This window comes from Massilimicrobiota sp. An142, assembly GCF_002160725.1.
GTDB lineage: Bacteria > Bacillota_I > Bacilli_A > Erysipelotrichales > Coprobacillaceae > Allocoprobacillus > Allocoprobacillus merdigallinarum.
This window is the reverse complement of record NZ_NFLD01000015.1, coordinates 1-52,835: the sequence shown is the minus strand read 5'-3', so window position 1 is coordinate 52,835 and position 52,835 is coordinate 1. Positions and strand designations below refer to the sequence as shown.

72 protein-coding genes are annotated in these 52,835 nt (G+C 32.9%); 9 read left to right on the top strand and 63 right to left on the bottom strand.

Translation table 11 applies throughout. From position 1 onward, the window contains the following. Positions 1-171: 171 nt before the first annotated feature. From B5E87_RS07975 to B5E87_RS15020, 47 genes are all read right to left on the bottom strand, one after another. Complete coding sequence (locus tag B5E87_RS07975) at positions 172-354, bottom strand: hypothetical protein (RefSeq protein WP_087244398.1); 183 nt, start codon at positions 352-354, stop codon at positions 172-174. Continuing rightward, positions 344-520 (bottom strand): hypothetical protein, encoded by a 177-nt coding sequence (locus tag B5E87_RS15045; protein WP_158095581.1) that lies wholly within the window; start codon positions 518-520, stop codon positions 344-346. The genes B5E87_RS07975 and B5E87_RS15045 overlap by 11 nt, the downstream gene beginning before the upstream one ends. After that, on the bottom strand, positions 510-776 hold the full coding sequence (locus B5E87_RS07970; protein ID WP_087244397.1) for a hypothetical protein: 267 nt from the start codon (positions 774-776) through the stop codon (positions 510-512). The genes B5E87_RS15045 and B5E87_RS07970 overlap by 11 nt, the downstream gene beginning before the upstream one ends. After that, positions 764-1,081 (bottom strand): PF13754 domain-containing protein, encoded by a 318-nt coding sequence (locus B5E87_RS07965; protein WP_087244396.1) that lies wholly within the window; start codon positions 1,079-1,081, stop codon positions 764-766. Before B5E87_RS07965 ends, B5E87_RS07970 begins: the two co-directional genes overlap by 13 nt. Beyond that, a complete protein-coding gene (locus B5E87_RS07960; RefSeq protein WP_087244395.1) occupies positions 1,074-1,985 on the bottom strand; it encodes a hypothetical protein in 912 nt (303 codons plus the stop codon). The genes B5E87_RS07965 and B5E87_RS07960 overlap by 8 nt, the downstream gene beginning before the upstream one ends. A 24-nt stretch (positions 1,986-2,009) precedes the next feature. Then, positions 2,010-2,549 carry a hypothetical protein gene (locus tag B5E87_RS07955; protein ID WP_087244394.1) on the bottom strand — a complete coding sequence of 180 codons (540 nt, stop codon included), beginning with the start codon at positions 2,547-2,549 and terminating at the stop codon, positions 2,010-2,012. Continuing rightward, positions 2,550-3,530, bottom strand: a complete 981-nt coding sequence (locus tag B5E87_RS07950) for a hypothetical protein (protein WP_087244393.1) — start codon at positions 3,528-3,530, stop codon at positions 2,550-2,552. Further along, positions 3,521-4,378 (bottom strand): hypothetical protein, encoded by an 858-nt coding sequence (locus B5E87_RS07945; protein ID WP_087244392.1) that lies wholly within the window; start codon positions 4,376-4,378, stop codon positions 3,521-3,523. The genes B5E87_RS07950 and B5E87_RS07945 overlap by 10 nt, the downstream gene beginning before the upstream one ends. Before the next feature lie 8 nt (positions 4,379-4,386). Further along, a complete protein-coding gene (locus tag B5E87_RS07940) occupies positions 4,387-6,597 on the bottom strand; it encodes a phage tail tape measure protein (RefSeq protein WP_087244391.1) in 2,211 nt (736 codons plus the stop codon). Beyond that, positions 6,590-6,928, bottom strand: coding sequence for a hypothetical protein (locus tag B5E87_RS07935; RefSeq protein WP_206399270.1), 339 nt, complete (start codon positions 6,926-6,928; stop codon positions 6,590-6,592). Before B5E87_RS07935 ends, B5E87_RS07940 begins: the two co-directional genes overlap by 8 nt. A gap of 92 nt (positions 6,929-7,020) precedes the next feature. After that, positions 7,021-7,332 (bottom strand): hypothetical protein, encoded by a 312-nt coding sequence (locus B5E87_RS07930; RefSeq protein ID WP_087244389.1) that lies wholly within the window; start codon positions 7,330-7,332, stop codon positions 7,021-7,023. A gap of 2 nt (positions 7,333-7,334) precedes the next feature. Then, positions 7,335-8,141, bottom strand: a complete 807-nt coding sequence (locus tag B5E87_RS07925; protein WP_087244388.1) for a phage major tail protein, TP901-1 family — start codon at positions 8,139-8,141, stop codon at positions 7,335-7,337. A 23-nt stretch (positions 8,142-8,164) separates the two neighbouring features. Then, positions 8,165-8,575, bottom strand: coding sequence for a DUF5072 family protein (locus B5E87_RS07920; RefSeq protein WP_087244387.1), 411 nt, complete (start codon positions 8,573-8,575; stop codon positions 8,165-8,167). Positions 8,576-8,577: 2 nt separating this feature from the next. Continuing rightward, entirely contained in the window at positions 8,578-8,946 is a 369-nt protein-coding gene (locus B5E87_RS07915; protein WP_087244386.1) for an HK97 gp10 family phage protein, read from the bottom strand. Between the two features lie 8 nt (positions 8,947-8,954). Then, positions 8,955-9,263, bottom strand: a complete 309-nt coding sequence (locus tag B5E87_RS07910; protein WP_087244385.1) for a hypothetical protein — start codon at positions 9,261-9,263, stop codon at positions 8,955-8,957. Further along, on the bottom strand, positions 9,260-9,598 hold the full coding sequence (locus B5E87_RS07905) for a hypothetical protein (RefSeq protein WP_206399269.1): 339 nt from the start codon (positions 9,596-9,598) through the stop codon (positions 9,260-9,262). Before B5E87_RS07905 ends, B5E87_RS07910 begins: the two co-directional genes overlap by 4 nt. 6 nt (positions 9,599-9,604) lie before the next feature. Then, the gene (locus tag B5E87_RS07900; RefSeq protein ID WP_158095580.1) at positions 9,605-10,795 is read right to left on the bottom strand and encodes a hypothetical protein; all 1,191 of its coding nucleotides are present in this window, start codon (positions 10,793-10,795) and stop codon (positions 9,605-9,607) included. An 11-nt stretch (positions 10,796-10,806) separates the two neighbouring features. Further along, on the bottom strand, positions 10,807-11,427 hold the full coding sequence (locus tag B5E87_RS07895) for a DUF4355 domain-containing protein (RefSeq protein WP_087244384.1): 621 nt from the start codon (positions 11,425-11,427) through the stop codon (positions 10,807-10,809). 105 nt (positions 11,428-11,532) lie between these two features. After that, positions 11,533-11,835, bottom strand: a complete 303-nt coding sequence (locus B5E87_RS07890) for a ribosomal-processing cysteine protease Prp (RefSeq protein WP_158095579.1) — start codon at positions 11,833-11,835, stop codon at positions 11,533-11,535. Further along, on the bottom strand, positions 11,822-12,085 hold the full coding sequence (locus tag B5E87_RS07885) for a thioredoxin family protein (protein WP_087244382.1): 264 nt from the start codon (positions 12,083-12,085) through the stop codon (positions 11,822-11,824). Before B5E87_RS07885 ends, B5E87_RS07890 begins: the two co-directional genes overlap by 14 nt. A gap of 11 nt (positions 12,086-12,096) precedes the next feature. Then, the gene (locus B5E87_RS07880; RefSeq protein WP_087244381.1) at positions 12,097-12,330 is read right to left on the bottom strand and encodes a hypothetical protein; all 234 of its coding nucleotides are present in this window, start codon (positions 12,328-12,330) and stop codon (positions 12,097-12,099) included. Beyond that, positions 12,327-13,550 (bottom strand): minor capsid protein, encoded by a 1,224-nt coding sequence (locus B5E87_RS07875; RefSeq protein WP_087244380.1) that lies wholly within the window; start codon positions 13,548-13,550, stop codon positions 12,327-12,329. The genes B5E87_RS07880 and B5E87_RS07875 overlap by 4 nt, the downstream gene beginning before the upstream one ends. After that, positions 13,522-14,871 (bottom strand): phage portal protein, encoded by a 1,350-nt coding sequence (locus B5E87_RS07870; RefSeq protein WP_087244379.1) that lies wholly within the window; start codon positions 14,869-14,871, stop codon positions 13,522-13,524. The genes B5E87_RS07875 and B5E87_RS07870 overlap by 29 nt, the downstream gene beginning before the upstream one ends. Beyond that, a complete protein-coding gene (locus B5E87_RS07865) occupies positions 14,871-16,157 on the bottom strand; it encodes a PBSX family phage terminase large subunit (protein WP_206399267.1) in 1,287 nt (428 codons plus the stop codon). The genes B5E87_RS07870 and B5E87_RS07865 overlap by 1 nt, the downstream gene beginning before the upstream one ends. Continuing rightward, entirely contained in the window at positions 16,147-16,644 is a 498-nt protein-coding gene (locus B5E87_RS07860) for a terminase small subunit (protein ID WP_158095578.1), read from the bottom strand. The genes B5E87_RS07865 and B5E87_RS07860 overlap by 11 nt, the downstream gene beginning before the upstream one ends. Before the next feature lie 177 nt (positions 16,645-16,821). Further along, positions 16,822-17,283 carry a hypothetical protein gene (locus B5E87_RS07855; RefSeq protein ID WP_087244376.1) on the bottom strand — a complete coding sequence of 154 codons (462 nt, stop codon included), beginning with the start codon at positions 17,281-17,283 and terminating at the stop codon, positions 16,822-16,824. Continuing rightward, positions 17,280-17,441: a hypothetical protein gene (locus tag B5E87_RS15040; protein ID WP_158095577.1), complete on the bottom strand. Its 162-nt coding sequence runs from the start codon at positions 17,439-17,441 to the stop codon at positions 17,280-17,282. The genes B5E87_RS07855 and B5E87_RS15040 overlap by 4 nt, the downstream gene beginning before the upstream one ends. Positions 17,442-17,787: 346 nt before the next feature. Beyond that, positions 17,788-18,225 (bottom strand): protein-export chaperone SecB, encoded by a 438-nt coding sequence (locus B5E87_RS07850; protein WP_087244375.1) that lies wholly within the window; start codon positions 18,223-18,225, stop codon positions 17,788-17,790. After that, positions 18,206-18,583 (bottom strand): hypothetical protein, encoded by a 378-nt coding sequence (locus B5E87_RS07845; protein ID WP_087244374.1) that lies wholly within the window; start codon positions 18,581-18,583, stop codon positions 18,206-18,208. Before B5E87_RS07845 ends, B5E87_RS07850 begins: the two co-directional genes overlap by 20 nt. A gap of 15 nt (positions 18,584-18,598) precedes the next feature. Then, positions 18,599-19,165 carry a hypothetical protein gene (locus B5E87_RS07840; protein WP_143746889.1) on the bottom strand — a complete coding sequence of 189 codons (567 nt, stop codon included), beginning with the start codon at positions 19,163-19,165 and terminating at the stop codon, positions 18,599-18,601. Between the two features lie 127 nt (positions 19,166-19,292). Then, a complete protein-coding gene (locus tag B5E87_RS07835; RefSeq protein ID WP_087244372.1) occupies positions 19,293-19,826 on the bottom strand; it encodes a hypothetical protein in 534 nt (177 codons plus the stop codon). A 112-nt stretch (positions 19,827-19,938) separates the two neighbouring features. Beyond that, positions 19,939-20,172, bottom strand: a complete 234-nt coding sequence (locus B5E87_RS07830; protein WP_087244371.1) for a hypothetical protein — start codon at positions 20,170-20,172, stop codon at positions 19,939-19,941. Then, entirely contained in the window at positions 20,165-20,356 is a 192-nt protein-coding gene (locus tag B5E87_RS07825) for a hypothetical protein (protein ID WP_206399265.1), read from the bottom strand. The genes B5E87_RS07830 and B5E87_RS07825 overlap by 8 nt, the downstream gene beginning before the upstream one ends. 67 nt (positions 20,357-20,423) lie before the next feature. Continuing rightward, positions 20,424-20,780: a hypothetical protein gene (locus B5E87_RS07820; RefSeq protein ID WP_143746888.1), complete on the bottom strand. Its 357-nt coding sequence runs from the start codon at positions 20,778-20,780 to the stop codon at positions 20,424-20,426. A gap of 24 nt (positions 20,781-20,804) precedes the next feature. Next, positions 20,805-20,969: a hypothetical protein gene (locus tag B5E87_RS15035; protein WP_158095576.1), complete on the bottom strand. Its 165-nt coding sequence runs from the start codon at positions 20,967-20,969 to the stop codon at positions 20,805-20,807. After that, complete coding sequence (locus tag B5E87_RS07815; protein WP_087244368.1) at positions 20,966-21,355, bottom strand: RusA family crossover junction endodeoxyribonuclease; 390 nt, start codon at positions 21,353-21,355, stop codon at positions 20,966-20,968. The genes B5E87_RS15035 and B5E87_RS07815 overlap by 4 nt, the downstream gene beginning before the upstream one ends. Positions 21,356-21,606: 251 nt before the next feature. Beyond that, on the bottom strand, positions 21,607-23,808 hold the full coding sequence (locus B5E87_RS07810) for an AAA family ATPase (RefSeq protein WP_087244367.1): 2,202 nt from the start codon (positions 23,806-23,808) through the stop codon (positions 21,607-21,609). Between the two features lie 3 nt (positions 23,809-23,811). Continuing rightward, positions 23,812-25,407: a DEAD/DEAH box helicase gene (locus B5E87_RS07805; RefSeq protein WP_087244366.1), complete on the bottom strand. Its 1,596-nt coding sequence runs from the start codon at positions 25,405-25,407 to the stop codon at positions 23,812-23,814. Positions 25,408-25,416: 9 nt separating this feature from the next. Then, complete coding sequence (locus B5E87_RS07800) at positions 25,417-25,878, bottom strand: DUF669 domain-containing protein (protein ID WP_087244365.1); 462 nt, start codon at positions 25,876-25,878, stop codon at positions 25,417-25,419. A 14-nt stretch (positions 25,879-25,892) separates the two neighbouring features. After that, positions 25,893-26,954 carry an ATP-binding protein gene (locus B5E87_RS07795; protein ID WP_087244364.1) on the bottom strand — a complete coding sequence of 354 codons (1,062 nt, stop codon included), beginning with the start codon at positions 26,952-26,954 and terminating at the stop codon, positions 25,893-25,895. Further along, positions 26,954-28,249 carry an AAA family ATPase gene (locus tag B5E87_RS07790; RefSeq protein WP_087244363.1) on the bottom strand — a complete coding sequence of 432 codons (1,296 nt, stop codon included), beginning with the start codon at positions 28,247-28,249 and terminating at the stop codon, positions 26,954-26,956. Before B5E87_RS07790 ends, B5E87_RS07795 begins: the two co-directional genes overlap by 1 nt. Next, on the bottom strand, positions 28,242-28,469 hold the full coding sequence (locus B5E87_RS07785) for a hypothetical protein (protein WP_087244362.1): 228 nt from the start codon (positions 28,467-28,469) through the stop codon (positions 28,242-28,244). Before B5E87_RS07785 ends, B5E87_RS07790 begins: the two co-directional genes overlap by 8 nt. A 3-nt stretch (positions 28,470-28,472) precedes the next feature. Beyond that, positions 28,473-28,718 carry a hypothetical protein gene (locus B5E87_RS07780; RefSeq protein WP_087244361.1) on the bottom strand — a complete coding sequence of 82 codons (246 nt, stop codon included), beginning with the start codon at positions 28,716-28,718 and terminating at the stop codon, positions 28,473-28,475. Next, a complete protein-coding gene (locus tag B5E87_RS15030) occupies positions 28,719-28,862 on the bottom strand; it encodes a hypothetical protein (RefSeq protein WP_158095575.1) in 144 nt (47 codons plus the stop codon). It lies immediately after the preceding gene. Then, positions 28,849-29,004: a hypothetical protein gene (locus B5E87_RS15025; RefSeq protein ID WP_158095574.1), complete on the bottom strand. Its 156-nt coding sequence runs from the start codon at positions 29,002-29,004 to the stop codon at positions 28,849-28,851. Before B5E87_RS15025 ends, B5E87_RS15030 begins: the two co-directional genes overlap by 14 nt. Positions 29,005-29,059: 55 nt before the next feature. After that, the gene (locus B5E87_RS07775; protein WP_087244360.1) at positions 29,060-29,410 is read right to left on the bottom strand and encodes a MerR family transcriptional regulator; all 351 of its coding nucleotides are present in this window, start codon (positions 29,408-29,410) and stop codon (positions 29,060-29,062) included. Positions 29,411-29,418: 8 nt separating this feature from the next. Continuing rightward, complete coding sequence (locus tag B5E87_RS15020) at positions 29,419-29,586, bottom strand: hypothetical protein (protein ID WP_158095573.1); 168 nt, start codon at positions 29,584-29,586, stop codon at positions 29,419-29,421. Between the two features lie 170 nt (positions 29,587-29,756). Here B5E87_RS15020 and B5E87_RS07770 point away from each other — a divergent pair, with 170 nt between their 5' ends. Next, the gene (locus tag B5E87_RS07770) at positions 29,757-29,969 is read left to right on the top strand and encodes a hypothetical protein (protein WP_087244359.1); all 213 of its coding nucleotides are present in this window, start codon (positions 29,757-29,759) and stop codon (positions 29,967-29,969) included. A gap of 2 nt (positions 29,970-29,971) precedes the next feature. Here the strand turns inward: B5E87_RS07770 and B5E87_RS15015 are convergent, their stop codons facing one another. Further along, positions 29,972-30,139: a hypothetical protein gene (locus B5E87_RS15015; protein WP_158095572.1), complete on the bottom strand. Its 168-nt coding sequence runs from the start codon at positions 30,137-30,139 to the stop codon at positions 29,972-29,974. A 77-nt stretch (positions 30,140-30,216) separates the two neighbouring features. Between B5E87_RS15015 and B5E87_RS15395 the strand changes: the two genes are divergently transcribed. Then, positions 30,217-30,381: a YjzC family protein gene (locus tag B5E87_RS15395; protein WP_087244358.1), complete on the top strand. Its 165-nt coding sequence runs from the start codon at positions 30,217-30,219 to the stop codon at positions 30,379-30,381. A 172-nt stretch (positions 30,382-30,553) separates the two neighbouring features. On the opposite strand, the gene B5E87_RS07760 is transcribed toward B5E87_RS15395, so the two are convergent. Next, positions 30,554-30,781: a helix-turn-helix domain-containing protein gene (locus tag B5E87_RS07760; protein ID WP_087244357.1), complete on the bottom strand. Its 228-nt coding sequence runs from the start codon at positions 30,779-30,781 to the stop codon at positions 30,554-30,556. Positions 30,782-30,914: 133 nt separating this feature from the next. On the opposite strand from B5E87_RS07760, the gene B5E87_RS07755 reads away from it, so the two are divergent. The 4 genes from B5E87_RS07755 (at position 30,915) to B5E87_RS07740 (ending at position 34,415) form a co-directional block, all read left to right on the top strand. Beyond that, positions 30,915-31,565 carry a LexA family protein gene (locus B5E87_RS07755; protein WP_087244356.1) on the top strand — a complete coding sequence of 217 codons (651 nt, stop codon included), beginning with the start codon at positions 30,915-30,917 and terminating at the stop codon, positions 31,563-31,565. Between the two features lie 30 nt (positions 31,566-31,595). Next, the gene (locus tag B5E87_RS07750) at positions 31,596-32,483 is read left to right on the top strand and encodes a type II toxin-antitoxin system PemK/MazF family toxin (protein ID WP_087244355.1); all 888 of its coding nucleotides are present in this window, start codon (positions 31,596-31,598) and stop codon (positions 32,481-32,483) included. A gap of 362 nt (positions 32,484-32,845) precedes the next feature. Continuing rightward, positions 32,846-33,997: a site-specific integrase gene (locus tag B5E87_RS07745; protein WP_087244354.1), complete on the top strand. Its 1,152-nt coding sequence runs from the start codon at positions 32,846-32,848 to the stop codon at positions 33,995-33,997. A 70-nt stretch (positions 33,998-34,067) separates the two neighbouring features. Beyond that, positions 34,068-34,415, top strand: coding sequence for a DUF2200 domain-containing protein (locus B5E87_RS07740; protein ID WP_241147149.1), 348 nt, complete (start codon positions 34,068-34,070; stop codon positions 34,413-34,415). Between the two features lie 67 nt (positions 34,416-34,482). Here B5E87_RS07740 and B5E87_RS07735 read toward each other — a convergent pair whose 3' ends face one another. From B5E87_RS07735 to B5E87_RS07690, 10 genes are all read right to left on the bottom strand, one after another. After that, the gene (locus B5E87_RS07735; protein WP_087244352.1) at positions 34,483-36,489 is read right to left on the bottom strand and encodes an ABC transporter permease; all 2,007 of its coding nucleotides are present in this window, start codon (positions 36,487-36,489) and stop codon (positions 34,483-34,485) included. 1 nt (position 36,490) lies between these two features. After that, positions 36,491-37,249: an ABC transporter ATP-binding protein gene (locus tag B5E87_RS07730; protein ID WP_087244351.1), complete on the bottom strand. Its 759-nt coding sequence runs from the start codon at positions 37,247-37,249 to the stop codon at positions 36,491-36,493. A gap of 102 nt (positions 37,250-37,351) precedes the next feature. Then, positions 37,352-38,335 (bottom strand): sensor histidine kinase, encoded by a 984-nt coding sequence (locus tag B5E87_RS07725; RefSeq protein ID WP_087244350.1) that lies wholly within the window; start codon positions 38,333-38,335, stop codon positions 37,352-37,354. Continuing rightward, positions 38,328-39,011, bottom strand: a complete 684-nt coding sequence (locus tag B5E87_RS07720; protein WP_340640774.1) for a response regulator transcription factor — start codon at positions 39,009-39,011, stop codon at positions 38,328-38,330. The genes B5E87_RS07725 and B5E87_RS07720 overlap by 8 nt, the downstream gene beginning before the upstream one ends. Before the next feature lie 17 nt (positions 39,012-39,028). Further along, the gene (locus tag B5E87_RS07715; protein WP_087244348.1) at positions 39,029-40,024 is read right to left on the bottom strand and encodes a helix-turn-helix transcriptional regulator; all 996 of its coding nucleotides are present in this window, start codon (positions 40,022-40,024) and stop codon (positions 39,029-39,031) included. A 9-nt stretch (positions 40,025-40,033) separates the two neighbouring features. Continuing rightward, positions 40,034-40,636 carry a hypothetical protein gene (locus B5E87_RS07710; RefSeq protein WP_087244347.1) on the bottom strand — a complete coding sequence of 201 codons (603 nt, stop codon included), beginning with the start codon at positions 40,634-40,636 and terminating at the stop codon, positions 40,034-40,036. Positions 40,637-40,768: 132 nt separating this feature from the next. Further along, positions 40,769-41,827, bottom strand: coding sequence for a hypothetical protein (locus B5E87_RS07705; protein ID WP_087244346.1), 1,059 nt, complete (start codon positions 41,825-41,827; stop codon positions 40,769-40,771). A gap of 215 nt (positions 41,828-42,042) precedes the next feature. Then, positions 42,043-43,098: a hypothetical protein gene (locus tag B5E87_RS07700; protein WP_087244345.1), complete on the bottom strand. Its 1,056-nt coding sequence runs from the start codon at positions 43,096-43,098 to the stop codon at positions 42,043-42,045. Positions 43,099-43,148: 50 nt separating this feature from the next. Further along, the gene (locus tag B5E87_RS07695; RefSeq protein WP_087244344.1) at positions 43,149-43,421 is read right to left on the bottom strand and encodes a hypothetical protein; all 273 of its coding nucleotides are present in this window, start codon (positions 43,419-43,421) and stop codon (positions 43,149-43,151) included. 12 nt (positions 43,422-43,433) lie between these two features. Further along, entirely contained in the window at positions 43,434-44,297 is an 864-nt protein-coding gene (locus tag B5E87_RS07690) for a DegV family protein (RefSeq protein ID WP_087244343.1), read from the bottom strand. A 101-nt stretch (positions 44,298-44,398) separates the two neighbouring features. Between B5E87_RS07690 and B5E87_RS07685 the strand changes: the two genes are divergently transcribed. The 3 genes from B5E87_RS07685 (at position 44,399) to B5E87_RS07675 (ending at position 46,161) form a co-directional block, all read left to right on the top strand. Further along, complete coding sequence (locus tag B5E87_RS07685; RefSeq protein ID WP_087244342.1) at positions 44,399-44,995, top strand: YigZ family protein; 597 nt, start codon at positions 44,399-44,401, stop codon at positions 44,993-44,995. A gap of 98 nt (positions 44,996-45,093) precedes the next feature. Then, positions 45,094-45,654: a manganese efflux pump MntP gene (locus tag B5E87_RS07680; protein ID WP_087244341.1), complete on the top strand. Its 561-nt coding sequence runs from the start codon at positions 45,094-45,096 to the stop codon at positions 45,652-45,654. Between the two features lie 54 nt (positions 45,655-45,708). After that, positions 45,709-46,161, top strand: a complete 453-nt coding sequence (locus tag B5E87_RS07675; RefSeq protein ID WP_087244340.1) for a dUTP diphosphatase — start codon at positions 45,709-45,711, stop codon at positions 46,159-46,161. Positions 46,162-46,199: 38 nt separating this feature from the next. Here B5E87_RS07675 and mfd read toward each other — a convergent pair whose 3' ends face one another. From mfd to B5E87_RS07655, 4 genes are all read right to left on the bottom strand, one after another. Then, complete coding sequence (mfd, locus tag B5E87_RS07670; protein WP_087244339.1) at positions 46,200-49,643, bottom strand: transcription-repair coupling factor; 3,444 nt, start codon at positions 49,641-49,643, stop codon at positions 46,200-46,202. Positions 49,644-49,656: 13 nt separating this feature from the next. Next, on the bottom strand, positions 49,657-50,211 hold the full coding sequence (gene pth, locus B5E87_RS07665) for an aminoacyl-tRNA hydrolase (RefSeq protein WP_087244338.1): 555 nt from the start codon (positions 50,209-50,211) through the stop codon (positions 49,657-49,659). A 9-nt stretch (positions 50,212-50,220) separates the two neighbouring features. Further along, a complete protein-coding gene (gene pulA / locus B5E87_RS07660) occupies positions 50,221-52,317 on the bottom strand; it encodes a type I pullulanase (RefSeq protein WP_087244337.1) in 2,097 nt (698 codons plus the stop codon). A 172-nt stretch (positions 52,318-52,489) separates the two neighbouring features. Further along, positions 52,490-52,835, bottom strand: a 346-nt coding sequence (locus B5E87_RS07655; protein WP_275112305.1) for a PhoU domain-containing protein, incomplete at its 5' end; no start/stop codon positions are given.

The following is a 52,835-nucleotide window of genomic DNA, read 5'->3' as shown; positions in this document are numbered from 1 at the left end:
ACATCACGGTGAATGCTACAAGCACTCACCTCTTTTCTTTCCAAATGTAAAGAGGATACTATCCTCTCTCGATAGCATCCTCCTTTCTGATGATATTGCGGTATTTTGTACCCCCCCCCCGCATGAATTTTGCGGGTGTGGGTGAATTTCACTTTATCCATATTTTTCCTCCTATTCTGGTATTTCAACTTCTACGTATTCATCAGTTTGTGATACAAATATCAATGCATCATTAATCTGATCAATTGTAGCGTTGAGTTTTGTTTCTACTTCCTTCAAAGCAGTATTGATTACATTTATGTCTGGTGGATCAGTAGTCTTTGGTAATACTAAACTTATATGCTTAATTGCCAATCAGATCACCCCACTTTGCAAAATTGGTTTTCAATGTATTCCATGTTGCGATATTCTTCTTTATCCAGTCCCAGTCTATGATGTCTACTTGAATGATGAAACGTTCTCCTGTTGAAACAGTTTGCTTTGATAGCTTTACATTGTATAATCTATATTCAGCAGACAATTTGAATCTCCTTCTTTCTTTTCAATATCTCAGGACCAATACTGAATGTAACGACAATGTCATAATATCCTGTATCATAGTCATTTGTATCAATTGAGAAGGAAATATCATGCTCTGAAATAGTACATGGAATTGAAGATATGCTCTTGCATCCTTTTGTCATCTCTACTGTTGCAGTTGAGATAGTAAATTCTACATCATCGGAAGATACAATTGACATGACAATGCTTCTCTTTTCACCTTTTAGCAGCAACATCCATTATCTCCTCCTTTGAACTCTGTATCATAATGATTTTTAACATGAAATGCTTCAATGAATTCTCTCATTTCAGCATTTCCATGGAATTCAATAACATCAAATTTAACGCAGAATGAAACAGGATCAAACTTCATGACTACTGTAGCCATATAGCTAATATTTCCTGCATCATCCTCTGCGTACAGTTCAAGATAATATATTCCACTAAGATCTCTTGGGATTGTTGTTATCCATTTTCCATCTTCTTGTTTTGTAAAATTTATATCAAGACCATTTGATGTTCCAAACACTCTTTTAAGCATCTGTAACTTCGACAGAGATAACAAATGTCTTTCCACTATCCACAGGATTTGGAGTGAGAGTTACTGCACCAAAGACAGGTGGTTTTGTATCTAATTCAACAGTTCTAGTAACTGTAGTCTGTTTCTTTGCACTGTCTGTCGCAATAATCTTAATTGTATTATTACCTTCAACAAGTGTGACATCCTTTGTGAAGGAACCATCGCTTCCGACCGTAACACTGATATCCTCTCCATTGTTGACTTTCAAAACAACAAGAACAGGTGATGATGTTGCATCATTCGTAGTCCCTTTCACTGTAACAGTAGATTTATTTGTAATCAATCCTTGTGTAGGGCTTGTGATATTAAGCGTTGGTGGCACTGTATCGACCTTAAATGTTACAGATACCTGTGTAGCTGCATTTCCATCATTATCAGCGCAATCCACCTTAATCACATTGTTGCCTTCATTTAATGGAGAAGCTGGTGTATAGGAACATTTATATCCACCTGTTATTGGTGTTTTTGTTATACCAGAGGTAATCTTTGTGCCACTGTTAATTGTAATACCAATGGAATTTGGATTTATTCCACTGTCATTATCCTTTACTTCCCATGTTATTGCAGGCTTGTTGTTTGTAATCAATGCTGATGATGTAGGATATGTAATAGTCTGTGTTGGTGCAATTTTTTCCTTTACATAAAGCTTTAGTGAATTACCTAGTGTTGCATCACTTGAATTCTTTGTTGTTACATTTCCAGCATCATCTGTTGCCTTAATGGTCACATCATAGTAATGATTTGCTTGTCCGTAACTGGACTTATTCGGTGCAGTAATCGTTGCTTCATATTTGCCTGTACCAGAGTTTCTGGTAAGATTATAAGTCTGCCCATTGATTACTGCCTGAACTGTTTTAACTGCCATTCTATTCTCCTTTCATCATAAAAATTATTCATCAAAATTAATTTCCATCTCCACATATTCATCAGTGACAGCTGTTACCTGTGGAGCATTGTTGAGATTATTGATATAAGTTCTGAGGTCATCAACTCCTTCTATGTTGATGCCATTTAGCTTTACTCTATAAAGAGGTAACTGGAATGTTGTTCCAGAACTAAGTGTATCCTGTTGGGTTAACGTTGGATCCACAGGATTGCTCGCTGATGGTGTTCCTTTAATTACCTTCAGACTTAGTGTTTCTTGATTATCCTGCTTTGAAATTTCATACACGATTAGATCATATCTTTTTTGATTCTGTGTTCCATTTTCAATCGTTAAGCTTTCAACATCATTAGGATATATAACATAGTTTCTACCTTGAGCCTGTACCATGCCATCTTTAATATTAATCTTGTTGACATTCACAACCTCATGAGCTAATTGATTTCCATATTTAAAAACACCATTCATTCCTGTAAGAGAATGAAAAAAAAGAGCATCATCACGTGCTGTGATTTCCGCCCCTGAAACAGTAAGCTGTTTTCCCATTTAATCACCTACCTTATTCTCGATTTTCAGGTTATCTAGACATCCCGAAAATACTTTTGCCACAATCTTTTTTGTCATGAATATTCCAGTTATGTAATCACGAGCATTGACAACATCTCCAATATCAACACCTGTAACATTATTAATAGTTAAACTCTTTTCATTGCTTATCAATTTGTCACTACCTCCCTCTATTAGCTCGGATATATCCTGGGCATTAGAATTGTCATATATAGTCTTCGTTTCATACAGGCCATATATTCCATCGGCTGTAGCTTGTTCTTTATCTTGGGTAATCGTGCCATTAGATAGCAGATATAGGTGTACTATGGTTCTTTCTGTCAATTCTCCCTGACCTAAACAAATGACATGATTAATCCCATTTTTCAAATCTTTTGCCATTATGTCATATCCATAATCATTGGATAACTCTACATCAATATCACTGATCATATTAACAGCACTTACAACAGCTCTCCCATTAATAAACTCTATCTTCGTTTTCAGGTTAGATTTTTCTAATGTCTTTTCAATGGCTTCAAGTTTATTGATATATCGAATGTCATAGTTGACATCAACTCCACATAATTCTTCAGAACCGACTATCAATCCATCAAAGTAATTATCAAGCACATCTCTAAGAAAAGAATTTGCATCACCACGTGCTTCATAATACGCTTGTCCATCAGGGGGCTCTATATAATCCTGCTTAATTATACCTCTCCACGTCAATCCCCATATGATTACATTCTCCTGGGCCGTGTCTGAAGTTTTACCTTTTACAAGTCCTCCTAATTCCCCACCATCTTCATCATATACAATGGAATAATCGTTGAATCTGTCAGTCCATTCTTCACTTGGAACTGTAATTTCAAAATCATTATCACCGCCATTGTAAAGACCGATATCAAAATCTATATTCCAATGTTTTTGAACATAGTCAATATCTTCTCTATTTGAATCTGTATATATTAATGCCATTTTGGTTCACTTCTTTCATCATAGACAATAAGATCAAATCCAAATCCAGATGACCAGTTAACCGAAGATACACCACTTGGAATTTTTTCGTAAATACGTACTCCCTGACCTTTTATTCTCTTATTGAAGATATCATTCGTTGTCCCACTCAAATCAACAAGATACATTTTTTCTTCCATCGAATCAATGACAGCGTACTCTCCAGCATTGATTGTGATATTGATTCCATACAAGTTATCTCCTATCATAACTTGTGGATTTGAAACAGGACCATAGAAAACTAATCTGAAATTACTACTTTTTATGGATGGATTATAGAAACTATCAATACCCTTTGTTGTTCCATAAACGTATGGGTAATGATATCCATATAACTTTGTATCTGTTTCAGCCATTTCGCTGATATCATCATTTTGCAAAAATGATTTTCTTTCTTCCTTTATCCAAAAAGGATATTCAACGAGCAGTGTAAATTCACAGTTCATATATGCTATGCCCATCTGCCAGTCACTTTTTGAACTTGCGATAAGCTTGCAATTTAGATAATAGTCATCATCAAAGTATAACTTACCGTCTTTATTGTTTACTATATCTGTTTCAAAGAAATCACAAAGATCATTTACATATCCGCTCATTAATTGCTTTCTTTTTGATGCTGAATAAGAAAAATCAGGAAGCACCTTTATGTTGACTTTTCTCTCAACTATATTCTTGTAAATACGCTTTATTTTACCATTTTCTGAATCATAGTCCCAATTGTAGTCAATGATATCACCTTCCTGAAAAAGATAAGGATAGTCAGTAAGACTTATCTCTTTTCCATTTGAATTTACATATTTAATATTCATATACTACCCTATCCTTTCACAAATCCTAAATCAGCCATAAATCTAGCTGTTTCACGATTGTTTGATACCATCTTCATTTTAGAAATTCCATTTTCCAACTTATCAGCTATCTGCTTAGCGTATATAGCAGATGATCTTGAAATATAATCACCTAGAGCATCTGTGTCCATGTATCCCTGTTGTGTATTCATTCTTGCTGACTCCTTTGCATATTTAACAGAAATATCATGTGGGATGACCTGAGCTCCATTAGGCAGATATGTCAATTCTCCACGACCACCTTCATTCATGTATGCAAATCCACCTTGCCAGTTGTCAGTACCATGAGCAAGCTTAGGAATCTTTCCGATATTAACACCTGGAATAAGGTTAATGACACCTATTGCACCATTAATACCACCGATGACACTATTAATAGTTCCTTTTACGCCTCTAACCAATGAATCAACTGCTGATCCAATGCCATCAAACACTCCACTGACAAATCCTGTCAACCCTTTCCATGCTGTTTTTATTGCATTGAATACACCTGTCACTTTACTTGATACTTTGCTCATGATTTTTGAAACAGTATTAAATACAGAATTAAACACACTTGATACAGTCGAAGATATAGGCTTTATAACTGAAATCACAGATGCTATCACACCGGAAACAAATGAAATAATAGGTGTGATTTTATTCATAACCTGTGTGATTATGTTTGCAATAAATGCAATGATTGGACTTATAGCACTCATAATCTGTGACATGACCGCAATCACTGTACTAAGAATCAATTTTATTGGTGGCATCAATGCATTAATGGCATTCATTACCGAACCAAGGATTGCAATCAGCGCTGGCATAATCGCTGCGATTACCTGCGTAACAACCTGTATGATTGTATTTATAACCGGAACGACCATGCTGACTAATTGAGTAATCAACGGGCTCAACTGCGCTACTACTTGGCCTATAAATGATGCTATCTGCACTATCAATGGTGCGAGTGTCTGCAATATTGTCATTAAAGTTGCTCCAACAAGCGTTGCCAGATTAGTAATAACAGGAATAAGTGACATGATAACAGGCTGTAAAGAACTTATGATTGTGTTGACTGTGCTCATCACGGAATTTCTAAACTGCTCATTTGTAGTGAAAAGATAACCAAATGCAGCAGTCAGTGCAGCAATGGCAGCAACCGATATAAGAACTGGTGCACTTATGCCACCAAACACAGAGGAAATCATTGCTTTCATTCCTCCTAGCTCAGTTATTTTTGCACCCAGTTTTCCTATTCCTGAAATCAGCGGTGATATGCTGCTTGTCGTTTTTCCAATAACAACCAATAGTGGTCCTAATCCAGCTACTAGAGCTGCACACTTGACAATTGTAGACTGTATTTGTGGATCTGCACTTGCAAACGCATCAACCATTTCAGTCGCTTTCTGAACAAGTGGAGTAATGACCGGTGTTAAGTTCTGACCTATAGCAATGCTGAGGTTATCAACGGAACCTTGAAACGTTCTTAAGCTATTGGCTGTACCATCAGCAGTTCTTGCATAATCTCCCTGAGCATTTTTAGACATCTCCATAACATAATTGTAACGAAGTTGAACCTTTTCAGCCTGTGACATTTCAGAATAGACCTTTCCTGTCTTTTTGGCAAATTCTTCCAAATTCACCTCTGTCATAACAATACCTAGCTGTTTCAGCGATTCAGTTTCACCCGTAAATACGCCATTCAATGCTGTCATCGCTTGATCTATTCCAACATTTTTAAAAGATGCCAAATCACCAGCAAGCCCTGCCATTGATATTGACATGGCTGTCGCTTGTTTTTGGTTAATTCCCATAGATGTGGCCATATCACCAAACAGAGACGTAGCCTGCAATGCCTGGTTCTTACTTAAACCAAATTGAGTAATAGCTGTATTTGCCCATTCCTTGACCGATTGAGCATTCTTTCCGAATGCAACATCAACTTTATTCAAGTTCTCATCAAAATCAGATGCAGCATTAACTGCTGCTGTACCGGCCGCAGCCAATGGCACAGTAATTCCCACGCTCATAGCTTTTCCAGCACCCGAAATCTTATCACCTACTGATTTCACTTTTGTAGCGAGTCCTTCCATCTTGGCCTGAAACTTATTAACTGTTTTTGTAGCATTGGTAAAGACTTTCTCAAATTCAACAGAATCCCCTGTAACCTTTGCACTTAAAGTATAATCAGCCATCTATTGCCTCCTTTCTGTGAGGCTTTTTCAAACCATTCTTTTCATAAACAATATCAACCCATGATTTACCTTCTTTTCTGTCTACCTCTTTAGCAACAATAATATTCTTATGAATAGTTTCCCTGTCTGCCTTTGCAACTCTTTTCTTTTTCCAGAGTTTTAAGGCTCTTTTGTTTTTCTTTCTATTTGCATTGTAAAATGCGGTGAAACATGCGTTATATGTGTTATACGAATCAGAAACAACTTTATTTTCCCATGCCTTATAAATAAAAGCCTTTTCTCGCTTAGTCAGAGATTCATAATCTTTCTTTGTATATCCAAAATTGACCACAAAAAAAGCAAAGTCTATATCTTCAAGATATGGCTCTGCTATTTTTTCATATTGATCATCAATTTCATCATTAGCTAGATATTCTAGATCTACTAAGCGACTTGGAAGAAAAAAGGACAATCACGCTGCAATGCATCAACAACTATGCTGACAATCTGCGAGTATCCTTCATTCTGAATTAAATCATCAGCAATTTCCAATCCTTTTGAAACAGGAATATATGAATCGTTATCTACATTCTTCAAACCATATGCAAAATATGTTTCTAAAGTTTCAAGACTCATCATTCCACTTGTTTGAGAAAGCAATGCCATAAGCGACATATTGGTTGCCTTTTCAATAATCTTGATTCTTCCAATGTCATACTTTAAATCAAGATTCTGTCCTTTATATTTCAATTCCATAATTAACTACCTGCCTTTGCTGTAACCGTTGCAACGCCTGCTTTTAATGCTTTTCCTGCCGCATCTGTTTCAATGATCATAATCTGCTGTCCAGATGTGGCTGCAATGCCAGCCTTTCCATCCCATGAAGTCTGAGTAACAACTTCACCATAAGCTGGATATGTCAAGGGTGCACTGCCGGTTTTATAGAAATATTTATTGGAGCTGGATTTTGCTGGATTGACATAGGCCATGGTTTGACCTGATGATGTGCCTTCAACCGAAACAACTGTCAGTGTTTCTAATGATGCAGAATCCTGGGGCATTGTATCAGGAGATACTGGATTGGCCAAAAGATCAACCAATGCACCCATTCCTTCTAAAGTCAATGAATATGTCATTGAATCATCGTAAGGTGCTTCCAATGGATAATCTGTAATGACTGCTAGTCCTCCAAATAATCCTCGTTTTCTTTTTCCATCAACAACTTTCAAGCAGACTGGATCACCATTTTCAAATGCTCTTGAGAGAGCGTTGTGACTTTCATCATCCAGCGCATAGATACCATCATTGTCAATGGACCATTCCTTCATTCCTGCGATTTTAGATTTCCACCCACCTTGTGTATCTTTAGATGTAATTTCAATACTATCTGCCGAACGATTGATTGTTAATCCCTGCTGACCGCTGATAGCCAACAGTTCACTTCCATCCATATTATAAATACATAAAAGAATATCTTTTCCCGCCACTGCCTTTGCAGTGGTACTTGAAAAATCACAGTATGCATTATTGTCGAATGCAAATTTCTGCAAATTTAATTTTTTCATAAAGTCCTCCTTTTCCATTAATTTTATATCTTACACTTGAATCCATAACAGATCATAAACTCATAAGACAATACAGCATGTTTTTCCTTTGTTTCATCCTGCTTGATTGTCTGTATGCCATTATTTGTCTGCATAATCAACTCATAATCATCTGGCAAAACAATATCTTCTGTCAAAGCCTCTTCAAGCTGATTAATCATCTCATAAATCTGCAATGATGAATTCGACGGTTGAGCTATTGCATGAATCCATACAGTAAAAACGTCACGATACATTGTTTTTGAATGTGCAGGGCGTTTCCCCACAACCTCGACAAAATAAAAAGGACTTGGTGTATTCAAATCAACATGATCAAAACACTCAAATCCTGTATTTTCTATAATTTTCTTCTGTATAGCAGCTACTAGTTCAACCAAACCTATCTGCTTGTACATAATTATCCACCTTCTTTTTTTATAGCTTTTAAAAGATCCTGCTTAAAAATGACTCCCTGTATATTCACATTATCTCTCAGAAAATGTTGTCCTGGAACATAGTTCCCATCAACAGTTCTATGACCATACTCTACATGTGGAGCATATTCAGAAAGATAGCCCATTTCATCACCGTAAGTCCCTGATGACTTTCTAAGCTCACCAGTATCAACCGGCGTGCTTCCACTGCCTCCACTGCTTCTGGCGGTATTCAACATTTGAGTAACTTGTTTCTTGACAACAGCATTGAATCTTACCCTACTGAGTGCAAGCAATTTCTGCTCCAATGCATCAATCTCTGTTTTATTGACTTCAATATTAAACATTGACATAAACACGTTCACTCCTTATACGCCTTAACCAATATAGCTGTATATCGTGGTGATAATGATGTAACTTCGGTAATTTCCTGCATGATTCCATCAATTTCAGCAAAATTACATTTTGGAAATTCACAGAATGGAACAGGTATGACAAATCGCTGTTCGTTTTTTGTAACATTTCTATTTTCTAAAGCAATTTGCAAATCTGTCCAGGGGGTAAATCTGCATATCGTTTCAAGAACTTTCTTTTTTTCATACACAGGATTTCTAAGTGCATCTATATCAATTTTTTGATTTTGATATAATTGACATTTTTTCCAAATCATAGAAAATGCACAACCTTCCCATTGCCACTGGAATTAATCTTCCCTTTTAGAAAGCTATTTATCTCATTGGCATATTCGGAAAGAATATCTTCATAAAAAGATGTGGATAAATTTGAAACATTTTCAGATGATATGCCTTCATAATAGATTCTTCTTACAGCCTTAATGACTGCATCAACACATATCGAGTTAAAAACTTCAGGTAGATTTTCTTCACCCAATCGAATACATAATCTGTCATTGATTGTCTGTATGAGTTCAATAATCAAGTCATCTGGCGGTCTTGTAGAACCAAGACGTGTTTTGACTCTATCAAGAATAGTTGCATCATTCATATTGTATTAGGCCTTTGCAGTTACTGATGCAGACCCACTGGCTTGTGCCTGATAAGATGCATCACATTCAACAACTGTAATTGTTTGCCCTGTGGCTGCGGTAATATCTGACTCTCCATCCCATGCAGTCCATCCACGTACATTTTGACCATAAGTCACTTCTGTTTCTTCAGTAGCCACTTTATATTTGTATAAATGACTTGCATCCTCTTTTGCTGGAGTCACAGTAATTTTTGTATCTCCTGTTTCAGTCCCTGCTGCTGATTGTACTGTCAATGTTCCTAATGTGGGAGTCGAATCAACAGTAATGACTGCCACTGCATCAATATATTCAGCGAATAATCTTACACCCATGATAGCATACAATTCAGATAACATTCTTGTATAGTTACCTTCCGCATGGACACCAATAAATCCAGTCTCTGTATCTGTCGTGAACTCTAATCCGGCTTTAGCAAATTCGGAATCAGCTGGATCAACGTAATAAGCAACCATATTGTTCAAAGCTGTGGCCTCTACTGTCCCTTCTGGGATTTCAGAAGAAATAAACATATAATCTGCTCCCATGAAATTTTTAACATAATCCATACCAAATGCAGTCTGAATTGAAATGTTTGATGAACCAACATATTTGTATACATCCAATGTATTAACGAAAACTGCAATACCAGTGGCGTTCTTTCTCATCTTTTTAAACTTGTCTTTGACTCTACCAATTGACATGGCAATAGCCATCTGCCAAGTTGCTTCGCTTGATTTCAATGTACCTGTAGCCATGAAATCATAAAATCTGTCAAGTACATCATCTCTCAATAATGTAAGCATTTCTTCATCCGTCATAGCAACAGCATTATCATATCCATGTTCAGCAATTGCTTCAATAGATGTAGATTTTCTCCATTTTTCAATAGTAATTGTATCGAATGTTTCCTCTTTGACAGTAAACTGTGATAGAGGGATTTCATCACCTTCAGCAACGTTTCCATCCTGCAATACTCCTGCTGCTGTTTTTTTCTTAAGTGCACTTCCATTTGCCTTTTTAATCATGCGTGTAATACCCATGATATCTAATAAAGCCTGCAAACTATCAGAAAAGCTTGATACAAAATCAATTTCTCTGGCTTTTGTTTGAATCTGAGCTTTTCCAGTCATGTTGTCAGGAGCAGCGAATTTCTGTAAATTAAATAATCTTTTCATCAAATAACCTCCTATTTTTCAAATAAATCCATATGCTCTGCAATAAGCTTCTGTCGTTCGGCTCTGTCCTTTACCTTCATGATTTTTTCTTTTGTAATCGAATCAGATCCAGTGCTATTCTTAGGAGCTTTACCTTTTAAAGCGTCCTTTACAGCATCATTAACAGCGCTTTTAAACAGCTCAATAAATGATTTAACAGCTTCCTTTGTATTTTCTGCGCTATTGCTCACAAGATTAGCTAAAAGTTCATCAGTGATATTAATTCCATCTTCACTCAACATCTTTCTAGCAACTTTTGTCATCTCAGTTAAGCTCTTTTCCTTCATCATTTCATCAAGCTGCTTCTGAAGCTTATCACGTTCATATTCAGCCTTTTCTGTTGCATTCATTTCTGCAAGTTTTTTGGCTTCATCTACTTCTTTTTCCTTCTTTTTTTGCCATTCGGCGAATTTCTTATCAATTATGCTGTTTAGATCAGCATCAGTATATTTCTTTTCGCCTTCGCCTTTCTTTTCATCTTTCTTAGTTTCATTTTGATGTTCTTCAGCTTGTTGTTCGCTTTTTTTGCCATCTTCACTTGTTGAAGAATCATCATCAGCAAAAAGCTGTAAGTTAAATTTTTTAAATAACATAATCATTCCTCCATAGTTTAAAGTTTCAATGCTTAACTAATCCGTAGTTTATAGTCACCACGCCTGACTCATCCGTAGCTTTTCAAGTCTTCCACGCCTGGACAATTATTCAATTATTGATACATGATTTGGATAACTTGATGCTATCTCTCTAATCCCAATAAAAAAAGACGATACTAGCAATCGTCCATTGTCAGATATATTCTTGATTATAATTTTGGAAAAATCGTCTGCAAAATCCACATTTACTTTATCATTCGTCAATTCATCAAGAGAAAAATAAAGAGTATAGAAAAGAGAAGAAACAGCTGAACATACAATATCCTGCCCGTATGGTCCATAGCAGGCATGTCCACTGACAATAATTTCTATATTGTCATCAAAAATTTTTTTACTAGCTTTTATCACCAAGAATCTCCTTCAACTGCTGGAATGAATAATGATCAACTCTCATGTATATATGTTGCTCTGGATAAATATAAAAAAATGCAGGAAGTTTCGTCACTCCACATTTTTCAGCAAACTGTGGATTAACATCTGCATCTATTATTTCAATTTTTTCTTTTCCAAATAAATCAATGAGAGGCAAAATCTTTGTCTTCATGGCATTTCTGCATGGCGGACACCATTTCGTATGAAAGAATAAAATCTTTTTCATCTCGATTTCCTTTAAAATTCTTCATTTCCAGCAAGATTTCTTTCTGGATGATGTCTTTTATTATCCAAGAAAACAGATAATAAAAGTAGATTTTCAACAGTTACTTCTTCTCCAGCGTCTATATAGTCAACTATTCTTTGTCTATCATCCTGATTATCTGCATTGCTGAATATGCCAACGATAAAATCCTTATCATCATATATTGCCTTTAATTTTTCCAATAACATATTGTCTAAATCTGTCATAATTTTCTACCTACCGTTTCATCTATGAGCTTTTTACCAATGATTCTATAATTACCAAATTCTATCACTTCAATAGTATATATATAATCGCCTATAGGCTTTGACACTATTTTTTGCTTTAATTGCTCCTTTGTCAGATTTGTATTCAACTCACTCATGACATGAGCATACTCTTTCTTTGGCAATATAATTGTATCATAATCTTTAGGCCTTTTTGAAAACATTTGAAGATCAAGAGGAAATTTCATAGAAAAATTCTCGATAATAGAATTTGATTTTTCTTGATTGCTTTGTCCATGCTTTTCTACATAGTCATCCACCCACTTATCCCAGTCATCAACAACGATTTCAAACGTACATCTACACCATGGATGGAATGGCGGAAAATTAATACCTGCCTGTCTATCGCCTATATTAAATACCTTAGAGGACATTTCTTTACATACAGGACACACCTGGCCATCTCCAACTGTGGATATTCTATATTGCTCAAAATCTTCAGTGAATGGTTGCATAGTTGCCTCCGCCATAACATATGTTCCTTCTGTATAAATAAGACGATAGGCATCATTCTTAGAAACTTTTATAAAGCGATTTCTCAATGATGAAGTTAGCTTAGCATATGAATCACCACGTGCAAATCCTTGAGCGATATCAGTATTCAAGTAATTTGCAAGCTTGTTAGTATTATTCCATATCCTAGTTGAAAAGCTTTCTCCATTGCTCCATGGAGTATCAACAAAATTCTTAACAATCTGATCATTTACACTATAGAAATTCTTTCCAAATCCCATAGCTTCCATTGAAGTATTGGCACTCTTAGCTGCTAAGTTATTTAGATATTCAGTGACTTCTTCCTGATCTTTCATAGCCATTTCATGCTGCTGCATGATGATTGAATACTGTAATCCTTCCAGACGATTCAACTTATATATGCTTTCTCTGACAGGCACTAGATGTGCATACTTTGGATATTTATAGACAAAATCATCTATTTTTTCCATAAGAAGCTTTATGTCTTCATCTGGAAGTTTTTCAAGAAGAATCCTATATTCTATAACATTGTCTTTACCGTACTTTGTATAGTATGCAGCAATTTCCTTATCAAGTCTTGAAAATTCCTTTTCGTAATATTTGGAAAGTCTTTTATTTAAGGAGTTTTCATTCTTCGATGCCCATTTTTTCAATTCATCAGTTCTTTTCTTCCAATACTGGTTCATCTGTATTAATATTTTCCTCTACTGTCCTATTTGTAGGATAATTTGTTGAATATTCCAATGGATCTGTTTCTTTTTCAATCTTATTCAATTCTTCCTGGACATCTTCAACAGCACTAATGATTTTCAACTGCGTTTCTTTAGAAACAATGCCACTTAACTGTGCAGCAATCTGTGATTCCTCCAACAGATTTGTAGGATAGTTGAATGTAAATTTATATTCAATATCCAACCAGTCATCCTTTTTCATTTTGTTAACTGGATTGCTAAAGATGAGCATGTATCGTCTATTCATGCCACTTGTGAACTTTCTTTCTTTAGTTTTAGCTAAATTGCTCATGGCCTGAAGCTTATATTTTAAAGAAATACCTGAACTTGTTCCAAAATCCTCATCAGATATATTCGCTACCATGCTAATCTGGAAAATAAGCTTTTCTAGACGATTGATCAAGTTTTCCTGTGTAGTATCACCATTAGGCTTTTGAAGGAACTCAACTACCAGCTTATCGCTATCATCACCATCAAAATTGATGATTCTATTTTCTCTAAGTTTCTTAATTTCATCATCATTTAATGCAGCTCCTAGTATTTTTAAATATGCATCAGCAAAATAATCAACATCATTTGCCTTTTCAGAAATAGCCTTGTTATAGGCATCTATCATTGTCATGACCGGAGAAAACAAACCAATCCTTTCCTCGTTTTCTCTATACTCAGTGGCAGGTACACCAGAAAATCCGTGTGGCTTATTGTCATAATCCAAGAAATGCAATCCACCATCATCCGCAAAATAACGAACATAGGTATCATCTGATACGCTTCCATGCATAACCTTGTCAGAATCAATATACATTCTTACAAAATATTTTGGCCTTTCCAGCACTGAGTCATCATAGATGATAAACGACTCCATAGGTGATACGTAGGTTATGCCAATCTCACCGTTCTCATCAACAAAGTACATTTCATATGCGAATCCAAAAATATCACACATCTTTGAAAGTTCAGCATTGTTATCGTCCTGATCATTGTACTTGTCAAGCATGTTTATATAGTCATCAACAACTTTGTTCTTTGATGTCACCTTAATAGGATTTCCAATAAAAAAACCGTTGAACGTATCAACGATATATTTGGCAAAATTAACAGCAATTCTGTTGTCTGGCTTCCATTCTGGTTTTGAATTTTCATCAAATATCTTATATTTTGTTTCGTAGGCATTCAATAACGGCTCTAATTTTTTTCTTGAAAAAGAACGATGCTTATTAATAAACTTATTTAATTCATCAATTGTCAGTTCTTCATCATCAGCAATTCTAAACATCAAATTCCTCCTTCTATAGAGTTATATCCTACATTTTTATGCAGGATTGTATATATGAAATATCGTACAGCATCCATGCAGTGGTCATTCTCCTTTATGGGCTTATCATTGCCACTGGATGCTGATTTTGAATCCCATGCGTATGTGTTAAATTCCTTGATTGTCATTTTACATGATTCATAGAAATAAATAACACCTATGTTCAAATAATTTCCAACGACACGTATGCCGTCTTCAACATCATTCTTTGCTTTCTTTACCCTGAATCCTCTTTTCTTCAATTCAGCAATGAATGATGCAGCAGATGGATCCACAACAACTTTATTAATCTTCATTCCATCAAGAAATGCTATTAGATCATCTGCATACTCACTGTCTGTTTTTTGTTTTTGCTTATCTCGACCAGAATAATAATATTCGTTGGTGCAGTACCATTTTCCGTCCACACTCTTTTCCCAAAGCAAAAAGACCATGGCATTTTGAGTTCCATAGTCGCAGCTTACATAACGATATCTACTGTCATCAATAAAGTTATTTAGCGTCTTCTTAACAACGTGCTTTGAATATTCAAACATATCATAAATGATACCTTCGGCAACTTTCCACATTCCTAGAATATATCTATCATAGAATACGCCACTCCACTGTTTCATGTATCTTTGCTTTATTTCTTCGGATAAAGATAGATTGTCTTCCATTGTAAAATGGAGGTAAATCAAATTTTTCTCTCTAGTCTTATCTATCCAATTAACCTTAAACCAATGAAAAGGCCCATCTGGATTGCAGTTGAACCAAAACTTTGAACCATCAACAGAACATCTGGCTGTTGCCTGATTGACAAAACTTTCTGGCATCAAGGCAACTTCATCAAAGAAACATCCAGCAAGGGTAATACCCTGAATGAGGTCCTGAGAACGCTCATCCTTTCCACCAAAAATATAGAAATAATTTTCAGTCGATTTTCTTTTAACAACAACAAGATTATCTGCCCTATGGTCTTGAACTATATAACCTCTGGACTTTAGCATGGGTTTTAAAACATTGAGTACATTTCTTCTAAATGATCCAATTGTCTTTCCACACATTCCAAAGTTCTGTCCATTGAATCTTGTCATGGCCCATAACACATAAGACAATGACATGCTTACAGTCTTACCTGAACGAATGGCACCTTCCGCTATGATTCCATCTCTTGCTTTCACTGGACTTTCATCAGTCCACCAGTTCAATACTTTCCTCTGCTTTTTTGAAAAAGGCTTAAACTTAAAAATATTCTTATTCTTCATCTTTCCAGTCATCCTTTGCAGAGGCATTTAAAGCTTCAATAAATCCATCATCATGACTATCATCCAAATCATCAGCTATATGCTTAGATAACCAATCTAGAGCTTTTAAACAATCCGACATTTTGATTGCCTTTCCATCTAGTTCATTCTTATCAAGAAAAGCAATATCTATGTACTTTTGAAATATTTCAACTGGATCAAGCATGGCATCAGCAAGCATTTCCTGTTTTAACTTCTTGATTGTTTCTTGAACCAGTGGTTCATTAAGTAAGCGACTACCCCTAACCATTGCCGAGCCATAAGTCACATGAGGTCTTATGATCTGATAAGCTTTAGTTGCATTGTGGTATCTAAGATAATAAACACAAAAAAGCTGGCGTTCTTCATCCAGTTTACTATCACTCATCAGTGTTTCAATAATATCATTTGCCTTCTTAAGGGGTGCACCCTTTTTCTTCTTTGGGGGTGCACCCTCTTTTTTATCCATCTTATTCCAGTGGCGAGTTTTCCATGACTTTACTGTATTAATTGAAACATTGTACTTTACAGCTATTTCTTTTCGCTTAAGGCCTTTCTTATAATCCTCATAGGCAAGTTCCCAGTTCTCTTTCAAGTCATATCACCACCTCCTATTTGTCGTTTTGGGTAAAAGAAAAAGGACTTATTAGTAGTCCTTCTCATCATATTTGATTTTTTTAATTGCTTCCATATCAAATTTATTATTCAATTGAAGTTCAATAGCCTTTATAGTATCAGTTGTTCTCTCAACAAACATTTGAAACATTTTTTCTCTATCTTTTTCATCAGAATAATCTTTGCACTCATAATAATATCTATAATATTCAATATTCAAATTAGTTATAACATAATTCAGCAAATCTAATTTTTGATTTATTTTATTAAATTTTATGTAAAATTCACAGAAAGCAATTATAGCTGTCAATAAAATAACTAAACCACCATCAAAAACATTCCAAAAAGTTGCTACAGGAATAGCCACCAAGCAAATAGCACTTATATAAGAAGAATAAGTAATTTTCCTCTTTAATTGGTCTTCTTGTTCTATATACTCATCTCTTGTTCCTGTTAGCGTTTCTAGGTATTTCTTCTCTTTTTCTGTTATCATTTATCATCTCCAGGTTTCGGATCAAATGATGGCTTATACCTATCATTCTGAGGATTATCCCTTTTTTCAAAATCTCCATGTTCAAGAATCGGTTTTGGTTCTCGAGGCTTTGGACTAGGTTTGCGTTCACCTGGTTTAAATGGTTTTTTTTCGTTCATTAATATTCACTTCCCCTTTATTTTTATTTTCTACATTATATACCAAAATACTATTAAAATCACTAGATATATTGCAATATTTTCCCTTTTAAAGCGACACCACAAGCAGAAAAAATGTATGTTTAAAGGGGATTTCAAAATGAACTCTATGTCTAGCTGGCTTATTATTATAAATTATATTGAGGATGTGTGATGCCGCCATAAAAGAAAAAGAACACTTACGTGCTCTTTCACAAGGGATATTCAAATTATCGGGGAAACGTTCATCCATCTTTGCCAATTCCTGACATTATAATAATATCATAATTCATATTTACATAATATAGCATTAACAAAGAATAAAAAATTAATCTATTTTGTCTTCTTTACTGTGCATCTGATTGTTTTTATCTATTTCTCTAATAACCTCAGTTATATTTATTGCAGGTAACATAATAATCTCTCTTGATGTATCATATGATGTAATATTTTGTATTAAAGCTCTTATATATGGAAACAAGATAGCAGAACCATTAATTTTAACAATTTCTTCAATTTGCTCAATTTCTAAATTCTCTCTATCATCTCCCACAAAATCAAATAATCCTGAAATTTGAACACATAATTTTAATATTTTTTCATCATTTCTATCACTATCAATAAATTCAAGTTCTAAAAATAATTCATAAGAGTAATCAGATATTTTTTCTATTTTATATCCTATACTTGCATTATCTTTTCCTTCATCTATAAATTGAAAATCAATTTTTTTTATTTGAAAACCTTTAAACACTAAATCTGACATTTTCTATACCTCCAAATTTGTTATTAGAGATTAATCTTCCAAAAATATTTTTTTCTTTCACTTTAATTTTTTCTTGATCCTTTAACAACGTTTTTGTATGCAAAAAGCTCACAATTTTAGCATCTTTATTTAAAGTCATAGCAGTTGTACTAAGCTTAAATGATCTACTAATACTGCAATCCATGTCCAAATAATAAAACTTAGAAATATAATCATCTAATGTTATTTCTCTTTTATCTAGAAAGCCCTGAAATATTTCACTAAGATTATCTCCTTCATGAAATCCTAAATTTCGTAAACTTTCCTGCAACTCAGGATCTAAATTATCAAAGATAATGCCCTTTCTAATTGAATACATAATCATTCTTCCTTTCTAATCTACTAATTCTAATTCATCATATTTTATTACATTTTTATTTTTTACACAAATTTGAGGTGTAACTTTAGTATATAACAAATCTTGATTGGAATCTATTTCAAAATCGTTATAACATACATCGTACATATTTCTTTCACACAGCACATCACAAACATAACCAATAAATGTATTTTTTTCATTAGTAGAATATTCATTAAAATCGAAATCTAAATAGGGTATAATCATCAAATTAATTAAATCTTCCATACTCTTTCTTTTTGAATTTTGTCTCAAATCTAGAACTCTATCTTTATCACATTCTATTGGAACACCTAGAACGGAAAATTTTCTCTTTTTATATCTTTTTTTCCCCCAATATCTAGCAATTTCAATATCATTATCCCAAAAATAAACTCCTCTACCCAACCAATGATAATGTTTTGCTCTTGTTTTTAAACATTGAAAAACAGTACCATCATTTTCACTTTCTATAAATCTTTTTGATCTTAATATATCTTGTGCTTTTTCTAAAGAAGTTCCATGGTATCCATAGTATACTATATTCCTTCCCATTTTAAACATTCCTTCTTATTTTATTATTTTCACAATAATTTTAACACATATTATCATAAATATTCAATTATTAAAACATTTTTATATAAAATTGTAAAAATTCATTTACTATCTATATATAATAAAATAATTACTTTTATAATACCTTTCTTAAAATATTACTTGCTTTTCTATAAACATCTCCATTATTTTCAATATTATACTTGTTCATTACCCTTTTAAACCCTATAGGAGAAATATACAAATCAATTATGAATTGTTTATCATATTCATCCAATCTAGATAGAATATCGTCTACAAAAGCAATTCTAGACATTAATATCCACTTACGATTAAAATAAATATAATTATTTTCTTGGTAAAAATTTCTTAACTCTTGATTAGCTTTCTCTTTTTCCTCATTTAATCTTATGATTTTTTTGTCCAATGGCTCTACGTGTCCACCTAATCCATCGCTATATCCTGGTGACTTGATTTTTTTTATATCCTCATCACTAAAATATACTTTTTCTTGCCTTGTTATAACTTCTTTAGCATATTCTTGATCAAGCAATTCTAATTCCACTTTTAAATTCCTATAATTTTTAATATCTGACCTTACTAGTTCAAGCATTCTTACTCTTCCTGAATCACATAATTTTTTTAACAATTCTTTCTCTAATTGATCCATAATACCCTCCTATTTTTCAGCACGTCTAATAGCTAATCCTATAACAATCCCACCAACAACCAGCAGTGCTGTTTCCAGCATTCCTAATCCTGCAAAGAAATTAATAAGCCAGTTAGGCATCGTCTTCACCTACAATCGACATCAGCACTTTCAATTTGAAAATGACAGGCAGAAAAGCTGCTGCGTAATTTTGGTTCTGCTGGATAAGCACCTGAAGAACGTGTATTGTTGCTCCCATCTGTGTATAATTCAGCTGATTGTCAGCGAGTTCCTTCAAATAATTAAAGTTTTCTGTAACGTTTTTGCATTGCTGTATTTCATATACAGCCTTTTGTGGTTTATTCATTGCTCTCAACCCTTTCATAACTCTTTTCAAATATATCTGGTTTGCATGGATATTGTTCACCATTAACGCCTGTAATAATCCAATCCCCTTTTTCTGCTTTCATTCGACCTTCAAGCGTATCAATATACATGATTTTATCAGTTTGATAAGCTTCAACAATTATTGGTTTCTTTCTATACTTCATGATTTTTCACTTCCTTCCTACCACTCATTTACCTTGTCACTACCCCTCATCTACCTCTCAATACCCCTCACTTTTGATGCTCCATAGATTTTGTAACCGGGAAGAAACGTCCTTCTTCAAATTCTACTATGAATTTATCTATGCTTTCTGTAATATAATAGAAATCTATATTTTTTCCTTCAATTTCAATTATTTTATTACACTTCTTTTCCTTTTCATCCCACACCCACATGTTAATCTTCAATTCATCAAATCTATATGGTGGCGTATCAAAGTGTTCTTTGATTAATTGCTCAAAACAGTCTTGAACTTCTCTAATCATTTCTATTGAAAATGGGTAATTAGCACGTAAATTGAAAGACAAATATTCATGCTGATCTTTTAAAATACTTACAGCTTCTTTACACTCTTCTTTAGTCAACATCTTCATCACTCCAATCATAAATTCTTAACCTTTCTTAACTTTTCTTGGATACAAAACCAACTCACCCACATGATAAATCGAATTAAATTCATACCCTATCAGTTTATAATCATTTTTATACTTCATTTCATAGATATCCATCATATCCCTAAACGAATAACATTCAATTTTTACTATTTCATATTTCATAACTTTTCAAGCCTTATGTATATTCCAGGTATCTCTGACCAGAATTTTTCAATAATCTCACTCGCCACTCTTGAATCATTAACAAAGAAATTCAAATCTTCCATGATGTCCTTTAAAGCCTTATTGAGATTGTCTGTATCAGGTTTAGTGTATTTATACTCACCATCATAATGCTTCCCTGTTATTGGATAGCACCATTTGACAATCAGTCTTAAAGCGCCATCAAATGGCTCTTCTGGTCTAAATGGTATCAGGGCATCACGTATCTTCAACTTGGCCACTTTCAGTTCCTGTGGATCATAGAACTTTCCATTACCAATCTTATGCTGCTGAGCAGTAATAGTTGGAGGTATCATTGGCAGAAATAATTCAATCATCTTCTTCATAATCAGCTCCCCCCCTTCATTTTCCTACTAGTCATTGCAAGCGGGTTAGTAGGCGTCGTGCGCCAGCTATACGCACGACTACTTACCACGCAATGACATGCACGAGTAATTTCTACCTAGGGGTCACCGTCACTAAATATATATACGTAGTATATATATTCACTGACCCCTCTACTGACCCGTCAGTTTACTTGTTATTTGACTGACTGACCCCTAGAGGGGTCACCGTCACTTTTCCTGTTTTTTGACCCCTATTCTTTTCTTAAAACAATGCCACCTTTTCGGGTGAAATCAGGATGTTCGTCAACTCTCTTGCGTACTGCATTTGTACTTAATGTAAAATATTCTTCTAGTGCCTTTATAGTAACTTCACCATCAATCTTCAGTGCTTCATAAGCAGTTTCTAGTGCTTTCATACGTTCATTTTTCTTTTCTTCCGGACTCTTTCGTGCCTCCTTAGCTTTCTTCCATAGAGGCTTCACATCATCAGGATCTATATCATTCAATACACCTGTTTTATCAACCGTATGTACAGGATAATCAAAATACAAATTAACTGGTGAAAACTTTGCAAATTCTCTTAATGTTCCTTCTATTCTCCAGGCTGTTACTGATGTAACGTGTTCTCTCGCTCTGTTGATTAATCCATCAAGTTCCTGATAATATTTTCGGCCTAATTTTGACTTACAGAACTCAATCATGACACTTTGGGATAAAACATCATCCTGTGATAATTCGTCCAACAGAGCTGAATTATGAGCTTTAATATAATCAACACAGCACTTACACGCTGCATCATTTCTCATATACTTGTAGACATCATCATTAAGATCTAACTCAATCAAATCCAGCAATGCATCTGGATCACGTGCAAACACTCCAGACCCACTGGCTCTATCCATAGATCTTTTAGAGCCCTGCTGGCCTTTTGAATGATGGTGACAATAAATAACTGCCGTACCAAGCTCATTGCATATCTTGTCAAACTGATTGCAGAAGTTAGCCATCTGATCTGCACTGTTTTCGTCACCTGTTATAACTTTGTATATTGGATCTATGATAATTGCTATATAATTCTTCTTTGAAGCTCTTCTTATGAGCTTTGGAGCCAATTTATCCATTGGTATGGATTTACCTCTAAGGTTCCATATATCAATGTTAGAAAGACTATTTGGGGTTAATCCAAGTGCGTTATATACATCCTTGAAACGATGCAGACATGATGCTCTATCAAGCTCAAGATTGACATACATGACCTTTCCCTTTGCACATTTAAATCCAAGCCAATCATTGCCTTCTGCTATTGCAATGCAAAGCTCTATAAGGGCAAATGACTTTCCTGCTTTTGATGGTCCTGCAAGAAGCATCTTATGCCCTTGTCGTAACACTCCATCAATAAGTGGTGTAGCCAGTTCAGGCATATCATTCCAAAAATCATTCAATGATTCAGGTTCAGGCAAATCATCATTAACTGATTCAATCCACTCTTTCCATTCATCCCATGATGATTTTCCAATGTTCGTATCTACAAGAAACTGTTTGTGCCCATTTCTGATAACCCCAGGCATTCTGGATAATCGAGATGGATTTTTATTTTGTGTGTCAACATCAAGACCATTCTTCTTACAGATCATGTACAAGAAGTCTACACGTTTTTTGTATTCGTAATAATCAGCTGCTTCTATCTTTACAATGGCATGCAGACTTTTCTTGCCACTATGAACAAGACACGCTACTGGTAGTTCAAGCTCTCTTATGATGGCATTTTGTTTTTCAATCTCAATTGTATCTGATTCAACCAATGCATATCTGAATTCAGTGACATTAGCATTGTTTACACCTTTTCCATCAAGCGGATTAAAACGTATCCATGCACCTGCTTCTTCCTTATAGTCGCCAAATACCGATCCAATATCATCGTTGCAGTTTGCCAACCTAGAAATGATGTCACCTGCCGTTTCTTTGAAATTTCCTTTAGTAGGAAGATATTTATCATCCTTTTTCCATGTTCTCGTTACATATCCAACAATATCAGTTGAATCAAATAAAGTTTCAAGATACTTTATAATCTGCCTTGCAGGACTCCATCGTCTGGGTTCATTGATTGTTTGACCTTCTATCCAATCCTTATCGACAATAACCTGTTCGTCATTGATGGTTGAATCCCAGTTCAATTCATAATCTTCCTTCTTTGGTCGTGACATCCACCCGTGTTCCTTGGCCATCTTTACAATTGTTCCACCTGTAACTATTGACAATGCTCCTTCATTGAATGTGTCCCATTTTTTGTAACATTCTCCAGGATGGTATCTCGAATCATTTGATGACCACCTGTCCCAATCTGATGCAGCATATCCTTCATGCTTAAGAGCCATTCCTACATTAATCCATTCCTGATATGACAGTGTTGAAGGATCGATATACTCTAATAATTCATTTAAATCTCTTTCCATAGGTTAATCCTTTTTATTAGGAATATATTCTTGAGGTACTACACCGTTTGGCACTCTCCATCCAGATGCGGCAATACGATTAATCATATGACTAGCCTGCTCAAACGTCCACATTCCTACGTTGTTAAAGCCTCGTCCTTCTAATAATCTGATTTGCTTTGGTGTAGATAACCCCTCCTGCTTACGCTTATTTAATCTATCGAGCAACATGCTTGCTTTCCCAGCATTGTCTATTTCATCAGGAAAAATTCCAAACTTTTCAAGAGCTTCAATTTGTTTCTTTGTTGCAGGAGCACATTCCCATCCAAATGCTGGAACATAATTCGACAAATCTTCTGCCTGAATACTCATTTCAAATTGTAGAGGATCCACAAGCTTTCTCTTTCTTTTCTTCATCTCTGCGAGAACTGTGGCTAATGCCTCTTCACGTTTTGCAACAACGTCTTCAGATGCAATATGTTCAGCTTCTTCAATATCAATTGCTACTCCTGGTTCATTTTCTAGATTTTGAGTCATCTGCTTCGCAACTTCTTCATTTTCACATATGAGAGATGCTGGATGACAAAGTTCATGTCGTTCTGTGTGCCATAAGAAATCCAACAATAATAGTTCAGTCTTTCCAGGTGAGAGTCTCGTACCTCTTCCAACCATCTGACTATAAAGGCTTCTTACCTTCGTTGGTCTAAGCACTATGATGCAATCAACTGATGGACAATCCCATCCTTCTGTAAGCAGCATAGAATTACATAAAACGTTATATTTGTCATCTTCGAAATCCTTCAATATTTCAGCTCTTTCCTTACTTTCACCATTAACTTCAACAGACTTAAACCCATTTTTATTTAATATGTCCGTAAATTTCTGGCTTGTCTTAACAAGTGGCAAAAATACAACCGTTTTTCTGTTTGTACAATATTTTTTCATCTCTTCGGCAATAGATAGTAAATAAGGATCAAGTGCAGTACCTAAATCTCCAGCCTTAAAATCGCCAGACTGTATTCCAACACTTGATAAATCTAGTTTAAGTGGAATAGTTAAAGCTTTTATTGGACACAAGAAACCTTCTTTTATTGCCTTGGGTAATGTATATTCATAGGCCAATGATTCAAAATAACTTCCTAAGTTTCTCATATCTCCTCTATCTGGAGTAGCTGTTACGCCAAGTACCTTTGCATGATCAAAATGCATAAGCACTTTTTGATATCCATTGCTTAAACAATGATGAGCCTCATCGATTATAATCTTGTCAAAATAATCTGATGGAAATTGTTTTAGTCGCTTATCTCTCATCAATGACTGTATAGAACCTACAACAATTCTAAACCAGCTTCCTAGACATGTTTCTTCAGCCTTTTCAGTTGCACACATAAGACCAGTAAATTTTTTGATTTTATCGGCAGCCTGTTCTAGCAATTCTCCACGATGTGCAAGAATGAGGACACGGTCCCCATTTCTAACACATTCTTCTGTTACCTTAGCAAAAACAACTGTCTTTCCACATCCTGTAGGTAAGACAAGCAGTGTTCTATCAACTTCATTCCATTGCTTGAATATGGCATCCTGTGCCTCTTTTTGATATGGTCTAGGTTTAAATTCCATAAATTTCACCTAGAACTGACCAGCAGTATATCCGCCACCTGCATGAGATTTCTGATTATAACTAGGATCCTTTGGATAGAACTTCTTAATTTCATTATATTCATTCCCGTTATATGTTCTTATTCCTAGCTTGCATCTTCCTGTTGATCCAGGAACCATCTGCCAATTCATCTTCAATTGCTCACCTTTTTTCTTCTGACCAATGCCAGCAAAGAATTCACTTAAAGACCATTCACATCTGCTATGCAGCATTAATCTATGATTGACAAAAGCAGACTGACCAGTTGCAGTATCATCAATTCTGATTTTAACAATGGCCACATTACATGGTGGCATTTTCTCGCTTCCATTAAATCTTTCTCTTTCAAATGACTCTACCTTGAAATCATAATCTCCTTCAGGCAATATAATAAATTCACTATCTTTCTGGATGACATCATCCCATCCAAATTCTCTATCCATAACTTCCATTCGTATTTTCCTCCTTAAAATTGCATTTTATTTTTCTGAATCATATTCAATACTTGGTCCCATGCTCCAATCAACACACCCTCAATAAAACCAGGATCATAATTCTTGATAGGTGTATTCGCAGGATAATATCCTTTCATTGCTACAACATCCATGATGTCCTGTTCGGTAACCATATTAACATTCATAAGGTCCTTTAAAGCCTTAGGAATTCCATCATCAAATTCTTGAACTTCTAAATCATCAAATTTAATTGGATCCAATGGTTCAGGCTCCAATACTTTTTCACTTGGCTGTTCAATAGTAAATGTTGGACCCTCACTTAATTCTTTAACAGCATTTTGATTATCAAAGATATGTGCAACTGCACTATAATCAAGTGGTAACTCTTCTGGCAATCCATCTCTATTCTTTGCATCCCAGCATGGATGATGTGTTGTATACATGACACGCTGTCCTCCCTGTGCCTTATGTTTCTTTCCCTTATCATCAACAGCAACACTGAAAGTCTTATAATTTGCAAAAAGAACCATATCAGCCCATTCCTTTGTAATAGGAGCTGTCTGGGCAGTTGTCTTCTTTCCTAATTTAAGCTCATAGCGATCATACGCTCCCATTTCATTGGGCTGTTCAAACTTTCTGATGATTGCATGTGCTGTCAGTAAAACATTGATATTTGCTACATCAACAACATCCTGTAGAAGATTGAGGAATCTTCCCCATTCTTCAGCAACATATGTATATCCATTTCCATATCCAAAGTCTTCAATGCCTTTTTTGCCATGAGATGCACATACTGCTTCGACGCATAATCTCTCTGCCCAGTCTGCAGTATCGATGACAAGAGTCTTGCATGGTTTAGTTTGAATCACAAACTTGACCATATCTATAAGCATCTGCCAGCTCGTTGGCTTTGGTAATCTTTTGACATCAAGCTTTTTAGTTGAACCTTCAGTATCAATAAATAATGGATTAGGAAAATGTGATGCAAAAGTTGATTTCCCAATACCCTCTGGACCATAAAAGACAACTTTTTGTGCACTGTTTACGATACCTTCTGTAATTTCATACCCCATTAAAATTCACCTGCTTTCCATTTAGGTTGTTCTTTAACTTCTTCCTGCACCTGTTTAACCATTCCATCTTCTATGATGATTGAACATTCATCTCCTGTTGAAACACGTGTAGCAATCGCCTGTAGACCTTCATTTTCTAGCCATTGTCCAAAATCATTGAGTGTATCAAGATCCATTTGTTCAAGCTTATCCAACAATACAAATCCACACTTAGGATTAAGTTTGCGAACAATAGCTGTTGATACTTTTAGCTGGTCGCTACCACTCATACCATCCCATTTGTTTCCATTGTATGTAAGTTCTCCATCTTCTACAGAGAGACCAGGCAATGGTAAATCAGCATGATTTAATAAATCCATCTTCTGTTTTCTAACATTTTCAATCTTCACTGTTAATGAATCATATTGTTCATCATACTGTTTTGCATCTTCTTCAGCTTTCTGTTTATCAAGATTTGCACGTACTTTTCTGTTTGTTTCTTCAATATCTGCAAGATTCTTTTCCAATTCATCAGTAGACTGATCAATCAAATCAAGAGCATCCATCTTGGCAATAGACAAGTCTTCTCTTGCCTTATCAAGTTCCATCTTTTTAGCTTCAATCTGTTTCATCAATGAAGCATATTCCTGTTCAAGCGTTGATACCTGATACTCAATCTGGTGAACTCGTTCTCTTTTACGCTGATTTTCACCATTTTTAGCTAAAATTTCCTGTTGCTGATTAATCAAGTCCTGCGGAGAGATAAGGTCATCAGGAACATCAGCATAATATATCTGTTCTTTAGCATACTTTTTCTTCTGGTCAGCAATACGACCAACTGTCAATCGTTCCTGATACAATTCCTTTTCCTGCATTTCATATTGAGCTAGTTGTTCACCTACTCCTATAATCTGTAAAAGAATATTGGCTTTTTCCTTATTGGATGAATTCATAAATTTTGGTAAATTCAAAGCTAACTTTTCAATAAAATCATCCAATAATGTTTGGCCTGCTTTCTTTCCAGATGGATCAGTTACTTTCAAAGAGCTGTTCTTCCCTTTTCTTTCAACAACAATTCCATTGCTTAATTGAATCTTCAAATATGGTGGAATCGTTGACCCTTCTCTTGTTGGCTTGGATGGTCTAAAGTTTTCTCCACCTAATGCCCATGCAATGCTGTCAAGAACTGATGTTTTTCCCTGTCTGTTGTTCCCACCAATGATATTCAACCCTTTTTCTGTAGGTGTAATAGTCACTGCTTTAATTCGTTTAACATTTTCCAATTCAAGAGAATTGATTGTTATTTTTTTATCCATTTTTTGATCCTCCTTGACATTCACTAATTAATTTTCCATTGTTGAAATGTGCAACAGTTTTTATCTTTCCATTTTCAATGACATAAACTTTAACAATTTCATCATTCTTATTTGTTTCGATTCTATATCTTTCATTTATGTTTACTGATTTATTTACTTTTATATACTTGATAGCTTCGTCTAAATTTGAAGAAAAAGCATCTAAATTAAATTCGTTCATATATTATATTTTCTCCTTATCTAAGCTGTTGAATGTATGTCCAATGACAATATAGTTGTCATTTTCTACTGGGTATAAGTGTTCTATTGGAGTACAAGCACATGTACCTCCCATGTGATACCAGATGAATGCACCCCTTTTGTCCTTTGTATATTTGCTGAAAACTCCAATTTCAACTTTATAGATTTTTCCTCTTGCATCTGTTGGACAGTAGGCTACCAGCTGTCCCTTTTTGAATTCCTTTTCCATTTACCCCACTCCTTTCACACTGGCCATAATGACTGCGACTACAGTTGCCAGTACTATGGCTGTTGTTAAAATATAAGGATATAATTTATCTCTCAATGGCAATTCCTGATAAGGGACAACTAGATCTGGTCTACTCATTTTCATTTTCTATACCTCCAAGTATCATCGCTGATATAAAACCAATCGTTCCAAATAGCAACGATAAATTTCCATTATAGATTCCTGCAATAGGCGCTAATAAAGTTGATACAAATGTAATCACAAATACAATCATGTATACTTTCATCTTGATTTCCCCTTTCTAACCACCTATAATAAAGGTGATTAATTTTCACTTTTAATTAATCTTTGGTCGATGTTGCCGCATCGACTTTTTCTTTTGCAATTACGCATTTTTCATAGGTTGATAAATCCATACCCTTATATGATTTTTGAAATTCTTCTAACTGCCACAATGGAATTTTAAAGCCACTGCCCATTTGCATCGGTTCAAGAATATGACTGCATACAAGATTCTCAAATGCCCTTTTTCCTATTCCTAGAATTTCCATGGTATCCTTTGAACCAACACATTTTAGATACTCACTGTCATTTTTCTGATTCTTATTAACAGGTATACTTTGTTCCAAACTCTGGATAATGATTTTTTCTAAAACTTGAGAATTTATCTTAATCTCTATTGGTGCCTCCATTTTTCTGCTCACCCCCTTTCAAGAATCCTGTTGATATAACCTAGCAAGTAACCAAGCATCATACTATCTGTGATTTCCATATCATCAGGAAGTTCATATTCCTCTAACATTTTTTGCTGAATACCTTCGATGTTTCTAACTTTTTTCAAGTGATCTAAGATATCTTTATTTTTCATGATTTTCCCTACTTTCTGTTTTTAACTCCTCTTTTCAGGTGTTAAAACACTATTTTTGAAAACTTCAATTTCCAAAATCTGCTAAAATAAACTTGTCGATAATCTTTAATATTTGTTTGCTAAATTTACTCCCTAGCATGATATAATTTTCATGAAAGGAGGTTTAAAACATGAATGAATATGAACTTTTTTATCCTAATATCATTAGGGTTATTGAAGTAGCAGATGAAGAACGTTGCAACAGGTACTTAATGAAAAAATGGAAACTATTAAATGTTTTTACAACCTGCATTAATGAAAACAATTGCGATTGCATAACCATATATGTTCTTGGCTGGGACAAACGCAATGGTAATGAACCATCTATCCCTGTAAAAATGTAAGATTATTTCAACCTAATCAAAACAACCTTTAATAATTCATTCTTTTTGTCAAAAATAGCATTCACTGCAATCCATTCTTCTTTCTGGTTGCTTAAATATGATGCTATTTTTTTACTATCTGTTTCTTCATGAACTTCCTTTGCATAAGGATACAATTGTTTTTTATCCATTCAATCACCCTTTCTTTTTTTGTTTCTCTTTGTCCTTCTTATTCTGTGATATAATCACTTTGAAAGGAGGTGTAATATTGCCAAAACTTATTAAGCCAGGTACCGACAATCAAACTCCGGGAAAATATAGAGAAGTTGGTCCTCGTGGTGGAGAAGTGTCTAAACCTAGAACTGTGAAAATTGATAAAGGCGACAGATTACCACCAACTCAAGAAAAAGGTAGAAAATGGAAAAAAATATAACCTTTTATCCCAAGCATTTATTGTTTGGGAATTTTTATCCTTCTCCTAGAAAAACACCAAACATATCCAAATAGATTTATTTGAATCCATGATTCAACATACAATTCATCATTTTCTTCATATTTTGTTATGTAATGTTTAATAATTGTATTCACCCTTTCTTTGTTTTATTCTACTTGTATAAGTCATATCGTTCGCTTAAAGCGTGATTGTCAGCCAAAAAAATATGATCAATAGTAGTTTTATATATTTCAGCTAAACTATCTAAATTACCTTTATCTGGAATAGTGGTCCCACTCTCCCAATTCTGAATAGTTCTTTCTGTTTTCCCTAGTTTTTCAGCTACTTCAGCAATTGTCAAACCACTATTTACTCTCCATGCTTTTAAAGTTAATTGCATTTTAACCACCTCCTCGCCAATAATTATACTCGCTTTAAGCGTGTTGTCAACTTAAAACGGAAATTTTTTCATGTTTTTATTGTTTTAATACGCTAAAAGTGATATTCTTAATATAGAAAGTAAGGTGATATCTATGGATTCTAAACAGAAACAAAAAGATATTTTTTCTAAAAATTTAAAATATCAATTAAACATACACAAAAAAACTCAAGCTGATATTGTTAATGACTTGAATATTACATCTAGTACAGTATCAGATTGGGTTAACGGTAAAAAATATCCGAGAATGGATAAAGTACAGATTCTAGCTGATTATTTAGGTATTTTAAAATCAGATTTAGTAGAAGATAAATCAAATGATGATAGCGATTATATTAATAACATCTATAAAATAGACAAAATAAAACTTCCTTTTCTAGGAAGTGTTGCATGTGGTGAACCCATATACGTTGATGAAGATAGAGAAAGCTATATTATGGTTGGAACCGATATTCACGCTGATTTCTGTCTGCAATGCAAAGGTGACAGTATGATCAACGCACGGATCCATGATGGTGATATAGTATTCGTAAGAAAACAGGACATTGTAAACAATGGAGAGATTGCTGTTGTTATTATAGATGATGAAGCAACATTAAAACGTTTTTACTACTATAAAGAACAAAACATGGTTATTCTTAGACCAGAAAATAATAAGTATCAGGATATTGTTTTAACAGGTGAAGAACTTGAAAAAGTAAGAGTAATTGGAAAGGCTGTTGCTTTTCAAAGTGATGTGATATAAACAATATATTAGAAAATAGGGAGGAATAAAATGACAATAAAATCAAAAATTCAAAAAAATAGAGTCTTAATCTCTGAAATTGCCTGTAAAAAATTTTTAAATATAGTTCAGAATACAAAAATCGAAAAATTTAAATATTTGCCTTATCATTTACAATTTCAATCAAACTCATTTGAACATGAAAACAACAATACGAATCAAGCAAAATTTCAAATATATAAAAGGGGAGCCATTGTTTTAGTTAATTTTGGTATAAACATTGGAAATGAACTATCTGGAAATCATTTTGCAATTGTATTGAGTAAATCAGATCATCCCAAAAATTCTGTTTTAACTGTAGTTCCATTATCATCAAAAAATAAAAAAATATATCTTCCATTAAAGGATGATATATATAAATTAGTAAATACATCAACAGTAAAATACACCATAGATCATATATTACCAGACGTAAAAAAATGGTATAACATAAAAATTGATGGAGATAAAATATTAAAAAAATTAGAATCAAATGTTGTGCTATTAAAAGAACTAGAAAAAGAAAACTCTTATAACAAAGAAAATCTGGCAAAGGATAAAAGATTTATTGAAATTTGTAACGAAAGTAAAATATTATTAAATGACTTAACAGAAAAAGAAATAAAGTTTGAAAATGAACGTGAAATTTTGTTAAAAAATCTTAATATTATAAATGAAGCTGCTAAAAAATATGATAAAAATCAAGGAAAAAATAGTTATGCAATGATACAAAACATACAAACAATTAGCAAGTTAAAAATAATGAAACCAATAAATCAATTTGATCCAATAGGTAAAATATACATATCACAAGAATCTATGAAAAAAATTGATATTGAAATTATAAAAAGATTTACAACAATTCCTTTTAACGAAAATTTTGATATTGACTTTTTGTAATCAAACGTTTATACTACAGGTGTAGAGAGGTTTTAGCCTCTATGAAATTATTATAGTGGTCTATAGGGCCAATGTTTATGTGACCTGTTGTATTTACAACAGGTTTTTATTTTATATTGTTATTTATGTTCTTCTCTTTGATTTCGTATTTGTAAAGAAGAAAGTATTGCAAAAAACTCTCCCGCTACCAACAGGGGAATAGAAAATAATTTAAAAAGTCTACTGCTACCAACAGTAAACTTTTCGAGGTACTACCAATACCTCATCTCATTGTAAAACAACTAACCAAAGTCCTTTTACGTACTTTATTTTAACACATAAAGCACGTCTAAGGCAATCTTAAAAAGAAAGGACGTGTTTTTATGAGTATTAGAAAAAGAGAAAGCAAGAAAGCAGCAAAAGGATATACATATCAGGTATACTTTGACTATACAGATAAATATGGTCAAAAAAAGACATATATAAAAGGCGGATTCTTAAAAAAGACAGACGCTTTAAATCATGAAACATTGAAAAAATCTGAGCTTCTTACCAGTGGAGAAGTATATAAGATTAATCCAATTACTGTTGACGAAGTATTTAAACTCTATATCAGAAGTGCACCTATAAAAAAATCTACTGCACAAATGTATGAAAATAAATATAAAAATTATATTGGTCCACTATTTGGAAAATATAAAATCGCTTTGATTGATAATTATCTGGTTCAAATAAAATTTGATACAATAACCACTTTGTCATATGGATCAAAAGATATATGTCTTAGATTACTTAATAATATTTTTAAATTTGCCTATATAAATGGTTTCCTTAAGGATCCATACAAGGCAAAAATAAATTTAGGAAAGAAAGACGCAAAACCGAGAGAACCAGTATCTGAAGATATCTTTAACGATTATCTTAATAGAATCAGAAACAGCAAGAACATGATTTTTAAAAAACAATATGAAATGGCATTATGGATTGGATACTATACAGGTGCAAGAATAGGTGAAGTGTTTGCTTTAGATGTCCATGATCTTGATTTTGAAAGCAATCAAATTTATATCAATAAAACATTAGAATATGACTATGACTCAAACACTCTTTATATAAGCTCCACAAAAACAGATGAATCTACGAACACTGTCCCCATGCCATATCAGCTTAAGACTAAACTTCTTAAATATCTTGAAAACCATCATTTTGATATTCTTATATGCACCGATACAGGACAATACATCAAGCCAGGGAATCTCTCTGGTAATATGGCATATTATTCCAAGGTAACAGGAAATCACATATATTTCCATCAGTTAAGACATGCAATGGCTACAAGATTATTTGAAAATGATGTCAATCCGAAAATAGCCCAACGTATTCTTAGACACAAAAAAATAGAAACAACTCTAGGAATATACACACATTTAAAAGAAGAAATTGCATTAGAAACAATCAATGATATATTTAATGAAGATGTTCACAAACCTGTTAAAAACCTGTCAAAAATTAAAAACAAAGAACTGTTAAATTAAAAAACACTGATAAAATCAACATATTTTTAAACATATATCGTTTTAAAGTAATTGAGATGGGATTGTTATAATGAATCATAAAATCTTCCAGATGCCCTTTTCTCAAATCTATTCTTTACTGCTTCAAAAAGTATTGAAAAAAGGACGTAACCAAGAAGAAGTTGATACAGTCATTCAATGGTTAACAAGCTATTCTCAAGATCAGATTCATGCAATGTTAAAAACACCTATAGACTATAAACATTTCTTTCTTCAGGCTCCAAGTTTGAATGAAAAAAGATTTTTAATCAAAGGTAGTATCTGTGGTGTCAAATTAGAAACCATTGAAGATCCCATGATGCAAAATATACGCTATCTTGATAAACTGATAGATGAGCTGGCGAAAGGAAAAAGCTTAGATAAAATATTAAGAAAATAACGAAGTGAATTTTGTTTCACTTCTTTTTTTATTCAAAAAAAGAAGATGAACATTCATTCATCTTCTATTAATTCTTAACAATACGATAATATGTTCTTGATGTAAAGACATAGACAATCGCATAAACAATCGCCACAATAATGACTGAGATGATTGTACATGTAATAAACACCTCTGTTCCACTCAAAACAATATAACTAAACATCAAAGTTATCAAATGGAAAGCAAATGCCATGTGAATAACTGAAGCTATCAGTGGTAAAAAGAAGAAGATTAAAACTTGAGAACGAATAGTCTGTTTCACTTCTTTTGTACTCATTCCAACTTTTTGCATAATTTCAAAGCGTTTTTGATCTTCATAACCTTCTGATAACTGTTTATAGTACATAATTAATATTGTAGCCATTAAAAATAAGATGCCTAAGAAAATACCTAAGAAAAATAAACTTCCATACAATTCCATCAACATGATTCTGACTTCATATAATGAAGAACGATAGAAAGAAATGCCTCCCTGTTCTGTCTCTGTTTCTAAGGAAAAGTTATCTAAACACTTTCTTAATATGTCTTCAGCTTCTTTTTCTTGAGACTGATCCTGATATACAATAGAAAGATTTTCTGTTGGCTGGATAGTATCTCCAAAGAAATACGACATCATCTCTTGAATAGCTTCTTCATCTTTCATAATGACAATCAGATTTCTTTGTGCAGTAGGATTTTCATTAGGTAATAAATAGGGTTGATGCACAACTTCCTGAATTGGATATTTTTGTTGATCTATGTCTAAAGTATCTCCAAATTCAAAGAAATTACTGCTCACTAAAATATTCTGACCACTTAATTGAACATTTTGATGATAGGCACGATTATATTCATCCTGTGTCATCCCTACCAAATATCCCACAACAAAATCCCCAGATTCGTCTTCTGCCAAAATATGGTCATTTCCAAAACGTACACTGACTGAATATCTTTTGGTATGAATAAAACTATCAATACCAATATCATGATTCTCTAATTCAGTCTGCATTTGTGAATAAAACTTTGCAAACTCCTGATCACTTGGCAATGTTCCATCATCATAGCCATAAACTTTAAGCTGAAAACTATCCTGCTGATAAGCTTTAATTGTATCTTCAATTCCAAAATAGAGTGAAACTGTACTTGATAACATAACTAATATACATGTACATAGAATACAGATACTTGCCAGTCCTACAGCATTTTGTTTCATACGATAAATTAACTGAGACACAGAAGTAAAGTGTTTTGTCTGATAATAGAAATGCTTATTTTTCTTTAAAAGTTTTAAAATTGTAATAGAACCTGCAGTAAATAAACAATAGGTTCCAATAATAACCAAGATAACAGCTACAAAAAACAAGAGCATTGCTGTTGTGGGATCATCAATCGTAATAGCAATATAATATCCTAATCCAAGTGTTACCAAACCAATGATTGTCATCAGCCATTTGGTCTTCGGTTCTTTTTCACCACTTTGAGAACCTCTTAATAATTCAATAGGGTTTGATAATTGAATTTGAATCACATGAATGAGATAAGAAGCCAAATAAATAGGTAAAAAGACAATAACGGCAACTAGAAAAGATGACCATGAAATATGAAATGTCAAGGTTGTAGATAGTCCCATTAAATGAATCAATACTAATGAAACCAGCTGACTAAAAATAATACCAAAAAGAAATCCCATAACAAATGAAATCAATGTTGTGATGATGGTTTCACACAACATCATAATCATAATGTGTTTCTTTTCTAACCCTAAAATATTGTATAGGGCTATTTCTTTTTTTCGACGTTTCATTAAAAAACTATTCATATAAAATAAGAAAATGACAGAAAAGATAACCATCACAATAATTCCCAAATTCAAGATGACCCGCATTGTACTTGAACCCGTTGCCATTAGTTCTAAACCTTTATGTGATGCTAGATAATTAATTAAATAAAACATCATGACAGTAAAGGAACTTGTTAATAAATATGGAAAATATAACTTAGAATTCTTTTTGAGATTGGTTAATGCCAGACGGGGATAAAAGAAAGATTTCATTTTATTTCCCTCCTGTCGCAAGTAATGTTAGTGTATCTGAAATACTTTGATACATTTGCTGATTCGTTTGATTTCCTTTGTAAATTTGATGGAAAACTTCACCATCTCTAATAAATAAGACTCTTGAAGCATAGCTGGCTGCTTTGGTACTATGAGTCACCATTAAAATTGTTTGCCCTTCCTGATTGACTGTATCAAAAATTTCCAACAATTGATCCGTTGACTTTGAATCAAGGGCACCCGTAGGTTCATCTGCCAGAACAAGTTGAGGATGTGTGATAAGCGCTCTTGCAACAGCAACTCTTTGTTTCTGTCCACCAGATATTTCATATGGATATTTCTCTAATAAATCCTCAATACCCAGTTTTGGTGCTAAAGCTTTTAATTTCTGTTGCATAACAGGATAAGGTTCTTTAGATAAGACAAGTGGTAAGAAAATATTATCTTTGATAGAAAATGTATCTAATAAATTAAAATCCTGAAATACAAAACCAAGATTCTTTCTTCTAAACTGTGAGATTTCTTTTTCCTTTAAATGAGTAATATCTTGACCATTTAATAAGACCTGTCCACTGGTTGGCTGATCTAATGAAGCTAGAATATTTAATAAAGTTGTTTTCCCACTTCCAGATTCACCCATAATCGCAACATACTCACCTTCTTCAACACTAAAAGTGACATTGGATAATGCCTGTACCTGTTGATTGGAAAAACGTGTTGTATAAATTTTCTTTAAATTTTTAACTTCCAGTAATGACATTTTAACTCCTCCTTTGTACACTTATAGTTTATAAAAAAAGAGAAATATGTACCATTGATTTATCTTACAATTTCTCTGTTATAACTTACATTTCTGTAAGATTTATTCAACTTGTAAATCCTTAACATGAAAATCAATCATCACTGTTGTTCCCACTCCTTGAGTTGACTGGATATGAATAGGATGTCCTAAATACTTTAATATGCGAGCACATAAATATAATCCTAGACCACTTGCTTTTTTATCCATTCTTCCATTATATCCTGTAAAGCCTTTTTCAAACAGTCTTGGTAAATCCTCCTGTTTAATCCCAATACCCGTATCTTCAATATATAAAACTTCATCTTCAACAAAAATATGTATGCCACCTGTTTTGGTATATTTCAATGCATTGGATAAAATCTGTTCCAAAACAAAGGACAACCATTTGGCATCAGTCAAAACCTGTAAATCTATTGGATCAATTTTTAAAGTTAATTTCTTTTGAATAAAAAAAGTGGCTTGTTTTTTTATGACATCTTGAATGAGCTCATTTAAATCATAACGTTTGATACGTAAATCAGAAGAAATCTGTTCTAATTTCATATAATGTAAAGCCATATCTACATATTGTTCAATTCTTAAAACTTGTAAGAGCATATCGTTTGTTGAAGCATTTTGAGATGTAATTAAAAGTCTTAATGCAAAAATAGGTGTTTTGATCTGATGAACCCATAAAGTGAAATAATCTAACATATCCTGATTATGTATTTCATGTTGTTCTTTCATTTCTTTTAATAAATGATGGATCTGATGAATCAATAATTGATATTGAGTTTCAATATATCCAGAACTTTGTGGTAAATCTAATAAAATCATATCTTCTAATTGAAAGATTGATTCTAAATTTTTCGTTTTTTGATAATAGAAAAAATAATCAATCGCAAAATAAACAATCAATAAAACCAGACATAAAATAGTCGCATAGATGACAGCTTCAATGAAAACATTATATAAATAAAGAATCAGACAAAAAATACCAATGCTTGATAAATAGAGAATATAAAAAGCTTTTTTATCATAAAAATAATGCAGTAATCTATTCATAAGCCAGCTTATAACCTAATCCTTTTTTTGTTTGAATAAGATGTTCAATATGAAAATCATCTAATTTCTTTCTTAATCTATTCATATTCACACTTAAAGTATTATCATCTATAAATTCATTGCTTTGCCATAATGCCATCATTAAATCATCACGTGATACAAATACTTCTGATTTTTCAAAGAGAACCTGTAAAATCTTTAATTCATTTTTCGTCAGTTCAATAGTCTGATGATGATAAGAAATAGTTGCATCTAAGATATTTAAAACCAAATCTTTATATGTTAAAACCTGCATAGATTTAGAAAAAGAATATGTACGACGAAGTAACGCCTGAATTTTCGCTGTTAAGACATGAAAATCAAAAGGTTTTGTGATAAAATCATCTGCTCCCATAGAAATAGCCATGACAATATTCATATTCTCATTGGCAGATGAAATAAAGATAATAGGTACTGAAGATACTTTACGAATCTGTTCACACCAATGATATCCATTATAAAAAGGTAAGGAAATATCTAATAAAATAAGTTCTGGCTGTTTTTGAAGATAAAGATCTAAAACATGTTCAAAATCATCCACAACTTCAACTTCATAATTCCATGTTTCTAAATGTTTTTGAATTGCTAAAGCGATGACTTCATCATCTTCGACAATCATGATTTTTTGCATTTTCATCACCCACTCCAATTCCATTATAACATATCTTGATAAAGGTTGTGCATAGCTTTTATACGCGACTTGATGTCATCATGTAGATACTGTGGAGAAATCACTTTAATTTGAGTTTGCATCATCATAATCCAGCCAATCAATCCTTCTGAAATAGAAACATCTTCAATTGTTAATAATAAACGTTCCTGATATAAACGCTGTACTCGCATATTCAATCCAAAACGTGATACCATCTCTCTTAACTGTTTATAATCGCATTCAATAACCAATGTATCACGATGATGAGATATAAACATATTCATCATCTTTTCAATTTCATTTTGGATATCAAATTGTTCCTGAATATTGATATATCCTTTATTTAAAGTCTGAATAGCACGCATACGATCAATACGATAATTGGTTAATTGCTGGGGATGTTTTTCATTATAGGCAATCATATAATAATGATTATTTTGGGAAGTTAAAGAATAAGGAGAAACAATATATTGATCATCTTTATTCCCTCTTTGTGAAGCCACCTCTATGAATTGATGATTTTGAATATCATAATCAATATATTGAAAAGAAATAGCTTTTTGATGTTCAATCGCTTTCATAATAACTGTTAAATTGATAAATAGAGAAAAAGAATGCTGACGTTCACTTGGTTGAAATAAGACGAGACGTTTTTGTTGATGAAAAGAAGATAGGGTGAGAAGTTTCTTTTCTAAATGTTGCTGATCTTCTCTATTTAAATCCTGATGAAAGGCAATCTGATCTAATAGAAATTGTAATTCACCATCCTCAAATATATCTTCATCTATCCTATAACCTAATTTATGATAAGAGATAATCAAATCTCTACCTATCCAACCATTAAAAAAATCATTGATTTGTTTGATACAAGAATAAACAGTTTTAATATCAATCTTCATATCCTGTTTCATTAAAGCTTCCTGTATTTCTAAAGCTGTAATGGCTTTATTTGGCGTTTGTAAAATCATCTTCAGTACATAAAACATTCTTTTTCCCATAATAGACTCCTAATGACTCATAACAAGCTGATAACTTTTCTTCCTGTTGTAATGACGCATTAATGAAAGATAGTCTCTCATGCTGTAGCTACAAAGTAAATCTAAGACAACTTCATCCTGGCAGTCATCTAGTTGCAGTAAATATTGATAGGCTAAATGATATTCATCTTCCAATAGACATATTTTAGCACAATCCAGTGTATCTACATGATATTGATGTTCAAGAATAGAAATGACTTGAGAAAAAGACATATTCTCAAAAGGAATCAGATATCGGATCACACAATATTCTTGTAATGTTATTGTTTTTTTAGCTATTTTTTTAAAAATATCTTCTTTCAACAACAAATAATCCTGATGTGAAAACAAACTATTCATCATCATTAAATCATTTTCCATATCCTGATAATTCTGCGCCTGATATAAATGTCTTAAGGCAGCTATAAAAAGTTGTTGATAAAGTCTTTTATCATGTAATAAATGACTCAATTCTTTTTCATGTAAGCAACTGGCAAATAACTCCAATATAGATGAATCTTTCATAATTTCTAATACATAATTTTTCTTTTGAACAAAAGTGATCATTTCTTGTTTTTGATAAGTTTTTTTCATATATGTCATCTCCTTGTATTATCATTATACCCATTTTATGATTTTGAAGATGACTTTATACCTATTTTAACACCTAAAAAACGGAGTTAAAACACTTTTTTTATTTTTTTATATATAGAAAAAGATTTTGCTTTATACAAAATCTTGTCCAAATGATTGATAAATACCCTGGCCATAATAAGAAGATGGTTCATAAAGTATAGGATAGATTTTCCAGTTATCCTCAAGAATACATTGAAACCATTGTCCCTGATATGTAAAACAATATACACAATAGAGCATACCTTCTTGATATTCCATGGCTTCTTGGTAGCGTGATAAATGAAACTTATTTTTAACAAGATCTAAAATCACGGATGGACTCAATATATGATCTGTCATACCTAAGATTTTGAATAACACTTGACAATGTTGTTTGGATATCTGATGTTTTCTTAATAAAGAATACCCCTCTTCATATGACATCTTGGATAAAGATAAAATGTTTTTTTGAATGGTCTGCCACTGTTTATAATCTTTCAATAATTCATATAATAACTGACAGTCAGGATAAGATAAATAAATCACTGTTTTTATCCATAATGTGCCTTCATTTTTAAACACAGGCATATCACTTTGATAAATCCAATAGCCACCCAGCTCCTGTTTTTTATGTTTATTCCCAGCCAAAATATAATCCTCAATATTCAATGAGAAATCTTTATATTCTCGTCCTGCCCCATTTAAAGCATAACTGACTTTATGATTTTGTTCATCAATCATCTCTTTCCATAGAGGAGGTAGAGTGTTTTCATCAAGAATATAAGGATGTTCCACCGTTCCATTTCCATCACGTATTGTATATTTCAGTTCATTAAGAATTTGATTATTTGGATTGACAGCTCTTCTTTTTATAAACAAAACAATGGCTAAAACAAGTAAAAACATCATCATGATAGAATCAAAGATAATACAAACAGGCTGTGGATTCGTTATTATCCCTATGATTAATGAAAGACATACACTTAAAGCCATCAAAACATTCAACACACAATAGAAAATATGTTCTTTAAAATAAAGAAATACTCCAAAATAAATGATCCACAATAATAAATGAATACCATTCATATATGAAAATTGATATTCAACGTTAGCCATAAATGCACATATAAGAGCTCCTACGTACTCTAAAAAATACCATTTTCTATTCATATATACTCATCCTCTCTTACATTATAACAAATATTTTGAAGACATAAAAGCAAAAGTTGATATTAAAATAATTTTTTATGATTTATTTATAATAAAAATATTTTTAATAATCACTTTCTTAATTTCCTTATAAAAAAGACAATGAATATTACCCACAATACTCATTGTTGCTTTCTATTGAAATATCTTTATTAAATATTGATTTTATTATACGATTATTTTTCAAATGGTTGATAAGTACCCTTTCCATAATAAAGAGATGGTTCATAAAGAGTTGGTTTCACTTTCCATACGCCTTCTCTCATTTGTAAAAACCAGTTATCATAATAATAGATACAATAAGCACAATAAATCATTCCATCCTGATGTTCCATTGCTTCCTGGTAATCTTCTTTTTGAAAACTGAATTTAATAAATGACTTTATGATATCTTGATCAAATATATTATCTTTTTGAGCAATAACTTTCAACAAACTCTTGGCAGCATCTTGTGGAATCTGATTGTCTATTAAAAATTGATAACTCTCTTTATAGGATAAGTTTAACACATGTGATATATTTTCTTGAATCATTTGCCACAGATGATCATCACAAAGCATCTGATATATATTTTTGACATCACCATGCGAAAGATAAACGACACCTTTCATCCAAAGGGTTCCATTTTCCTTTAAAGCAGGCATATCACTTTCATATTTCCAAAAACCACCATAATCTTGTTGGAGATGTTTTTTTCCTACCAATACCTTATCTTTAAAACCAAATGTTGAATCTTCGTATTCTTGACTTCCACCATTGAGTGCATACATCACTTTATGATATTGATGTTCTATTTCATCATTGATGGTAAGCGTCTGATCAATATCTAATCTATATGGATGAGATATTGTTCCATCTCCAGGCAAGTTTTTGTGCTGAATATCTTGAGATAATTCCATATTTTGATTTTGACGATTCCATCTCTTTTTGAAAAGCATGATGATAAAATAAAGAATAAAAGATAGGGATAAAATACTATCAAAAATAATAGGAACTGTAGAAGGATTATTGATGATTCCCTGAATTAAAGAATAATCAATACCTATTCCCATTAATAAGCCTGATATGGGATAAAGGATACTTTCTTTAAAAAAGAATAAACAAATGAAAAAGAAGATAAAAAGAAACGGCTGTATAGTATTCATATAAGTGAAATGATATTCACTATTTAAATTCATTATACAAAAAATTCCACCAATGCATATAGCCAAGTTTCTCATCTTGATATTCATACATATCACCTCTACTTTCATTATATCAAAAAAAGCTGAGTTTCCTCAGCTTATTCGTCTAGTAATTGTTTTAATTCTGCAATTTTTTGATTATATTCTTCAATATGACGATACATATCCATGACTTCTTCATCAACAACACCTGATGTCTGAATTTGTTGATAATAATATTTTCCTAAGTCACGAAAAACATCATCACGATCAGATTCTAAATTTTTCATTTTAAGCTTCAATTTGGCAGTACCAGCTAATTCCTGTGTTTTATCAATAGCCTCTTCTGTCAATTTCGCTGCTTTTTTTGTGAGATCATCAAATAAAGGCATTTGTTCATTCTCCTATCCTGTATATTTTTTGATATATTGTACACCAATACCTCCAACTCCCATATGGGCACCAACAACAGCTGGAAGTTCTCTTAACTCTAATTCAACATTTCCAATTTTTTCTAAAACCATCTGTTTCACTTCTAAAGCTGAACTTTCACATAAGACATGTTCAATTGTGACTTTATATTCCTTAGCATTGACACCTAATTCGACCATGCGATTCACAAGTGTAGCTTTGGCTTTAGATAAGGTTCTGACTTTTCCAAGTACATCTATTTTACCACCCAAGTCATAATTTAATTCCATCACTGGAACAATTTTCAACATGCTGGCAAGTAATGCCACTGCTGGCGTAATACGACCACCTTTCTTTAAATGTTCTAAGTTAGGGGCCATAATAATCGTTCCAGAATGTTCAATCATGTTTTCAAGAATATCTTGAATTTCACCAACACTCTTACCTTCTTGAATCAATTTGGCAGCAGTGAATACTAAATATTTTTGATTGCCTGCAGTTCCTTTTGTATCAATTAAAGTGATTGGAATACCCACCATTTCTCCAGCAACTTTCATCCCATTTAAAGTTGATGATAATCCTGTCGCAATGGGTAATCCGATAACTTCATCATAACCAGCATCTTTGATTCTTTGTAAAATATTGACCAGTTCCCCTGTTGCAGGCTGAGAAGTCATGACCATGATATCCTCTTTTTCCATAGTTTCAAAAACTTCCAAACTGGTAATGTCTTTTTGATCTAAATACGTATGATTTTTCATCGTAATACATAAAGGCACAATAAATATACCTTGATCTTCATATTGATTTAATTCTATTTGACAGCCACTATCAGCTAATACTGCAATCTTAGCCATCTCAATCCCTCGCTTCCAAAAGTTAATTTTTCTCTCATTATTATAACACTTTTGACAATAAAATGAAATCATATATAATAAAGAAAGAAAGGTGTGACATCATGATTTCTATTGAAGATTATACAAGCCATACATTAGTTATTAAAAAATCTGAATTTGTTTGCCATTTGATTCCCTGTAGTCAAATTGAACAGGCTAACGATATGATTACAAAATATAGCGATCCACAAGCTACACATAACTGTGTTGCCTATATTATTGGTCCTCATGAAAGAGCATATGATGATGGTGAACCATCTGGAACGGCGGGTATGCCTATGTTAAATGTTTTGAAAATGCAAGGTTTAACAAATATGATAGCGATTGTGACCAGATATTTTGGTGGCATTAAACTTGGCGCTGGGGGTTTAACACGAGCATATAGCCAAAGTGTAGCTGAAGCCCTTAAAGTCGCTCATATCGTTGAAAAAGAACTGGTTGATTTATATAATATAACAGTTGATTATACATATACACGTAAACTTGAGCATTTATTAAAAGTTCATCACATCAAGTGTATAGATATTCAATATCAGGAACAAGTTTCTTATCAATGTTATTTACGTAATCTTGATTTTCTGGATATGATTCAAGATTTCACAAACAATCAGTTTCAAGCTAAAAAAATAGGCAGTGACTATATCCCAAAAGATGTTTGACACTTATATGCAAAGTTGTTATAATTTGAATATGATGAAAACAATAAGACTTGTCTGTACGCTCAACAGTCATGTCTTTTTTATTACAAGGAGGACGTATGGGGTTTTTAGAAATATTGATCATTGGTGTCGGGTTATCCATGGATGCTTTTGCGGTGAGCATCTGTAAAGGGTTATCAACACGCACGCTTAAACTCAAACACGCTTTGATTTGTGGTGGTTATTTTGGCTTTTTTCAAGGCTTTATGCCATTTTTAGGATATGTATTAGGTATTCAGTTTAAAGATAAAATTGAAAGTATTGATCATTGGATTGCTTTTATTTTATTAGCTTTAATTGGAATCAATATGATTAAAGAAGCGTTTGAGGATGAAGAAACATGTAATACAGAATTTTCACCTAAAGTCATGATTCCTTTAGCAATTGCTACTTCCATTGATGCTTTAGCTATTGGTGTTACTTTTGCCTTTTTAAATGTCAATATTTTATCAGCCGTTTCTATCATTGCCTGTACAACTTTTGTGATTTCAATGATAGGTGTGAAAATTGGACATGTCTGTGGTATGAAATATAAATCTAAAGCTGAAATTGCTGGTGGTATTATTTTAATAGGTGTGGGTATTAAGATTTTATTAGAACACCTTCATATTTTTGGTTAATCATTCAAATTTTATTCATATTGAGGTAAGATAATAGATAAGAGGTGAAAAATTATGAATGATGTCGCAAAATTATATCAAGTCTATATCAATAGAGAAATTCAAGTCGCTAAAAATGAAATATTAAACACAACAAGAATCAATCAAAAGATCTTATCTTTTTTACATGATTTATCTGAAGTTGCACTTGAATCAAGATGTTATTTATTTTGGGAAAAAGAAGAACCTGTCAATCATCAACAGTTATTAGAAAACTATCTTGAAGGTTTAACGATGTTAATGTCTATTGGTTATGAATTACGTATTGATAGTATTAAAAATCATACAGAAATTCCTGAAAATCAAGATCTTTATTCTTTATTTTTCAAGATTTATCAATCTATTTTAAATGTTCAAAAACAATACTCTAGTGAAGACTATCAAAATACTATTGATGATTATTTTACATTAGGTTTTAAATTAGGTATTGATATTGATGAAATCATTGATAATTATCAAAATGATTAATCCTCATTCTATGAGGATTTTTTTATATGAAAAAGCAATCACTGATGTCGTGATTGCTCATCCATTTTCTTTAATTCATTCAATAATTCTATTGTATGTGGTAACCATTGACCGATTGTTTGAATCATAATCACAATTTCATTTTTAATGTATTTTAACTGTGGTTTATCAAATAAACGATTAACCAATTCAAAAAGCTGATCACCTGCAATATGGGCTGAAAATTCCTGTGTCAACATGATTTGAACATATCCACCTGCATCTTTGACTTCATCAATGAAAGGCTGTGTACATAAAATTTCATATTTTCTTTTCAATACAATATTATTCACTTCTCTAGGCAATGTTCCATATAAATCTTTTAATTCTTTTTCTAAAGATTGTAACTGTGTTAAATGTTGCGCTTTATATATACGTTGATAAAGATTTAATTTTTCCATATCATTTTCTACATAATTTTCAGGAATATAACCATCAACATTGACATTTTGAACAGGCACTTCTTTTTCTTCTTTTTTCTCTCCCGTTTTTTCTTCAATAGCCTCCTGAAGAATCCTCATATACATATCAAAACCAACTGTATCAATAAATCCAGCCTGTTCTCCTCCTAGTATATCACCAGATCCACGAATAGATAAATCACGCATAGCAATCTTATATCCACTACCTAATTGTGCAAATTCTTTAATCGCCTTTAAACGCTTCGTTGCTTCTTCATTCATTTGCTTGTTCTTTGCATACAATAAATATGCATAAGCCAAACGTTCACTACGACCAACACGTCCTTTAATCTGATAAAGCTGCGATAAACCAAAACGATCAGCATTTTCAATAATAATGGTATTGGCATTAGGAATATCAATACCGGTTTCAATGATCGTTGTACAAACCAGAATATCATATTCTTTATCTACAAAAGCCTGCATCACCTTTTCAAGTTCATCTTTGCTCATACGCCCATGTCCAATACCAATTTTTGCCTGTGGAACCAATCTGGCAATTTCATTAGCCACACTTTCAATATTGGCTGTCTGATTATGTAAATAGAAAACTTGTCCTTTTCGCCCAAGTTCACGTTCAATCACCTGTTTGACAAGCTGATTGCTTTTTTCCATGACATAAGTCTGTACTGGCAAACGATTTAACGGTGGTGTTTCAATTTGTGATAATCCACGAATTCCCATTAAAGACATTTGTAAAGTTCTTGGAATTGGTGTAGCAGTTAAAGTTAAAACATCTATTGTCTTTCTGATTTCTTTAATTTTTTCTTTCTGTTTAACACCAAAACGCTGTTCTTCATCAATACATAATAATCCTAAATCTTTAAAAACAACATCATTTGATAAAATACGATGTGTCCCAACTAATAAATCAATCTTTCCTTCCTTTAAATCACTTAAAATCTGTTTTCTTTGTTTCGTCGTTGTAAAACGATTTAATAAAGCAATAGTGACTGGAAAATTTTCAAAACGAGTAACCATCGTATGATAATGCTGTGAAGATAAAATCGTTGTAGGACATAGAAAAGCCACTTGCTTACCACCTAAAATAGCCTTAAAGCAGGCACGTAAAGCCACTTCTGTTTTCCCAAATCCAACATCTCCACACAACAATCTATCCATAGGTCGTGGCATTTCCATATCAGCTTTAATTTCTTTGACAGCCTCTTTTTGATCTGGTGTCAGTTCATAACCAAAACATTCTTCAAACTGTATTTGCATAGCATCATCTTTAGGAAATGCAAATCCTGGCTGTTTCATTCTTTGTGAATATATTTCAATTAAACGATCTGCCAAATCATCAACTTTGTTTCTGACTCTTTGTTTTGTTTTTTGCCATTCTGTACTATTTAAAGAATGAATTTTTGGAACTTTCCCATCTCTGGAAGCATATTTTCGTACCAGTTTAAAATTTTCTACGGGAATATATAAAGTATCATTTCCTTTATAGGCAATATACAAGTAATCTTTTTTCACACCTCTGACTTCCAGTGTTTTAATACCCATATATTGTCCAATTCCATTGACATCGTGAACAACATAATCTCCAATATTTAATTCCGTATAATCATTGATGACTTTTGCATCTTTATATTTAATGTAGCCTTTTTTCTTTTGACTGTTAACCTTAAATAACTCTTTTTCTGTCAACAGGATCACATGTTCTTCACAAAAATCTATACCTGTTGATAAATCACCCATATAAATATTAATTCCCTGATAAATATGATCATCATGACCTACCAAGGCATAAGAGAGATGATATTGATCCAATAAATCTGTCATCATTTGAATCTGATGACTATTTTCAAGACACATAAGGATTTTATTTTGAATGAGATAATCTTTGATTTGTTGAATCAATTGATTTTCATTCAATAGTGGTAATTGAATTTCTCTTGTTAAAAAGGAAATTTGTTTGTCATTCGTTCTAAAATCAACAAAGTCAATATCTGTCTTTTTTAATAATGAATCTAAACTTTGAAATAATGACAATCCTTTTACCATTTTCCCCATATCTTGTAATTCATGAGAATAGTAGAATGTTTCTTCTACGTACTGATTATAGACCGATTTTATTTTTTCCTGACTTGATGTTACAATCAGCACATCATCAAAATAACAACGTAATGACGTTGATGATGAAAACAATCCCATGTACTGATAAAGACGAGATGAATAATCATGATTCTTAATAGATTCTATATCAATAGAAATTTCTTCATCCAAATCATCCTGATAATCAGGACACTGTGTTTGACTCTGTAATGTTTCAATCTGTGAAATCACATGTTCTATTTCCTGATCATCATAAAGCAGATCGGTCGCCGGTAAGATTGTGACTTCCTGAACATTTTCTAAAGAACGTTGTGTATTTTTATCAAAGAAACGTAAGCTTTCAATTTCATCATCAAAAAATTCAATACGAATAGGATTCTCATATTGGATAGAGTAAACATCTATAACCCCACCACGTTTTGAATAGTAAAATGGTTCATCAACACGTTGTATCATCTGATATCCACTACGGATAAGTTTTTCTCTTAATGTCAAAGGATCAATGGTCATACCTACAGATAAATGTAACTGAGAACTTTCAAAAAGAGAAGGATGTGGTATATAACGTAAATAGCTTTGAGTATGACAAATCACAACGATTGGCTGATGTTGCAGTAATAATGACAAAGTATGAATACGTTCTCCAACTAATTCCTGAGAAGAAGCCAAAGCTTCTACTCGTAATGATTCATCGCTTGGAAAGAAAGCGACTTTTTGATGCAACAAAGGATACAGCTCCTGATATAAAAGCTGTGCCTGATATAAGCTATCTTTAATCACCAGCATTGTTTTGGGACAAGCGAAAAAAGCACTAGCAATGAGAATCGCCTCATCGCTAGCGTGAGATACAACAATCTCGCCTTTTCCTTTTTTCATTGCAAGATATGCTGAATTATTTTTTAAAATCTGAATAATCTTCTTCATATCTTTTCATCTCCTAATTAAAAGCATTCATTGCGGCTACAAAATCTTTATCAAGCATCATCTGAACAGCTTGCGTGGCTTTTTGAATACCATCTTCAATAAGTGGCTGCTGCTCTTTGGTGAAACGCCCTAACACATAATCCACCACAGGTATTTGGGGATGTTTATCAATACCCACGCGAATACGTTTAAAATTTTGTGTACCTACATGAGCAATAATACTTTTCACTCCATTATGCCCTCCAGCACTTCCACTTTGTCTTAAACGTAACTTGCCTGTTGGCATATCCATATCATCATAAATCACCAGTAAATCATCGACATCAATTTTAAAGAAGTTCATGACTTGACTTACGGCTTCACCTGAATTATTCATATATGTCATTGGTTTGAGTAAAATAATATCTTCCCCTTGATATTTTAATTTGACATATTCACCTTTAAATTTTTTTGTATTTATAGACACATGAAAATCATCTGCTAAACAATCCATCACCATAAAACCAACATTATGTCTTGTTTTCTCATATTCTTTACCTGGATTTCCTAATCCAACGATTAACTTCATATATAACTCCTATCTTACTAATATCGCTAGACAAACTCCATTCACATCTAATTGATGATCTAAAATTTTACCTTTTTCACTATGATATAAAAGTTGGAAACCATCTTCCACTTCAACCTGAAGTGTTTCTAGAGAAGCATTAAAGTATATGATAAAATCCTTATATTCTCCTTCATTTTGATGTAATGAATATTTAATCATGCGATGATTAATATTTTCTGTTTTCACATTTTTACGTATCATATCATAACTTCCATATCTAAAACAAGGATTATTTTTTCTAAGGTGAATTAAAAACTGTACAAATTGAGTTGTATCAATTTCCATATCTTTACGATTCCAATCTAATGCATTAACCTGATCACCAGCATTATATGTATTAGAAAGTCCACCTTTTGTTCTAAAGAATTCCTGCCCACTATGCAAGAAAGGAACACCTTGCGATAAAATCACTGCGGCCATCATCAGACGTGAACGTCTTTTTCTAATCTTTTCAGATTCATCATAATTCGAAATCTGTAATTTATCATAACATGTCGCATTATCATGACATTCTACATAATTAATAGATTGTGTAATTTTCGCAAACATATCTAAATTACAAATAGCTTTCATCGCATCATTTGTTTTATACGTATCACCAGAAAAATAACCTTTTGTTTCCATCTGATTCGTACCTCTTAATGTATCTCTAAAGAAATCATTAAAGAATCCAATATATGGTGTTTTCAAATTATTTTGAATCGTTGTACGCATCTCTTCATCTAAAGCTGTAGGCATATTCCATCCTTCACCATAGACAACAAATGAAGGATCTAAAGCTTTTCCTTGTGCATCTACAAGTTTCATTGTTTCCTGGTCAATGATACCCATTAAATCAAAACGGAATCCATCAATACCATATAAAACCTGCCAGCGTCTACACATATCTAAAATATATTTACGACACATCAGTGCTGTTGTATTTAAATCATTACCACACCATGAGCCATTGGAAAGACTACCATCTCCATTTCTTCTAAAGAAATAATAAGGCACTGTTCTTTCAAGAGCATTGATATTGACATCATGCATATGATTAAAAACAACATCCATCACAACACGTATGCCTCTAGAATGTAATGCTTCAACCATTCGTTGTGCTTCAGTAATACGCATATAACCATCGTCTGGATCTGTCACATAGCTTCCTTCTGTCACATTATAAGCTAATGGATCATATCCCCAGTTATATAGTTCCAATGGATTCTTTTCATCAACTGTCGCAAAATCAGCAATAGGCATCAACTGTAAATGGGTAATACCTAAACATGATAAATAATCTAATCCCGTTGGATTTCCACTATCTGTTGATGTATTTAATTCTGTAAAAGCTAAAAACTTTCCTTTATTTTTCATCCCACTGGTAGAAGACATAGAAAAATCTCTAACACTTGTTTCGTAAATCACCATATCAGTCATTTTCTCTAAAACTGGTAAATCAAACTGACGACATGGTACTTTTTCTAAATCCACAATAATGCTGGCACGTCCATTTGATGATGAAGAATAAGCATAAGGATCTAAAGTCACTTCATAACTGTTTGTATGTCTGATTAAATAAACATATTGTTCCAATTCTAAATCTTCACAGACTTCAACAAAATAAATACCTTTTTTTTGCCTTTTCATTGGGAACAATTCTGTTTCCCCATTCCATTTCATGACTTTCAAAATGACACCAGTCGCAAGTGGTGCCCAAACTTTGAATGTTGTTTTCTCTTTTGTATATTGATTTCCTAAATCATTATGATCATAAAAATATAATTCATCAAATTCTTCACACATAGATAGTTTGGAAAAATCTAAATAACAGCTTAAACCATAGGCATCAACAACCTTATAAACTTTTCCCATTGTAAAATTGGTATGAAATACATATTCCTGAAATCCGTCCTGACTACTATTATTCAACGAATCTCCATTCAATGGTATCAATTCATCATTTTCAATATTTTTAATATAAAATTGGCTACTAATGCCATTATAATATCCTTTAGATAAGTAAACTCTAATCTCATCAAAAGCAACTGCATAAGCTTTCATCCTTACTGCACTTTCTTCCATATAACCATCCTTTCTCTTTAATACGACTATTAACCATTCCAAGTATAACATAAACAAATCTAAAAAACTATCAAAGAATGTAACCCCTTTACTTTTCTTGTTTAGGTTTGATACTTTATATCAATTGTCATATAAAAAAACAAATATACCTTTCAATAGGTATATCTGCTTTTTATTGATGTTCTATCATCTTCATAGCTTTCATTGCTTCTCTTGCTTTATAGAAACCTTCGGCTATGTTCAATCCATGATCTCCAATTCTTTCAAAATCTGTAAGAATCTTTGTATAGACAACACTGTTCTCTGTTGTACATTTTTTATCTTTTAATCTCTTAAGCTGATTCACTGTAAACTGATGATGTGTCTTGTCTATGTTCTCTTCTATGACATCAACTTTGTCTACAATGCTACTGAACTCATCATAGTTCATGATTCTCAGCTCATCTAGTATATTGACACAAAGACTGCTCATGATTCCTATCTCATCCATGGCTTCATGTGAGAATCGTCTGTCTTCA

Excerpts from the sequence above, each read along its gene's own strand:
- B5E87_RS07970 (WP_087244397.1), bottom strand. The coding sequence starts at position 776 with ATGTTGCTGCTAAAAGGTGAAAAGAGAAGCATTGTCATGTCAATTGTA.
- B5E87_RS07965 (WP_087244396.1), bottom strand. The coding sequence starts at position 1,081 with ATGCTTAAAAGAGTGTTTGGAACATCAAATGGTCTTGATATAAATTTT.
- B5E87_RS07960 (WP_087244395.1), bottom strand. The coding sequence starts at position 1,985 with ATGGCAGTTAAAACAGTTCAGGCAGTAATCAATGGGCAGACTTATAAT.
- B5E87_RS07955 (WP_087244394.1), bottom strand. The coding sequence starts at position 2,549 with ATGGGAAAACAGCTTACTGTTTCAGGGGCGGAAATCACAGCACGTGAT.
- B5E87_RS07950 (WP_087244393.1), bottom strand. The coding sequence starts at position 3,530 with ATGGCATTAATATATACAGATTCAAATAGAGAAGATATTGACTATGTT.
- B5E87_RS07945 (WP_087244392.1), bottom strand. The coding sequence starts at position 4,378 with ATGAATATTAAATATGTAAATTCAAATGGAAAAGAGATAAGTCTTACT.
- B5E87_RS07940 (WP_087244391.1), bottom strand. The coding sequence starts at position 6,597 with ATGGCTGATTATACTTTAAGTGCAAAGGTTACAGGGGATTCTGTTGAA.
- B5E87_RS07930 (WP_087244389.1), bottom strand. The coding sequence starts at position 7,332 with ATGGAATTGAAATATAAAGGACAGAATCTTGATTTAAAGTATGACATT.
- B5E87_RS07925 (WP_087244388.1), bottom strand. The coding sequence starts at position 8,141 with ATGAAAAAATTAAATTTGCAGAAATTTGCATTCGACAATAATGCATAC.
- B5E87_RS07920 (WP_087244387.1), bottom strand. The coding sequence starts at position 8,575 with ATGTACAAGCAGATAGGTTTGGTTGAACTAGTAGCTGCTATACAGAAG.
- B5E87_RS07915 (WP_087244386.1), bottom strand. The coding sequence starts at position 8,946 with ATGTCAATGTTTAATATTGAAGTCAATAAAACAGAGATTGATGCATTG.
- B5E87_RS07910 (WP_087244385.1), bottom strand. The coding sequence starts at position 9,263 with ATGATTTGGAAAAAATGTCAATTATATCAAAATCAAAAAATTGATATA.
- B5E87_RS07905 (WP_206399269.1), bottom strand. The coding sequence starts at position 9,598 with ATGAATGATGCAACTATTCTTGATAGAGTCAAAACACGTCTTGGTTCT.
- B5E87_RS07900 (WP_158095580.1), bottom strand. The coding sequence starts at position 10,795 with ATGAAAAGATTATTTAATTTACAGAAATTCGCTGCTCCTGACAACATG.
- B5E87_RS07895 (WP_087244384.1), bottom strand. The coding sequence starts at position 11,427 with ATGTTATTTAAAAAATTTAACTTACAGCTTTTTGCTGATGATGATTCT.
- B5E87_RS07885 (WP_087244382.1), bottom strand. The coding sequence starts at position 12,085 with ATGAAAAAGATTTTATTCTTTCATACGAAATGGTGTCCGCCATGCAGA.
- B5E87_RS07880 (WP_087244381.1), bottom strand. The coding sequence starts at position 12,330 with ATGACAGATTTAGACAATATGTTATTGGAAAAATTAAAGGCAATATAT.
- B5E87_RS07875 (WP_087244380.1), bottom strand. The coding sequence starts at position 13,550 with ATGAACCAGTATTGGAAGAAAAGAACTGATGAATTGAAAAAATGGGCA.
- B5E87_RS07870 (WP_087244379.1), bottom strand. The coding sequence starts at position 14,871 with ATGTTTAGAATTGCTGATGATGAAGAACTGACAATTGATGAATTAAAT.
- B5E87_RS07865 (WP_206399267.1), bottom strand. The coding sequence starts at position 16,157 with ATGAAGAATAAGAATATTTTTAAGTTTAAGCCTTTTTCAAAAAAGCAG.
- B5E87_RS07860 (WP_158095578.1), bottom strand. The coding sequence starts at position 16,644 with ATGGATAAAAAAGAGGGTGCACCCCCAAAGAAGAAAAAGGGTGCACCC.
- B5E87_RS07855 (WP_087244376.1), bottom strand. The coding sequence starts at position 17,283 with ATGATAACAGAAAAAGAGAAGAAATACCTAGAAACGCTAACAGGAACA.
- B5E87_RS15040 (WP_158095577.1), bottom strand. The coding sequence starts at position 17,441 with ATGAACGAAAAAAAACCATTTAAACCAGGTGAACGCAAACCTAGTCCA.
- B5E87_RS07850 (WP_087244375.1), bottom strand. The coding sequence starts at position 18,225 with ATGTCAGATTTAGTGTTTAAAGGTTTTCAAATAAAAAAAATTGATTTT.
- B5E87_RS07845 (WP_087244374.1), bottom strand. The coding sequence starts at position 18,583 with ATGTATTCAATTAGAAAGGGCATTATCTTTGATAATTTAGATCCTGAG.
- B5E87_RS07840 (WP_143746889.1), bottom strand. The coding sequence starts at position 19,165 with ATGTTTAAAATGGGAAGGAATATAGTATACTATGGATACCATGGAACT.
- B5E87_RS07835 (WP_087244372.1), bottom strand. The coding sequence starts at position 19,826 with ATGGATCAATTAGAGAAAGAATTGTTAAAAAAATTATGTGATTCAGGA.
- B5E87_RS07830 (WP_087244371.1), bottom strand. The coding sequence starts at position 20,172 with ATGAATAAACCACAAAAGGCTGTATATGAAATACAGCAATGCAAAAAC.
- B5E87_RS07825 (WP_206399265.1), bottom strand. The coding sequence starts at position 20,356 with ATGAAGTATAGAAAGAAACCAATAATTGTTGAAGCTTATCAAACTGAT.
- B5E87_RS07820 (WP_143746888.1), bottom strand. The coding sequence starts at position 20,780 with ATGTTGACTAAAGAAGAGTGTAAAGAAGCTGTAAGTATTTTAAAAGAT.
- B5E87_RS15035 (WP_158095576.1), bottom strand. The coding sequence starts at position 20,969 with ATGAAATATGAAATAGTAAAAATTGAATGTTATTCGTTTAGGGATATG.
- B5E87_RS07815 (WP_087244368.1), bottom strand. The coding sequence starts at position 21,355 with ATGAAGAAGATGATTGAATTATTTCTGCCAATGATACCTCCAACTATT.
- B5E87_RS07810 (WP_087244367.1), bottom strand. The coding sequence starts at position 23,808 with ATGGAAAGAGATTTAAATGAATTATTAGAGTATATCGATCCTTCAACA.
- B5E87_RS07805 (WP_087244366.1), bottom strand. The coding sequence starts at position 25,407 with ATGGAATTTAAACCTAGACCATATCAAAAAGAGGCACAGGATGCCATA.
- B5E87_RS07800 (WP_087244365.1), bottom strand. The coding sequence starts at position 25,878 with ATGGAAGTTATGGATAGAGAATTTGGATGGGATGATGTCATCCAGAAA.
- B5E87_RS07795 (WP_087244364.1), bottom strand. The coding sequence starts at position 26,954 with ATGGGGTATGAAATTACAGAAGGTATCGTAAACAGTGCACAAAAAGTT.
- B5E87_RS07790 (WP_087244363.1), bottom strand. The coding sequence starts at position 28,249 with ATGGATAAAAAAATAACAATCAATTCTCTTGAATTGGAAAATGTTAAA.
- B5E87_RS07785 (WP_087244362.1), bottom strand. The coding sequence starts at position 28,469 with ATGAACGAATTTAATTTAGATGCTTTTTCTTCAAATTTAGACGAAGCT.
- B5E87_RS07780 (WP_087244361.1), bottom strand. The coding sequence starts at position 28,718 with ATGGAAAAGGAATTCAAAAAGGGACAGCTGGTAGCCTACTGTCCAACA.
- B5E87_RS15030 (WP_158095575.1), bottom strand. The coding sequence starts at position 28,862 with ATGAAAATGAGTAGACCAGATCTAGTTGTCCCTTATCAGGAATTGCCA.
- B5E87_RS15025 (WP_158095574.1), bottom strand. The coding sequence starts at position 29,004 with ATGAAAGTATACATGATTGTATTTGTGATTACATTTGTATCAACTTTA.
- B5E87_RS07775 (WP_087244360.1), bottom strand. The coding sequence starts at position 29,410 with ATGGAGGCACCAATAGAGATTAAGATAAATTCTCAAGTTTTAGAAAAA.
- B5E87_RS15020 (WP_158095573.1), bottom strand. The coding sequence starts at position 29,586 with ATGAAAAATAAAGATATCTTAGATCACTTGAAAAAAGTTAGAAACATC.
- B5E87_RS07770 (WP_087244359.1), top strand. The coding sequence starts at position 29,757 with ATGAATGAATATGAACTTTTTTATCCTAATATCATTAGGGTTATTGAA.
- B5E87_RS15015 (WP_158095572.1), bottom strand. The coding sequence starts at position 30,139 with ATGGATAAAAAACAATTGTATCCTTATGCAAAGGAAGTTCATGAAGAA.
- B5E87_RS07760 (WP_087244357.1), bottom strand. The coding sequence starts at position 30,781 with ATGCAATTAACTTTAAAAGCATGGAGAGTAAATAGTGGTTTGACAATT.
- B5E87_RS07755 (WP_087244356.1), top strand. The coding sequence starts at position 30,915 with ATGGATTCTAAACAGAAACAAAAAGATATTTTTTCTAAAAATTTAAAA.
- B5E87_RS07750 (WP_087244355.1), top strand. The coding sequence starts at position 31,596 with ATGACAATAAAATCAAAAATTCAAAAAAATAGAGTCTTAATCTCTGAA.
- B5E87_RS07745 (WP_087244354.1), top strand. The coding sequence starts at position 32,846 with ATGAGTATTAGAAAAAGAGAAAGCAAGAAAGCAGCAAAAGGATATACA.
- B5E87_RS07740 (WP_241147149.1), top strand. The coding sequence starts at position 34,068 with ATGAATCATAAAATCTTCCAGATGCCCTTTTCTCAAATCTATTCTTTA.
- B5E87_RS07735 (WP_087244352.1), bottom strand. The coding sequence starts at position 36,489 with ATGAAATCTTTCTTTTATCCCCGTCTGGCATTAACCAATCTCAAAAAG.
- B5E87_RS07730 (WP_087244351.1), bottom strand. The coding sequence starts at position 37,249 with ATGTCATTACTGGAAGTTAAAAATTTAAAGAAAATTTATACAACACGT.
- B5E87_RS07725 (WP_087244350.1), bottom strand. The coding sequence starts at position 38,335 with ATGAATAGATTACTGCATTATTTTTATGATAAAAAAGCTTTTTATATT.
- B5E87_RS07720 (WP_340640774.1), bottom strand. The coding sequence starts at position 39,011 with ATGAAAATGCAAAAAATCATGATTGTCGAAGATGATGAAGTCATCGCT.
- B5E87_RS07715 (WP_087244348.1), bottom strand. The coding sequence starts at position 40,024 with ATGGGAAAAAGAATGTTTTATGTACTGAAGATGATTTTACAAACGCCA.
- B5E87_RS07710 (WP_087244347.1), bottom strand. The coding sequence starts at position 40,636 with ATGAAAAAAACTTATCAAAAACAAGAAATGATCACTTTTGTTCAAAAG.
- B5E87_RS07705 (WP_087244346.1), bottom strand. The coding sequence starts at position 41,827 with ATGAATAGAAAATGGTATTTTTTAGAGTACGTAGGAGCTCTTATATGT.
- B5E87_RS07700 (WP_087244345.1), bottom strand. The coding sequence starts at position 43,098 with ATGAATATCAAGATGAGAAACTTGGCTATATGCATTGGTGGAATTTTT.
- B5E87_RS07695 (WP_087244344.1), bottom strand. The coding sequence starts at position 43,421 with ATGCCTTTATTTGATGATCTCACAAAAAAAGCAGCGAAATTGACAGAA.
- B5E87_RS07690 (WP_087244343.1), bottom strand. The coding sequence starts at position 44,297 with ATGGCTAAGATTGCAGTATTAGCTGATAGTGGCTGTCAAATAGAATTA.
- B5E87_RS07685 (WP_087244342.1), top strand. The coding sequence starts at position 44,399 with ATGATTTCTATTGAAGATTATACAAGCCATACATTAGTTATTAAAAAA.
- B5E87_RS07680 (WP_087244341.1), top strand. The coding sequence starts at position 45,094 with ATGGGGTTTTTAGAAATATTGATCATTGGTGTCGGGTTATCCATGGAT.
- B5E87_RS07675 (WP_087244340.1), top strand. The coding sequence starts at position 45,709 with ATGAATGATGTCGCAAAATTATATCAAGTCTATATCAATAGAGAAATT.
- mfd (WP_087244339.1), bottom strand. The coding sequence starts at position 49,643 with ATGAAGAAGATTATTCAGATTTTAAAAAATAATTCAGCATATCTTGCA.
- pth (WP_087244338.1), bottom strand. The coding sequence starts at position 50,211 with ATGAAGTTAATCGTTGGATTAGGAAATCCAGGTAAAGAATATGAGAAA.
- pulA (WP_087244337.1), bottom strand. The coding sequence starts at position 52,317 with ATGGAAGAAAGTGCAGTAAGGATGAAAGCTTATGCAGTTGCTTTTGAT.